53 protein-coding genes and 2 rRNA genes (2 of these 55 only partly in view) are annotated in these 56,696 nt (G+C 71.0%); 33 read left to right on the forward strand and 22 right to left on the reverse strand.

What is annotated here, in order from left to right; all coding sequences use genetic code 11:
- The 5 genes from FHX82_RS21875 to FHX82_RS21895 form a co-directional block, all read left to right on the forward strand.
- Nucleotides 1-981: the 3' portion of a C40 family peptidase gene (locus FHX82_RS21875; RefSeq protein WP_145937907.1), read on the forward strand. It extends 156 nt beyond the left edge of the window; the window shows 981 of its 1,137 coding nt (coding positions 157-1,137); the start codon falls outside the window, past its left edge; the stop codon is at nt 979-981.
- 31 nt (nt 982-1,012) lie between these two features.
- On the forward strand, nt 1,013-1,594 hold the full coding sequence (locus FHX82_RS21880; protein ID WP_221216411.1) for a DinB family protein: 582 nt from the start codon (nt 1,013-1,015) through the stop codon (nt 1,592-1,594).
- Nucleotides 1,595-1,731: 137 nt separating this feature from the next.
- A complete protein-coding gene (locus FHX82_RS21885; protein ID WP_145937909.1) occupies nt 1,732-2,151 on the forward strand; it encodes a YciI family protein in 420 nt (139 codons plus the stop codon).
- Nucleotides 2,148-3,311 (forward strand): RNA polymerase sigma factor, encoded by a 1,164-nt coding sequence (locus FHX82_RS21890; protein WP_145937910.1) that lies wholly within the window; start codon nt 2,148-2,150, stop codon nt 3,309-3,311. The genes FHX82_RS21885 and FHX82_RS21890 overlap by 4 nt, the downstream gene beginning before the upstream one ends.
- Nucleotides 3,308-3,745 (forward strand): VOC family protein, encoded by a 438-nt coding sequence (locus FHX82_RS21895; RefSeq protein ID WP_145937911.1) that lies wholly within the window; start codon nt 3,308-3,310, stop codon nt 3,743-3,745. The genes FHX82_RS21890 and FHX82_RS21895 overlap by 4 nt, the downstream gene beginning before the upstream one ends.
- 111 nt (nt 3,746-3,856) lie before the next feature.
- On the opposite strand, the gene FHX82_RS21900 is transcribed toward FHX82_RS21895, so the two are convergent.
- Nucleotides 3,857-4,294: a MarR family winged helix-turn-helix transcriptional regulator gene (locus tag FHX82_RS21900; RefSeq protein WP_145937912.1), complete on the reverse strand. Its 438-nt coding sequence runs from the start codon at nt 4,292-4,294 to the stop codon at nt 3,857-3,859.
- Between the two features lie 71 nt (nt 4,295-4,365).
- On the opposite strand from FHX82_RS21900, the gene FHX82_RS21905 reads away from it, so the two are divergent.
- Both FHX82_RS21905 and FHX82_RS21910 read left to right on the forward strand, forming a co-directional pair.
- Nucleotides 4,366-4,797 (forward strand): DUF2269 family protein, encoded by a 432-nt coding sequence (locus FHX82_RS21905; RefSeq protein ID WP_145937913.1) that lies wholly within the window; start codon nt 4,366-4,368, stop codon nt 4,795-4,797.
- A 3-nt stretch (nt 4,798-4,800) separates the two neighbouring features.
- Nucleotides 4,801-5,058, forward strand: a complete 258-nt coding sequence (locus FHX82_RS21910; protein WP_145937914.1) for a DUF3817 domain-containing protein — start codon at nt 4,801-4,803, stop codon at nt 5,056-5,058.
- On the opposite strand, the gene FHX82_RS21915 is transcribed toward FHX82_RS21910, so the two are convergent.
- Genes FHX82_RS21915 through FHX82_RS21930 form a run of 4 tightly spaced genes read right to left on the reverse strand, consistent with a single transcriptional unit; the run spans nt 5,018 to nt 10,198 of the window.
- Nucleotides 5,018-6,271, reverse strand: a complete 1,254-nt coding sequence (locus FHX82_RS21915) for a cation:proton antiporter (RefSeq protein ID WP_145937915.1) — start codon at nt 6,269-6,271, stop codon at nt 5,018-5,020. The two genes, FHX82_RS21910 and FHX82_RS21915, sit on opposite strands and share 41 nt — an antisense overlap.
- Entirely contained in the window at nt 6,229-7,560 is a 1,332-nt protein-coding gene (locus FHX82_RS21920; protein ID WP_229881331.1) for a cytochrome P450, read from the reverse strand. Before FHX82_RS21920 ends, FHX82_RS21915 begins: the two co-directional genes overlap by 43 nt.
- Complete coding sequence (locus FHX82_RS21925) at nt 7,557-8,627, reverse strand: alpha-hydroxy acid oxidase (protein WP_145937917.1); 1,071 nt, start codon at nt 8,625-8,627, stop codon at nt 7,557-7,559. The genes FHX82_RS21920 and FHX82_RS21925 overlap by 4 nt, the downstream gene beginning before the upstream one ends.
- The gene (locus FHX82_RS21930) at nt 8,624-10,198 is read right to left on the reverse strand and encodes an NAD(P)-binding domain-containing protein (protein WP_145937918.1); all 1,575 of its coding nucleotides are present in this window, start codon (nt 10,196-10,198) and stop codon (nt 8,624-8,626) included. The genes FHX82_RS21925 and FHX82_RS21930 overlap by 4 nt, the downstream gene beginning before the upstream one ends.
- Nucleotides 10,199-10,365: 167 nt before the next feature.
- Between FHX82_RS21930 and FHX82_RS21935 the strand changes: the two genes are divergently transcribed.
- Nucleotides 10,366-11,832, forward strand: coding sequence for a class I adenylate-forming enzyme family protein (locus FHX82_RS21935; protein WP_145937919.1), 1,467 nt, complete (start codon nt 10,366-10,368; stop codon nt 11,830-11,832).
- A 75-nt stretch (nt 11,833-11,907) separates the two neighbouring features.
- Here FHX82_RS21935 and FHX82_RS21940 read toward each other — a convergent pair whose 3' ends face one another.
- Nucleotides 11,908-12,288: a hypothetical protein gene (locus tag FHX82_RS21940; RefSeq protein ID WP_145937920.1), complete on the reverse strand. Its 381-nt coding sequence runs from the start codon at nt 12,286-12,288 to the stop codon at nt 11,908-11,910.
- A 187-nt stretch (nt 12,289-12,475) separates the two neighbouring features.
- On the opposite strand from FHX82_RS21940, the gene FHX82_RS21945 reads away from it, so the two are divergent.
- Nucleotides 12,476-13,045, forward strand: coding sequence for a helix-turn-helix domain-containing protein (locus FHX82_RS21945; RefSeq protein WP_145937921.1), 570 nt, complete (start codon nt 12,476-12,478; stop codon nt 13,043-13,045).
- Nucleotides 13,046-13,232: 187 nt separating this feature from the next.
- On the opposite strand, the gene FHX82_RS21950 is transcribed toward FHX82_RS21945, so the two are convergent.
- Both FHX82_RS21950 and FHX82_RS21955 read right to left on the reverse strand, forming a co-directional pair.
- A complete protein-coding gene (locus tag FHX82_RS21950) occupies nt 13,233-14,378 on the reverse strand; it encodes a serine hydrolase domain-containing protein (RefSeq protein WP_229881333.1) in 1,146 nt (381 codons plus the stop codon).
- A gap of 31 nt (nt 14,379-14,409) precedes the next feature.
- Nucleotides 14,410-14,946, reverse strand: a complete 537-nt coding sequence (locus FHX82_RS21955; RefSeq protein ID WP_145937922.1) for a peroxiredoxin-like family protein — start codon at nt 14,944-14,946, stop codon at nt 14,410-14,412.
- 74 nt (nt 14,947-15,020) lie between these two features.
- On the opposite strand from FHX82_RS21955, the gene FHX82_RS21960 reads away from it, so the two are divergent.
- Nucleotides 15,021-15,638, forward strand: a complete 618-nt coding sequence (locus tag FHX82_RS21960) for a TetR/AcrR family transcriptional regulator (protein WP_145937923.1) — start codon at nt 15,021-15,023, stop codon at nt 15,636-15,638.
- Here the strand turns inward: FHX82_RS21960 and FHX82_RS21965 are convergent.
- Nucleotides 15,613-16,017 carry a DUF2000 domain-containing protein gene (locus tag FHX82_RS21965; RefSeq protein WP_145937924.1) on the reverse strand — a complete coding sequence of 135 codons (405 nt, stop codon included), beginning with the start codon at nt 16,015-16,017 and terminating at the stop codon, nt 15,613-15,615. The genes FHX82_RS21960 and FHX82_RS21965 overlap by 26 nt on opposite strands.
- 62 nt (nt 16,018-16,079) lie before the next feature.
- Here FHX82_RS21965 and FHX82_RS21970 point away from each other — a divergent pair, with 62 nt between their 5' ends.
- From FHX82_RS21970 to FHX82_RS21990, 5 genes are read left to right on the forward strand one after another with little or no spacing between them, the layout of a single operon-like run.
- Complete coding sequence (locus FHX82_RS21970) at nt 16,080-16,883, forward strand: AraC family transcriptional regulator (RefSeq protein ID WP_145937925.1); 804 nt, start codon at nt 16,080-16,082, stop codon at nt 16,881-16,883.
- Between the two features lie 13 nt (nt 16,884-16,896).
- Nucleotides 16,897-17,208 (forward strand): ArsR/SmtB family transcription factor, encoded by a 312-nt coding sequence (locus FHX82_RS21975; protein WP_145937926.1) that lies wholly within the window; start codon nt 16,897-16,899, stop codon nt 17,206-17,208.
- Complete coding sequence (locus FHX82_RS21980; RefSeq protein WP_145937927.1) at nt 17,208-17,981, forward strand: SRPBCC family protein; 774 nt, start codon at nt 17,208-17,210, stop codon at nt 17,979-17,981. Before FHX82_RS21975 ends, FHX82_RS21980 begins: the two co-directional genes overlap by 1 nt.
- 49 nt (nt 17,982-18,030) lie before the next feature.
- Complete coding sequence (locus FHX82_RS21985) at nt 18,031-19,671, forward strand: acyl-CoA carboxylase subunit beta (protein WP_145937928.1); 1,641 nt, start codon at nt 18,031-18,033, stop codon at nt 19,669-19,671.
- Between the two features lie 7 nt (nt 19,672-19,678).
- Nucleotides 19,679-19,891 carry an acyl-CoA carboxylase subunit epsilon gene (locus tag FHX82_RS21990; protein WP_145937929.1) on the forward strand — a complete coding sequence of 71 codons (213 nt, stop codon included), beginning with the start codon at nt 19,679-19,681 and terminating at the stop codon, nt 19,889-19,891.
- A gap of 3 nt (nt 19,892-19,894) precedes the next feature.
- Here FHX82_RS21990 and FHX82_RS21995 read toward each other — a convergent pair whose 3' ends face one another.
- Nucleotides 19,895-21,142 carry an MFS transporter gene (locus FHX82_RS21995; RefSeq protein WP_229881335.1) on the reverse strand — a complete coding sequence of 416 codons (1,248 nt, stop codon included), beginning with the start codon at nt 21,140-21,142 and terminating at the stop codon, nt 19,895-19,897.
- A gap of 59 nt (nt 21,143-21,201) precedes the next feature.
- Here FHX82_RS21995 and FHX82_RS22000 point away from each other — a divergent pair, with 59 nt between their 5' ends.
- A complete protein-coding gene (locus FHX82_RS22000) occupies nt 21,202-21,852 on the forward strand; it encodes a GntR family transcriptional regulator (RefSeq protein ID WP_145937930.1) in 651 nt (216 codons plus the stop codon).
- Here the strand turns inward: FHX82_RS22000 and FHX82_RS22005 are convergent.
- Nucleotides 21,849-24,836, reverse strand: a complete 2,988-nt coding sequence (locus FHX82_RS22005) for an NACHT domain-containing protein (RefSeq protein WP_145937931.1) — start codon at nt 24,834-24,836, stop codon at nt 21,849-21,851. The two genes, FHX82_RS22000 and FHX82_RS22005, sit on opposite strands and share 4 nt — an antisense overlap.
- A 160-nt stretch (nt 24,837-24,996) precedes the next feature.
- Between FHX82_RS22005 and FHX82_RS22010 the strand changes: the two genes are divergently transcribed.
- The 6 genes from FHX82_RS22010 (at nt 24,997) to FHX82_RS22035 (ending at nt 31,094) form a co-directional block, all read left to right on the forward strand.
- Nucleotides 24,997-25,629, forward strand: a complete 633-nt coding sequence (locus tag FHX82_RS22010; protein WP_229881337.1) for a PadR family transcriptional regulator — start codon at nt 24,997-24,999, stop codon at nt 25,627-25,629.
- Complete coding sequence (locus FHX82_RS22015; RefSeq protein ID WP_145937932.1) at nt 25,613-27,070, forward strand: DHA2 family efflux MFS transporter permease subunit; 1,458 nt, start codon at nt 25,613-25,615, stop codon at nt 27,068-27,070. The genes FHX82_RS22010 and FHX82_RS22015 overlap by 17 nt, the downstream gene beginning before the upstream one ends.
- A gap of 2 nt (nt 27,071-27,072) precedes the next feature.
- Complete coding sequence (locus tag FHX82_RS22020; protein WP_145937933.1) at nt 27,073-27,687, forward strand: Maf family protein; 615 nt, start codon at nt 27,073-27,075, stop codon at nt 27,685-27,687.
- Between the two features lie 75 nt (nt 27,688-27,762).
- Complete coding sequence (locus FHX82_RS22025; RefSeq protein WP_145937934.1) at nt 27,763-29,094, forward strand: dicarboxylate/amino acid:cation symporter; 1,332 nt, start codon at nt 27,763-27,765, stop codon at nt 29,092-29,094.
- An 81-nt stretch (nt 29,095-29,175) separates the two neighbouring features.
- Nucleotides 29,176-30,636, forward strand: coding sequence for a class I adenylate-forming enzyme family protein (locus tag FHX82_RS22030; RefSeq protein ID WP_145937935.1), 1,461 nt, complete (start codon nt 29,176-29,178; stop codon nt 30,634-30,636).
- A 20-nt stretch (nt 30,637-30,656) separates the two neighbouring features.
- Nucleotides 30,657-31,094, forward strand: a complete 438-nt coding sequence (locus FHX82_RS22035) for a pyridoxamine 5'-phosphate oxidase family protein (protein ID WP_145937936.1) — start codon at nt 30,657-30,659, stop codon at nt 31,092-31,094.
- 2 nt (nt 31,095-31,096) lie between these two features.
- On the opposite strand, the gene FHX82_RS22040 is transcribed toward FHX82_RS22035, so the two are convergent.
- A complete protein-coding gene (locus FHX82_RS22040) occupies nt 31,097-31,750 on the reverse strand; it encodes a hypothetical protein (RefSeq protein WP_229881339.1) in 654 nt (217 codons plus the stop codon).
- 161 nt (nt 31,751-31,911) lie between these two features.
- Between FHX82_RS22040 and FHX82_RS22045 the strand changes: the two genes are divergently transcribed.
- The 5 genes from FHX82_RS22045 to FHX82_RS22065 all read left to right on the forward strand — a co-directional run bounded on the left by FHX82_RS22045 (nt 31,912) and on the right by FHX82_RS22065 (nt 35,952).
- The gene (locus FHX82_RS22045; RefSeq protein WP_145937937.1) at nt 31,912-33,702 is read left to right on the forward strand and encodes an acetyl/propionyl/methylcrotonyl-CoA carboxylase subunit alpha; all 1,791 of its coding nucleotides are present in this window, start codon (nt 31,912-31,914) and stop codon (nt 33,700-33,702) included.
- A gap of 28 nt (nt 33,703-33,730) precedes the next feature.
- Nucleotides 33,731-34,195 (forward strand): DUF1707 SHOCT-like domain-containing protein, encoded by a 465-nt coding sequence (locus FHX82_RS22050; protein WP_145937938.1) that lies wholly within the window; start codon nt 33,731-33,733, stop codon nt 34,193-34,195.
- A 19-nt stretch (nt 34,196-34,214) separates the two neighbouring features.
- Nucleotides 34,215-34,574 (forward strand): DUF1707 SHOCT-like domain-containing protein, encoded by a 360-nt coding sequence (locus tag FHX82_RS22055; protein WP_145937944.1) that lies wholly within the window; start codon nt 34,215-34,217, stop codon nt 34,572-34,574.
- A 3-nt stretch (nt 34,575-34,577) separates the two neighbouring features.
- Nucleotides 34,578-35,111 carry a GNAT family N-acetyltransferase gene (locus FHX82_RS22060; protein WP_145937939.1) on the forward strand — a complete coding sequence of 178 codons (534 nt, stop codon included), beginning with the start codon at nt 34,578-34,580 and terminating at the stop codon, nt 35,109-35,111.
- A gap of 229 nt (nt 35,112-35,340) precedes the next feature.
- Entirely contained in the window at nt 35,341-35,952 is a 612-nt protein-coding gene (locus tag FHX82_RS22065) for an AMP-binding protein (protein WP_183176755.1), read from the forward strand.
- Between the two features lie 551 nt (nt 35,953-36,503).
- Here the strand turns inward: FHX82_RS22065 and FHX82_RS22070 are convergent.
- On the reverse strand, nt 36,504-38,216 hold the full coding sequence (locus tag FHX82_RS22070; RefSeq protein ID WP_145938943.1) for a glycerol-3-phosphate dehydrogenase/oxidase: 1,713 nt from the start codon (nt 38,214-38,216) through the stop codon (nt 36,504-36,506).
- Nucleotides 38,217-38,471: 255 nt separating this feature from the next.
- Between FHX82_RS22070 and FHX82_RS22075 the strand changes: the two genes are divergently transcribed.
- Nucleotides 38,472-39,221: an MIP/aquaporin family protein gene (locus tag FHX82_RS22075; protein ID WP_145938944.1), complete on the forward strand. Its 750-nt coding sequence runs from the start codon at nt 38,472-38,474 to the stop codon at nt 39,219-39,221.
- A gap of 12 nt (nt 39,222-39,233) precedes the next feature.
- Complete coding sequence (gene glpK / locus FHX82_RS22080; RefSeq protein ID WP_145938954.1) at nt 39,234-40,739, forward strand: glycerol kinase GlpK; 1,506 nt, start codon at nt 39,234-39,236, stop codon at nt 40,737-40,739.
- A gap of 1,077 nt (nt 40,740-41,816) precedes the next feature.
- Here the strand turns inward: glpK and FHX82_RS22085 are convergent.
- A complete protein-coding gene (locus FHX82_RS22085; RefSeq protein WP_145938945.1) occupies nt 41,817-42,560 on the reverse strand; it encodes a VOC family protein in 744 nt (247 codons plus the stop codon).
- 69 nt (nt 42,561-42,629) lie between these two features.
- The gene (locus FHX82_RS22090) at nt 42,630-44,033 is read right to left on the reverse strand and encodes an NAD(P)H-quinone dehydrogenase (RefSeq protein WP_145938946.1); all 1,404 of its coding nucleotides are present in this window, start codon (nt 44,031-44,033) and stop codon (nt 42,630-42,632) included.
- Between the two features lie 97 nt (nt 44,034-44,130).
- Here FHX82_RS22090 and FHX82_RS22095 point away from each other — a divergent pair, with 97 nt between their 5' ends.
- A complete protein-coding gene (locus FHX82_RS22095; RefSeq protein ID WP_183176756.1) occupies nt 44,131-44,583 on the forward strand; it encodes a gamma-glutamylcyclotransferase family protein in 453 nt (150 codons plus the stop codon).
- Between the two features lie 46 nt (nt 44,584-44,629).
- Here the strand turns inward: FHX82_RS22095 and FHX82_RS22100 are convergent, their stop codons facing one another.
- The 5 genes from FHX82_RS22100 to FHX82_RS22120 form a co-directional block, all read right to left on the reverse strand.
- Nucleotides 44,630-45,925 carry an amidohydrolase gene (locus FHX82_RS22100; RefSeq protein WP_145938947.1) on the reverse strand — a complete coding sequence of 432 codons (1,296 nt, stop codon included), beginning with the start codon at nt 45,923-45,925 and terminating at the stop codon, nt 44,630-44,632.
- Between the two features lie 160 nt (nt 45,926-46,085).
- Entirely contained in the window at nt 46,086-46,406 is a 321-nt protein-coding gene (locus FHX82_RS22105; protein WP_145938948.1) for a hypothetical protein, read from the reverse strand.
- 51 nt (nt 46,407-46,457) lie between these two features.
- Complete coding sequence (gene meaB, locus FHX82_RS22110; RefSeq protein WP_145938949.1) at nt 46,458-47,441, reverse strand: methylmalonyl Co-A mutase-associated GTPase MeaB; 984 nt, start codon at nt 47,439-47,441, stop codon at nt 46,458-46,460.
- Nucleotides 47,442-49,604, reverse strand: coding sequence for a methylmalonyl-CoA mutase (gene scpA / locus FHX82_RS22115; protein WP_145938950.1), 2,163 nt, complete (start codon nt 49,602-49,604; stop codon nt 47,442-47,444).
- Nucleotides 49,604-51,457, reverse strand: coding sequence for a methylmalonyl-CoA mutase family protein (locus FHX82_RS22120; RefSeq protein ID WP_145938951.1), 1,854 nt, complete (start codon nt 51,455-51,457; stop codon nt 49,604-49,606). The genes scpA and FHX82_RS22120 overlap by 1 nt, the downstream gene beginning before the upstream one ends.
- Before the next feature lie 73 nt (nt 51,458-51,530).
- Here FHX82_RS22120 and FHX82_RS22125 point away from each other — a divergent pair, with 73 nt between their 5' ends.
- Genes FHX82_RS22125 through FHX82_RS22135 form a run of 3 tightly spaced genes read left to right on the forward strand, consistent with a single transcriptional unit; the run spans nt 51,531 to nt 55,691 of the window.
- Nucleotides 51,531-53,222: a serine/threonine-protein kinase gene (locus FHX82_RS22125; RefSeq protein ID WP_145938952.1), complete on the forward strand. Its 1,692-nt coding sequence runs from the start codon at nt 51,531-51,533 to the stop codon at nt 53,220-53,222.
- A 14-nt stretch (nt 53,223-53,236) separates the two neighbouring features.
- Entirely contained in the window at nt 53,237-54,028 is a 792-nt protein-coding gene (locus FHX82_RS22130) for a purine-nucleoside phosphorylase (protein ID WP_145938953.1), read from the forward strand.
- Between the two features lie 16 nt (nt 54,029-54,044).
- Nucleotides 54,045-55,691, forward strand: a complete 1,647-nt coding sequence (locus tag FHX82_RS22135) for a phospho-sugar mutase (RefSeq protein WP_229881340.1) — start codon at nt 54,045-54,047, stop codon at nt 55,689-55,691.
- A 122-nt stretch (nt 55,692-55,813) separates the two neighbouring features.
- Here FHX82_RS22135 and rrf read toward each other — a convergent pair.
- A 5S ribosomal RNA gene (gene rrf / locus FHX82_RS22140) occupies nt 55,814-55,930 on the reverse strand.
- Nucleotides 55,931-56,030: 100 nt separating this feature from the next.
- A 23S ribosomal RNA gene (locus tag FHX82_RS22145) occupies nt 56,031-56,696 on the reverse strand (it continues 2,445 nt past the right edge of the window).

The raw sequence follows: 56,696 nt of genomic DNA on the forward strand, positions 1-56,696 counted from the left end.
GGCAATGCGGCGACCGCGGCGGGCCCGTCGGTGCTGGAGGTGAGCGCGCCCGTGCAGGCGCAGGCTCCCCAGCAGCAGGGCGCGAGCGAGCTGGAGAAGTGGGCTGCCGGGCTCAGCGGCGCGCTGGACATCCCCGAGCGCGCGCTGGTCGGTTACGCCACCGGCGAGCTGACGCTGCGCAAGGAGCAGCCGGACTGCCATCTGTCCTGGGTCACGCTAGCGGGTATCGGCAAGGCGAGCTCCGACCACGGACGGTACGGGGGCGACTCGGTCACCGGCAGCGGCGCGCTGGCCAAGGCGCTCGGCGCGGTCCCGCTGCAGGGCGCGGCCGGTGAGGCGGCGAGCGAGCCGCGCGGCGGCCCGATGCAGCTGACGCAGCAGGAGTGGAAGCGCGCCGGCACGAAGGGCGACCTGCAGGACATCGACGACGCGGCCGTCGCGGCCGGGCGGGTGCTGTGCGCGGGCGGGACGAACCTGCAGGCCGGGCTCGGCTGGTGGAAGGCGATCGCGAACTACCGCGACTCCGACCTGTTCCGCCAGCAGGTACTGGGCAACGCGCAGCTGTACGCGGCGCTGTCGCTGGCGCCGCAGACGGCGTCGGCGCCGTCGGTGCGGGCCGTCCGGTTCGCGCTCGACCAGCTCGGCCTGCCGTACGTGTGGGGCGGCAACGGGCCGGACGCGGGCGCGGCCGGGTTCGACTGCTCGGGCCTGACGAAGGCCGCGTACGACTCGGCGGGCGTCTCGCTGCCGCGGACGGCGGACTCGCAGTTCCGCACGGAACCGGCCGTGCCGGGCAACCAGCAGCCCGCGCTCGGCGACCTCGTGTTCTACGGCAGCCCGGCCACGCGCATCCACCACGTGGGCCTGTACCTGGGCAACGGCCTGATGATCAACGCGCCCCAGACGGGGATGGCCATCCAGATCGCGACGTACCACGTGGCGGGCGACGACTACGCCGGCGCGGGGCGGCCCACGGGTTAGCGTCCGGGCGCGTGACAGGCTCGTGCCCGTGATGGACGACTTCGCGAAAGAGTACCTGCACGGCGAGCTGCGGGAGATCCGCGAGACGATGCTCTGGAAGCTCGACGGGCTCGGCGAGTACGACGTCCGCCGGCCACTGACCGCTACCGGCACCAACCTCCTCGGCCTGGTCAAGCACCTGTCGGTGGCGGAGTCCCGGTACTTCGGCGAGGTCTTCGGCCGCCCCTTTCCCGAACCCCTGCTGCACTGGGACGACACCGCGAAACGCGGCACCGACCTGTGGGCGACCGAGCACGAGACGCGCGAGGAGATCGTGAGCCGCTACCGGCGCGTCTGGGCGCACGCCGACGCGACGATCACCGCCCTCGACATCGACTCCCCCGGTCACGTGCCCTGGTGGCCGCGCCCCGACGTGATGCTGTTCAACGTGCTGGTCCACGTGCTCACCGAAACCAGCAGGCACGCCGGGCACGCCGACATCCTGCGGGAAGAGCTCGACGGCGCGACGGGGGTGGCAGCCGGCTACGCGAGCCCGCAGCGCGACGCGGCCGTCCGGGAAGCGCGGACCGCGGAGATCGAGCGAGCCGCGAAAGCAGCCGCCGAGCGGCGGTGACCCCGCTCAAGGCGTGGTGCGGCGGCCTGCGGAAGTCTGCGCCGAACTTTTCCGTGGTTGCATGTCGAGAAGTTCCGGACGGCTCCGCTCACCAGGTGCAGGGGCCAAGACGGGCCCCACGACACCAGGAGATCCCGATGCCGAAGTACCTGCTCCTCAAGCACTACAGCGGCGGCCCGACCCCGCACCACCCGTTTCCGCCGATGGACCAGTGGGCGCCTGAGGACGTGGAGGCGCACTTCGCCTTCCTGAAGCACGTCAACGAGATGCTCCAGGAGAACGGCGAGCTCGTCGACGTGCAGGCGGTCACGCCCGCGCAGACCTGGGTGCGCTACGGCGGCCCGGACGCCGCGCCGGTCGTCACCGACGGCCCGCTGCCCGAGACCAACGACCTCGTGGCGGGCTGGTACCTGGTCGACGTCGAGTCCTACGAGCGCGCGGTCGAGCTCGCGGCCTACATCTCCTCGGAGCCCGGCCCGGGCGGAACGCCGCTGCACGAGTGGATCGACGTGCGGGAGGTCCTGTCCCACGCGCCACTCGGCCTCGACGCGGCATGACGGCGGAGCTGGACGAGGGCGCGCTGCGTGCCCTCGTCCCCCGGGTGCTCGCCGGGCTGGTCCGGCGGGGCGAGGACTTCGACGCCGCCGAGGACGCGTTGCAGGAAGCGTTGCTGGAGGCGCTGCGGGTGTGGCCCGAACACCCGCCGCGTGACCCGGGCGGGTGGCTGGCGACGGTCGCGACCCGGCGGCTCGTCGACGCCCGCCGCAGCGAGGTGGCCCGCAACCGCCGCGAGGAGACGACGTACGCCGAGCCGCGGCCAGGAGTCACCGAGGAGGGTGACGACACCCTCTTCCTGCTCTTCTGCTGCTGTCACCCCGACCTCGCGCCCGCCTCCCAGGTGGCGTTGACGTTGCGTGCCGTCGGCGGGCTGACCACGCGGGAGATCGCGGACGCCTTCTTCGTGCCGGAAGCGACGATGGCGCAACGGATCAGCCGGGCCAAGCGCACGTTGCGGGGGCGCCGCCTGGACCGGCCCGGTGACCTGGCCGTCGTGCTGCGCGTGCTCTACCTCGTCTACACGGCGGGGCGGGTGGATCTGGCGATCCGGCTCGCCCGGCAGCTCACCCTCGCCACGGCGGAACCGGAGGCGCGCGGGTTGCTCGCGCTGATGCTCCTCAACCACGCCCGCCTTCCGGCGCGGCTCGATCCGGACGGCCGGATCGTTCCGCTGGACCAGCAGGACCGCGGCCTGTGGGACACGCGTGAGATCGCCGAGGGCGTGCGTGTCCTGCAGTCGGCGCTGGCACTTGAGCGTCCGGGCCGGTACCAGATCGAGGCGGCCATCGCCGCGCTGCACGACGACGCGGCGAGCGCCGAGGAGACCGACTGGCCGCAGATCCTGGAGTGGTACGACGACCTGGTCGCCCTCACCGACGATCCGGTGCGTGAGAACCCCGCCGCCGTGCTCGCGCGTGCCGTCGCGGTGGGCCACGTGCGCGGTCCGGCGGCGGGACTGCGCGAGACCGACCGGCTGCGCGAGGTGCTCGGCGGCCGGCACCGGTGGCACGCGGTTCGCGGCCACCTGCACGAGCTGGCTGGCGACCTGCCTGCCGCGGGCGCGGCGTACGCGTCGGCGGCGCGGCTCGCCACGGACATCACCGAGCGGGAGCACCTGGTGCGCCAGGCCGCCCGCGTGCGATCGAGGAGGAAGTCATGACGGTTCAGCGCATGGACCACGTGGGTGTCGTGGTCGAGGACCTCGCGGCGGCGACGGCTTTCTTCGTGGAGCTGGGGCTGCGGCGACAGGGCGAAGGATCGGTCGGCGGCGACTGGGTGGACCGGGTGGTGGGGCTCGAAGGGGTGCGGTCGCAGATCGTGATGCTGGCGACCCCGGACGGCCACAACCGCCTTGAGCTGTCGAAGTTCCAGACCCCGCCGGCCCACAACGCCGACCCGCACGCGCCGGCGAACACCGTGGGCCTGCGCCACCTGGCGTTCGCGGTCGACGACCTCGACGCGGCGCTCGCCCGGCTGCGCCCGCACGGCGCGGAGCTCGTCGGTGAGGTGGAGCGCTACGGCGACGTCTACCGGCTCTGCTACGTCCGCGGGCCGGAGGGGATCATCGTGGAACTGGCGGAGTCGATCGGCTGAGCGCGGAGGTGGGGTTGATGTCCACGGTGCGGCAGCCGAAACTCGTTGCCATCAAGGCTGCGGCGCTTCTACGAGCAGGCCGGGTTCCGCCACGTCGGCGACAGCGGGTGGTCACTCCAGGGCCTTGAGGGCTCGCAGCAGGAGCATCGTCAGCGCGCGCTCGTCCTCGTTCACCGCGTTCAACAGCGTCTCGTCCGCGGCGCGGACCGTCTCGTGTGCCTTCGACAGCAGCTCCGCACCCGTTTCGGTCACGTGCAGCTCCGCCGTGCGGCCGCGGCCCGGTTCGGTCCGCCGTTCGATGGCGCCCAGCGTCTCCAGCTGCGCCAGCGTCGACTGCATGCTCTGCACCGTCACGCCCGCGCGCCGCGCCAGCTCGCTGTACGACAGGCCCGGTCGCCCGTTCAGGTGGCCGAGCGCCGACAGGTGCCGCAGCGACAGCCCCGTGCGTTTCAAGTCCGCGTCGATGCGGGTGCGCAGCCGCCGGCCGAGCAGGACGAGCAGCATCGCGGGGCTCGATGCGGGCGGTTGCGGAACTGTCACGTGCGGCATCTTCTCAGAGGACCCGGTTTCAGGCAGGCTCAAACTTGGGTTACAGTCTGCCTGAAACCAGGAGGTGAACCGTGAACAAGGTCCTGCTCAGCGTCCACGTCCTCGCGGCGATCGTGCTGATCGGTCCGGTGACCGTGGCCGCGAGCCTGTTCCCGCGTTACGTGCGGGAGAAGGAGCCCGGCGTGCTGCGGGCCCTGCACCGGATCAGCGGCGGCTACGCGGTCGCGGGCCTCGCGGTGCCGGTGTTCGGGATCGCGCTGGGCGCGCAGATGGGCGTCCTCGGCGACGCGTGGCTCGTGATCTCGATGGCGCTCACCGCCCTCGCCGGCGTGCTGCTCGCCGCGGTGATCGTGCCCGCGCAACGCCGCACCCTCGCGGCCGTCGAGCGGGACGAGACACCGACCGGCCCCAACCTCGGCATGGTCACCGGCATCTTCGCCCTGCTGTGGGCGGTGGTCGTGGTGCTCATGATCGTGCGGCCCGGCTCGACGACGGGGGTGTGAAGCGTGCGTGTCGTCGCCCTCGTCGAGGCGCTGAGCCTGCTCGTCCTGTTCGGCAACCTCGCCACCGTGCACGTGCCGCAGGTCGCCGCCGTGGTCGGCCCGCTGCACGGCACCGCCTACCTGGCCGGGATCGCGCTGGCGTGCGCGCGCTCGCGGGACGTCCGCGTCCGGCTGCTCAGCCTGATTCCCGCCGTGGGGGCGTTCCTCGCGGACCGGGCGATCAGGTCTGCGGAGCGAGTTCCGCGGGAGCGCGCCGCCTGACCTCGCGGCGGTCCCACAGGCTCAGCATGGGCGTCGCCATCACCGTGGTCACCACCGCGACCAGCACGAGCACGCTGAACAGCTCGCGCGTCACGATGCCCGCGGCGAGGCCGACGTTGATCGCGATCAGCTGCATGAGACCGCGCGCGTTCATCAGGGTGCCGACGCGCAGGGCGATTTCGTTCGACTCGCCCGTCAACCGCGCCGCCGCCCAGCACGCGCCGAACTTGCCCGCGACCGCGACCACGAGCGCACCCACCGCGAACAGCAGCACCGACGGCTGCACCAACAGCCCGAAGTCGGTGTTGAGCCCCGAGTAGGTGAAGAACAGCGGCAGGAACACGGTCGCGACCGGCGTCAGCGTGGCGACCGCGCGTTCGACGGCTTCGGTCCGCGGGAACACCACGCCGAGGCTGAACGCACCGAACACCGCGTACAGCCCGATCTTGTCGGTGTACCAGGCGGCGAGGAACAACAGGACCACGACGGCGAGCAGCAGGTGTTCCGGCGCGAGCCTGCTGCTCGCCGTGTCGAACCGGCCGCGCACCTTCAGCGCGGCGAGCAGAATGGCCAGCAGCACGAGCGTCCCGCCGAGCGCGAGCGACACCGGGCCCGCGCTGCCGGCAGCCACGCTCATCACGCCCGCGAGCAGCAGCCAGGCCACCGCGTCGTCGAGCGCGCCGCACGCCAGCGAGAGCGAGCCGAAGCGGGTGTGGGTGAGCCCGCGTTCGTTGATGATGCGCGCCAGCATGGGAAACGCGGTGATCGCGATCGTCACGGCGACGAACGAGACCGACACGAACAGCGGCACGCCGGGCGGGAAGATGTGCACCCTGCCGCGGGCGAGCCAAGTCAGCAGCGCCCCGAGCAGCAGCGGCACCACCATCCCGGCCGCGGAGATCAGGCTCGCCGGGCCCGCCACCCGCCGGATCTGCTCGGTGCGGAACTCGTAGCCCGCCTTGAACATGAACACGACGAGGCCGATCTGGCCGACCACGTACAGGACGGGCCGCAGCTGTTGCGGGAAAACGAAGTCCTCGACCCCGGGCAGCGCGAGGCCCAGCACGGACGGGCCGAGCACGACACCGGCGACCATCTCCCCCACCACGGGTGGCTGGCCCGCGGCCCGCAGCACCCAGCCGACGAGCCGGCAGACCAGGAGGATGACGATCAGCGCGAGGAAGAAGGCGGGAGCGAGTTCGGTAGCGGACAAGACGATGTCCTTTCAGGAGACTCTGCGAAGTAGCGGCCGGCCAGGCGCCGATGCCGCGCGTCGAGCACCATCCAGGTGCCGAGACCGAGCTGCACGAAGCTGCGCCACACCTCCTCCCACCGGTCGCGCACGCGCAGGAACGTCCGGATCGCACGCATTCGCGTCGGGGAAACGCTTTCTCCATGCGGCACCAGCAGGCACGGCCCCCGGCTCGGCAGGGACCGGGTGTGCTCGACGGTGGAGTCGAGTGTGAAGCGGCGCAACACTTCCTTGAGCGAAGCGCGCATCGCGAGCGGGGCCAGCCGCCAGGCCGGGCACGGCCGGTTCGCGGCGATGCCGAACGGGATGTGGTGCGCGTCCTTGGCGGAAAGCGCTTCCCAGCGGTCCGGGTCGAACCGTTCGGGGTCCTCGTAGCCCGTGGCGTGGTACGCGGGATAACTGAAGCACAGCACGGATCCCGCGGGCAGCGTGGTATCCTCGTCCAGCGTGATCTCGCCCTTGGTGATCCGATGCGCGATGCCGAACAACGGGTACAGCCGCATGGTTTCGTCGAGCACGTGCGACAGGTATCGATCGTCCCCTTCGGACGCTCGCTCCTGTACCTCGGGATGCTGCGCGAGCGCGAGCAGGACGTGCGCCATGCCCTCGGACAGCTGCACGACGGCGGTGTTGAAGAACGTGCCTTGCAGGTAATGCACCTGCTCCCGGGGGCTGAGCGACGCGGGCAGCTCGTGCGGCACGTCTCCCAGCCGTTGCGCCAGGTAACGCGTGAGCCGGTTGCGCCGCCCCATGTGCCGCAGACCGGTGCACTTCAACGCCGTCACCACGTCGTTCGCGTGCCCGACGATCAGGTCCCGCGCCTCCCGCGGGCACGACTCCTGGAACACCAGCTCGTAGCAGTACTCCGCCCACACCGGCATCATCAGGTCGCGCAACCGCACGAGCCCGCCGCCGAACCCGTCGAGCACCGCGGCCGTGGCGCGGGTGGCCATGTCGGCGAGGCGGTCACTCGGGCCGGACAGGATCCGCAGGGTGGCCCGGGCCACGTCGTCGTACCGCGGCCCGTCTTCGAGGTGCTCCTGGTGCACCTCGGGCCCCGGGGAAAGCCAGTACCAGAACAGGTCCGACAGTCCCGCACCCTCGCTGCGGCCGCGCGCCGCCGGGTGCGAGTAGATCTCCCGGAACCGCTCGGGCCCGAACCGCTCGTTGGGGAACGTGATCGCGCTGTCGCCGTTGACGAGCTCGAACACCTTGCCCCGCAAGGCAACGACCTGATCCGCGAGCTTCACCACTTGCCCACCTCCGGCCCGCGGACGGTGACGAGGTCCTTCGTCAGGTCCGCCAGCCCGCGCCCGCCGCACAACGCGAGCGCGTGGTCGAACTCCCCGCGCAGCAGCTCCAGCACCTGCCGCACCCCGGATTCCCCGTCGGCCGCGAGGCCCCACAGCACCGGACGCCCGATGCCGACCGCCGTGGCGCCCAGCGCGAGCGCGATCACCACGTCCGTGCCACGCCGGACGCCGCCGTCGAGCAGCACCGGCACCCGGCCGCCGACGACCTCGGCGATCCGCGGCAGCGCGTCGATCGAGGCGGGCACGGCGTCGAGCTGGCGGCCGCCGTGGTTGGACACGAGGATCCCGTCGAACCCGCGCTCCACGGCGAGGCGCGCGTCCTCGGGGTGCAGAACTCCCTTGAGCACCAACGGCAACGAGGTCGACGCCCGTAGCCTTTCCAGGTCGTCCCACGAAAGCACGGGCGACATCTCGATGTTGCGCGGTCCGCCGGGCAGGTCGCGCATGTTCTCCGCGGCCAGCCCCTCGGGCAGGTCGGTGAACCCGTGCCGCCGGTCGCGCTCGTGGTGCCCGAACACGGGCGAGTCGACGGTGACGACGAGCGCCGTGCAGCCCGCGTCCGTCGCCCGCCGCACGAGCAGGTCGGTCACCTCGGTGTCGCTTTGCAGGTACAGCTGGAACCACAGCGCCGCGTCGGGGTCCACGGCGCGGGCGGCGGCCGCCATGTCACCGATCGTCGTCGTGGCCGCCATGCTCGCGATCAGCACCGTGCGCGCGGCCGCCACCGCCCGCGCGGTCGCCAGCTCCCCGTCGGAGTGCGCCAGCCGGTGAAAAGCCGTGGGGGACACGAAAACCGGCATCGACGCCCACGCGCCCAGCAGGTTCACCGCGACGTCCCGCCGCGCACTGCCCGGCAGGATCCGGGGCAGCAGCGCGAGCCGCCGGAACGCCTGCTCGTTGTCCTCGAGCGCGATCTCGTCCGCCGCGCCGCCGGCGAAGTAGTCGTAGTGCTCGGGGGCGAGCCGTTGCCGTGCCACCTCGTGCAGCTCGGCGAGGCTGATCACGACAGGCTCACCGGCTGCTGGGCACGCAGGTACTCACGCAGCGGCGCCTGGTGCACCTGCTCGCTGTCCCACTCGTTCTCCAGGTTCTCGGTGACGTGGTGCTCGCTGACCAGCTCACCCGCGCGGTACCGGCGCACCACCGGGTGCAGGTACCGGCCGTCGAGACCGGTGGCCCGGTCCTGCGACGGGCGCCCGGCCGTGATGTCGAACGGGTTGACCTTGTCGTGGTCGGCGCCGTATTCGAGGGTGACGGCGTAGTACGCGTCGACGTCGCCGAACTCGCCGCGGGCCACCGCCTCGTGCAGATACGCCACCGGGATCTCCTCGACGTAGCGCGCGGTGCCGTCCGGCGCGACGAACACGACATCGCTGAGGAACCCGAACATCTGCCACAGCGCGGAGGTCCGGTTGACGCGCTCGATGACCGCCTTCGCGATCGACTCCGGCGAGCCGTCCAGCTCGCGCGAGGGCCACGGCACGTCGTGGTGCCGGTGTTCCAGGATCCGGTGCAGCGCACGGACTCCGTAGCGGAAGCCGTGGATGAACCCGCTCGTCGACTTCTTGAAGTCGCGGACCTGCGTGATCGTGCCGGCGAAGTGCAGGCCCGGCACGTTCACCGACTCCCAGGCCGCCGTCTGCGCGGGGAACCGGTCCTTGATCGCCAGCTCCGGCCTGCACTCGGGGGCGAAGATCGAGGCGTCGAACCGGAACCCGGTCGCGAGCAGGACCCGGTCGTACCGGATCTCCTTCACCACCTCGTCGACCCGCTGGAAGCTGACCCGCACGGCGAGCTTGTCCCCGTCGCGCCGGATGCTCAGGATCCGCCCGTCCAGCAACGCGTTCTGCGACTTGAGCTGGTAGGTGTCGAGGAAGTTGTTGTTGACCGCCCGCAGGTGCCCGACGAAGTGGGTCTGCCACGCCAGGTTCAGCGAGCCCGGCCCGGCGACGTGGATCACCGCGGCGGTCTCGATGAGGTTGTCGGCGGTCTCGAACGCCGAGTTGCCGCGGCCGATGACCAGCACCTTCTGGTCGGTGTAGGCGGCGGGATCGACGTCCATGCCGGCGTAGTGCTCGGCGAGCTCGGCGCCCTCGATGTCCGGGATGTACGGCCTGCTCACGCCGGTCGCCATGATCACCCGGCGGGCGCGGTAGGTGGTGCCGTCCTGGTCGCGCAGCACGAAGTCGTCCGGCCTGGTGATCTCCACGATCCGCGTGCCGAAGCGGATGGCCAATCCGTGCCGGGTCGTGAAGTCGCCAAGGTAGCGCACGAACACGTCGGCGGGCGGGAAGTACCGCGGGGTGTACCGGGTGAACAGCGGATCGTTCTCCTCGGTCAGCAGGGAATTCCAGTCCACCCGCAGGTTCAGTTCCGGATCCGACCACCCGGTGTGCACCTTGTTGTTCGAGATCATCTGCCGGTGGCGGGGGAACGTCGTGAAGAAGGATCCGGGCGCTTCCCCCGCTTCCAGTATCAGATAGCTGCGTCCGGCGCGGGCGAGGAAGTAGCCCATCTGGAGCCCGGCGGGCCCGGCGCCGACGACGAGGTAGTCAAAGGTTTCCTGACTGGACAACGAAAGTCTCCTCCCAATCCGACCCGGCCCAAGCTAGTTGAAGTTTGAACGAGTGCGCAAGGAAGTTGCGCCGAACGGACGCGTGTTGACAAGGATTGACAATTTCCCCACGGCCGGACGGACTCTGGTACAACGGCGGCAGAACGACAGCTGCGGACGGAGATCCGATGACAGAAGTCTTCCCGCGCGCATTTCTCGACGCACTTCAGGCGAATTCCGACATTCCGGCCTTTGAATGCGGTGGCCGCGTGGTGTCCCGGGCCGGGCTGCTCGACCTGGTCGCGCGGTACGCCGGTGGGCTGCACGCCGCTGGTCTGGACCACGCGGGAGTCGCGGTCGCCACCGGGGTGACGCCCGAGGGCTTCGCGGTCCGGCTGGCCGCCCACGTGCTCGGGTGCCGCGTGGTCGTCGTCAACACCGGACTGCCGCCGGCACACGCGGCCCACGTCCTCGCCGACTCCGACGTGCTGATCGCCGACGAGAGCGTGCCGCCGGAACTCCTTGCGGCAGCGAGGAAAGTGCTGCCGCTGGGCGAACTTCCCGCGGCCCCGATGCCGCTGGAACCGCGGGGGCGGCCGGAAGACCTCGCCGTCGTCACGTACACCAGCGGCAGCACCGGACTGCCGAAGGGCGTCGAGTTCACGTACGCGGCGATGAGCGCGTACTGGGCCTGGCAACCGGACGGCTGGACGGCCGACACCCGGCGGCTCGCCGAGCGGTACCGGCGGTACCTGCTGTTCGGCACGCTCGCGAGCGCGGTGATGGTGGAGCACCTCGCGTTCTGCCTGCTCGGCGGCGGCACGGCGGTGATCCCGGACGCGCTGCCGATGTTCCCCCAGGTGCTCGAACAGCTGCGCGTCACGGCGGTGCTGGTGACCGTGCCGCGGCTCCACGCGATCCTCGACGAACTGCGCGAGCAGGAGGTCGACCTGACGTCGCTGCGGTCACTGCTCGTGGCCGGTTCCCCGCTGCCGCCACACCGGCTGGTGGCGGCGTACGACCTGATCGGTGACGCGGTGCACCACGGCTACGGGCAGACCGAGACCGGCATGCTGTGCCTGCTCACCGCCGAGGAGGCGGCGGCGTATCCGGAGGCCGCGGCGTCGGTGGGCCGGCCGTGGACCGGGGTCGAGCTGGAAGTCCGTGACGAGCAGGGGAACCCGGTGCCGGCGGGGACGCCGGGTGAGATCTGGGTCCGCACGGCCAACGCGTTCCGCGGTTACCGCGGTGCGGACGAGGGCGAGGTGCTGCGCGACGGCTGGGTGCGCACGCGCGACCTCGGCCAGGTGGACGAGCGCGGTTACGTCTACCTGGCGGGACGGGCGCGGGACGTGATCATCGTGAACGCGATCCTGCACTACGCCGGGCCGATCGAGAACGCGCTCACCACGCACCCGGACGTCGACGAGGCGTACGTGGTCGCCGCGCCGGACGAGCGAACGGGTGAGGCGGCGCACGCGTTCGTGGTCGCGGTGCCGGGCCGCAGCCCGGATCTGGACGCGCTTCGCCTTGCGGTGCGGGAGAAACTCGGCGAAGCGGCGGTGCCGTCGACGATCACGGTGGTCGAGTCGGTGCCGGTCGCGGCGAGCGGCAAACCGGACAAGCGCGCGCTGCTGGCGAGCCTGGACAGGTGAATGGCCCGGCGCTTGCGTGCGCCGGGCCACAGCCCGTGAAGGGTCCGGCGCTCGTGTGCGCCGGACCCTGCCGTGTCAGGCGATCTTCTCGGTCACCGGGGTGCGCACGTCGAGCTGGTGCACCACCCGTTCGGTCGAGGCCTCGTGCACGGTCAGGTCGACCAGTGCGACGAGCACCACGGCCAGCGCGTCCGCGAACACGAGCGCCGGGGTGGTGAACACGAGGGCCGCGATCAGCGACCACAGGCCCACCAGTCCGAGTACGCCGTGCCCGATGCGGGCCGACAGCCTCTTCGCGAGGACCGCGCCCGTTGCCCCGAGGACGGCCAGCCCGGTGGACACCCCGAAGGCGATCCAGCCGGCCACGGGAGCGGTGAACGCCACGGCGGCCACCGCGACGAACGCTCCGGCCAGGATTCCGAGCACATCGACACCGAAACGCGGGTTCAACGACATTGCCAACACCTCCGTCGAGCGGAACGAGTCGGGCAGGTCGTAAGAGCGGCCTGGGCGGCTCAGGTCCGGGACCTTTCCCGGATCTACCTGGGTGAACTGCGATCGCGGGCGGTCTCTTCCCGCGCTCGATGTCTCGTGCGCCACATGCCGATTTGACAAATCGTCTTGCCGAACCTGCAATGTTGAGGTGGACGAGTTCGACGAGGTGTTGACGACGGTGGGCCCGCGGCTGCGGGCGCTGCGCAAGCAACGGGGCGCCACCCTGGCGGGCCTTTCCGAGGCGACGGGCATTTCGGTGAGCACGTTGTCGCGGTTGGAGTCGGGTAGCCGGAAGCCGAGCCTGGAGCTGTTGCTGCCACTGGCCCGGGCGCACCAGGTGCCGCTGGACGAGCTCGTCGGGGCGCCGTGCACGAGTGATCTGCGGGTGCACGGGAAGCCGATCACGCGGGACGGGATGACGATCATTCCGCTGAGCCGCAATCCCGGTGGGGTGCAGGCTTTCAAGCACATCATGCCGGGCGGGCGGACCGAGCCGGAACTGCGGACGCACGAGGGTTACGAATGGCTGTACGTGCTGAGCGGCCGGCTGCGCATCGTGCTGGGGCAGCAGGACACCGTGCTGCGGGCGGGAGAGGCCGCGGAATTCGACACGAGGAACCCCCACTGGTTCGGCAACGCCGATTCACGGCCGGTGGAGTTCTTGAGCCTGTTCGGCCCCCAGGGGGAACGGATACACGTACGGACGAAGAGCCGGTGAGGTTCGGTGGGGGGCAAGAAAGCGTTTTCGCAGGGGCCGCCGCGACCGCTTTTGCGGGAACCTGCGAGCCTGAGAGGCTCACTGTGGACAGCATCCCCCGAGTCGGCGGGAACCGCCTCCCGGGAAGCGCCTCGTCTAACCCGGGGAGAAAGCGCTTTCACCGACACCACCCACCACCCACCTAAAATCACACCACCGCCTGGTATACCGTCGTCCAGAAGTCCGATACCACTGGGTTCTGGTCGGGGAAACCGGCGCGCTGGGTGAGCAGCACGGCGGTCAGCTCCTCCTTCGGGTCCGCCCACCAGGAAGTACCCAGGCCACCGTCCCAGCCGAACTGGCCCGGGGTCCTGGCGATGCCGTCCCGCCGCGTCACCACCCCCACTCCGAAACCCCAGCCACGGTTGTCGAAGTAGCCCGGGAAGAAGCCGGAAAGCGCTTTCTGCTCTGGCGTCAGCTGGTCGGTCGTCATCAGCTCCACCATACGCCGGGACAGCACTTCTCCCCCGCCTCCCAGCAATGCGTGCGCGAAAGCCGAGAGGTCATCCACTGTGGACAATAGTCCTCCGCCGCCCGACAGGAACGGCGGCCGCTTGCTCCACTGTCCCGACGGCTCATCGAAAACCGAGTCATCCGGGCCATAAGCCGTCACCAGACGGTCCACATCGGACGTATAGAAACCAGTGTCCCGCATATCGAGCCGTCCGAAGACCCGCTCCCCCAGCACATCGTCGAGCGGTTTGCCGCACACCCGTTCGAGCAGTACCCCCAGCACATCGGCACCCGTGTGGTAGAGCCACCGCTCGCCCGGCTGGTACGCCAGCGGCAGCTCCCCCAGCCGCCGCAGCCACTCGTCCGGCGCCGGGTACTCCGCCGGGTTCGGCGGCCCCACGGCGACCGACCGCTCCATCGCCGCGGCCTGAAGCGGAGAGGACTCGGGCAGCATCCCGAAACCCATCCGGAAAGTCAGCAGGTCCCGCAACGTGATCGGTCGCCGCGCCGGCACGGTGTCGTCCAGCGGTCCCGCCACGTCACGCAGCACCCGGCGGTCCGCCAGCTCCGGCAGCACGTCGTCGAGGGGGTCGTCAAGTCGCAGCACGCATTCCTCGACGAGCGTCAGCGCCGCGACCGCAGTGATCGGCTTGGTCATCGAACTGATCCGGAACAGCGAGTCGCGCCGCAGCGGCGCGCCGTCGTACGCCTGCGCGCCGACCACATCGACGTGCACCTCGCCGCGCCGGCTCACCATCGTGACGGCGCCGGGGATCGCACCACTTTCGACGTGCCGCGACATGACATCGTGCAGACGGGCCAGCCTGGTCTTCGAGAACATGGTCACATCCCGGGGTCGGAGATCCAGCGTCTCACGTAACAGACCGCCGCGCGCCGAAGAAGTCGTCGGCGTGCGCGAGCAGCTCGTCGACCGACCACTGGTCGTACGCGTGCCGCCCTCGCTTGCTCGCCACGACTTCGCCGCCAGGCGCGATGAGGAAGTCCGCGGGCAACCCCAGCCTGCCGCCGTGCGGCGTGAGCGACGGCAACGGCGCCCGCTTGACAAGACCGGTGACCACGGCGCGGACGATCGTCCCCCAGACCCGCGGGTCCGCCAGCGCCCGCGCCCGGGACTCGACGCCATAGGCCGTGTAGACCCGCTTGTCCGGATCCGCCACCACCGCGAACGGCAGATCCTCCACGTGCACCCGCAACTCGTCCGCCGGCGAGTGGAAGAACACCACCTCCCGGATCCCGGCCCCGACGACCTCCTCGTGCCGCTGGACGAACGACCGCAGGTGCAGGTTGCACACCGGGCACCCCGCGAAGCGGCGGAACTGCAGGTGCACCAGGCGCTCGGGATCGGGCACGGAAATCCGTTCGCCGGTGACGCTCTCGTAGGTCTCCATGACGGCGCCCTCTCGTTAGGAGTACAACGTACGCTCATGACGCTATTCGCGTATCTTGTACGCTGTCAACCGCCATGCCTCGACCCCGTTCGCTGACGCCCGCCCAGCTCGCCACGGCGGCGCTCGCCGTGCTCGACCGCGACGGGCTCGAAGCCCTGACGATGCGCGCGGTCGCCAAGGAGCTCGGCATGGGCACGATGTCGCTCTACCGCTATGTCGACGACCGGGCGCAGCTCGAAGCCCTGGTCGTGGACCTCGTCCTCGACCTCGTCGACCTGGCGCTCCCCCGGACCTCCGCGCACGACCGGCTGGTGCTGCTGGCCGAGCGGGTGCGCGAGGTCGTCGGCGAGCATTCGGCCGTCGTGCCACTGCTGCTCCTCCACCGGCACACGTCGACCGCTTCCCGCCGCTGGGGTGAACTGGTGCTCCAGACGCTCGCCGAAGCCGGGCTGACGGGCCGACAGCGGGTGATCGCCTTCCGCGCGTACCTGAGCTACGTGCTCGGCGCGCTGCAAACAGCGTTCTACAGCCCACTTTCCGGCGCCGGCACGGTGCAACTGTCCACTCAGGACGATTTCCCCGTGCTCGCCGAAACCGCCAGGGCCGCCCGGCACATCGGGCCCGAGGAGGAGTTCCGCGAGGGCCTGGAACTCCTCCTGTCCGGCCTCACGGGTGCAGCGGAAGCCCCTTGAGCGACTTGTCGACCGCGTTGCGCGACCCGTGCACGGCGATCCCCACCAGCGCGAGCTTCTCGGTCGCCACGGCCCGCACCGCGGCGCGGTTGTCCACGTCGTTGCCGGTCGCGAAGAGCTCCTCCGTGTAGACCGCCACCGCCAACTCACGTGCCAGCGCCTGCCCGTGCGCGACCCGGAGCCCGCCCGCATCCGCCTGGTACACCAGCACCGGCTGCCCGAACATCGGCAGGTACTCCTGCCCGGACGCGTCCTCGTACGGCTCGCCCACCGTCTCCGGGAAGCGCGCCGCGATCCCGCTCACCAGGAACGCCGTGACGTTGAGCCGCTGCCACGTCGCCAGGTCGTCCCGCACCACCACCGCGATCTTCGTCTTCATGCCGCCATCCTCACGACCACACGCGTGCCGGTCTTGAACGCTCGTGCGGGACAATCGCGGGCATGGACTGGGCGAGCTACTGGCGGGCACCCGACCGGCCGCTCGAAGCGATGCACGCGCACTTCGAGCGGCACGTCTACCACCGGCACAGTCACGAGACTTACTCGTTCGGCGTCACCGAAACCGGCACGCAGGCGTTCACCTGCCGCGGCGCCGCCCGCGCCAGCGTGGCGGGGATGGTGATGGCATTCAACCCCGACGACCCGCACGACGGCCGGGCGGCGCAGGAGGACGGGTTCACGTACCGCATCGTCCACATCGGACCCGAGCTGGTCGCGGAAGTGTTGCGCGACACCGGCGACCGCACCGTCGGGCTGCCGCTGTTCGCCGAACCGGTCCTGTGCGATCACGCGCTCGCCGACGCCCTGCGCCGCCTCCACGGCTCCCTTTCCGAATCCCGCCTCGCACAGGACGAGGCCCTGCACGCGACGGTTCGAGCACTCGTCCGGCGCGCGTCGACCCGCCCCATCCGCACACACTCCCCGTCCGGCGAAGTCCGGCGCGCACGGGAACTCCTCGAAGCCGCGTACGCCGAAGACCTCCGCGCGGAGGACCTCGCGCACGTCGCCGGTTGCAGCCGCTTCGCGCTGCACCGCGCCTTCGTCGCCGCGTACGGCCTCGCGCCGAGCGACTACCAGCGCCAGCTCCGCCTGCGCGCCGCGCGTCGCCTGCTCACCGAAGGCCGGACGCCCGCCGAAGTCGCCGCGAGCACGGGGTTCGCCGACCAGAGCCACCTCACCCGCTGGTTCAAGCGGTACTACGGCGTCACCCCTGGCCGGTTCTTGACAGCAAACATGCCTCAGTAGTTATATTCATCGTATGGCATCAACGTTCGAGGTGCTGGCCGAGCCCCGCCGTCGGGAGATCCTCGACCTGCTGCGTGTCCGCGAGCGCCCGGTGGGCGACCTGGTCGAGCGGCTGTCCCTCACCCAGCCCGCGGTGTCGAAGCACCTGAAGGTCCTGCGCGAAGCGGGCCTGGTCGAGGTCCGGCAGGACGCCCAGCGCCGCTGGTACCGGCTGCGCGTCGAGCCGCTCGTGGAGCTCGAAGAGTGGCTCGCGCCCTACCGCCGGATGTGGGAGCAGAGCTTCGACGCCCTCGAACGCCACCTCGACAGCCAGGGAGACGACTGATGGACGCGAGGCTCGAAACGGTCGGCGGCAACGCGGTGCTGCGGCTCGAACGGCGGTTCCGGCACCCGGTCGAGAAGGTGTGGCGTGCGATCACCGACCCCGCCGAGATGGCGCACTGGTTTCCCGCCGCCGTCGAGACCGAGCTGACGGTCGGCGCCCCGATGACGTTCACCGTCCCCGGAACGGACCGGTTCCGCGACGGCGAGGTCCTCGAACTGGACCCACCCAAGGTGTACGCGTTCCGGTGGCACCACGACGTGCTGCGGCTCGAACTCGTTCCCGACGGCGACGGCTGCGTCCTCCACTTCACGCAGACCATCGGCGGCGGCCGCCTCACCGCGGGGCGCAACGCCGCCGGGTGGGACTACTGCCTCACCGCGCTCGACGCGCAGCTCGACGGCCGGGAGGCGGAGCCGTTCACCGACTGGACCTCGGTGATCACCTCCTACCTGGACCGCTTCGGCCTGCTCGCGGGCACGCGCACCGACACCACCGAACTGCACTTCGCGCTCGACCTGATCTGGGCTCCCCTCGACCACGCCTGGCAGGTCCTCGCCGCGCGACAGCCGAAGGCCACGAAAGCCGAGCCGCCGCGTCTGCTGGAGCACGACGGCAACCCGGGTCACGTGCGGTGGGAGCTGTTCGCCGACCCCGAGCTCGGTCACCGGCTCGAACTCACCCACGTCCTGCCCGCGGAACACGCCGACGCGGCGCTGGCCGCCTGGCCGGAGCGCCTGAAGGAGCTGTTCGCCGCCGTGCACGCCACCCGGTGAGGTTCACGCCACACGCGAGCCCGGTGAGCAGTCGTTAAGCTCCGAAAACATGAGCAGCGCGACGGAGCCGATCGGGACGCCCCCGGCGGAAGAACCGGACATCCACACGACGGCCGGGAAGCTCGCCGACCTCTACCGCCGCTACGACGAGGCGGTGCACGCGGGGTCTGAGCGGGCCGTCGAGCGTCAGCACGCGAAGGGCAAGAAGACCGCGCGCGAGCGGATCGACCTGCTGCTCGACCCGGGTTCGTTCGTCGAGCTGGACGAACTGGCCCGCCACCGCTCCACGAACTTCGGGCAGGAGCGCAACCGCCCGTACGGCGACGGCGTGGTCACCGGCTACGGCACCATCGACGGCCGTCCGGTGTGCGTGTTCAGCCAGGACGTGACCGTGTTCGGCGGTTCGCTCGGCGAGGTGTACGGCGAGAAGATCGTCAAGGTGATGGACCTGGCGATCAAGACCGGGCGGCCGATCATCGGCATCAACGAGGGCGGCGGCGCGCGCATCCAGGAGGGCGTGGTCTCGCTCGGCCTGTACGGCGAGATCTTCCGCCGCAACACGCAGGCGTCCGGCGTCATCCCGCAGATCTCGCTGATCATGGGCGCGAACGCGGGCGGCCACGTCTACTCCCCCGCGCTGACGGACTTCGTCGTGATGGTGGACCAGACCTCGCAGATGTTCATCACCGGTCCCGACGTGGTGAAGACGGTGACCGGCGAGGAGGTCACGTTCGAGGAGCTGGGCGGCGCGCGGACGCACAACACGAAGTCGGGCAACGCGCACTACCTCGCCTCGGACGAGGAGGACGCGATCGCCTACGTCAAGGAGCTGCTGTCGTTCCTGCCGTCGAACAACCTGTCCGACCCGCCGGTGTTCGACTCGCCCGAGCCCACCGAGGGCTCCATCGCGGACGGCGTCACCGAGACCGACGCCGAGCTGAACACGCTGATCCCGGACTCGCCGAACCAGCCGTACGACATGCACGAGGTGATCACCCGCGTGCTGGACGACGGTGAGTTCCTCGAAGTGCACGAGCTGTTCGCGCCGAACGTCCTGGTGGGCTACGGCCGCGTCGACGGGCACGCGGTGGGCGTGGTGGCCAACCAGCCGACGCAGTTCGCGGGCTGCCTCGACATCGACGCGTCGGAGAAGGCGGCGCGGTTCGTGCGCACGTGCGACGCGTTCAACATCCCGGTGCTGACGTTCGTCGACGTGCCCGGCTTCCTGCCCGGCACCGACCAGGAGTGGAACGGCATCATCCGCCGCGGCGCGAAGCTGATCTACGCCTACGCGGAGGCGACGGTCCCGCTGGTCACGGTGATCACGCGGAAGGCGTACGGCGGCGCGTACGACGTGATGGGCTCGAAGCACCTGGGTGCGGACGTGAACCTGGCTTGGCCGACAGCGCAGGTGGCCGTGATGGGTGCCCAGGGCGCGGCGAACATCGTGCACCGGCGCACGCTGCAGAAGGCGGCCGAGGAGGGCAAGGACGTCGAGGCGTTGCGGGCGCAGCTGATCCAGGAGTACGAGGACACGCTGCTCAACCCGTACGAAGCGGCCGAGCGGGGGTACGTGGACTCGGTGATCGTGCCGTCGCACACGCGCGGCCACGTGACGCGCGCGCTGTCCATGCTGCGGGACAAGCGCGAGACGCTGCCGCCCAAGAAGCACGGCAACATCCCGCTGTGAGGCTGCGATGAGTGACGAGAAACCGTTCCTGCGCGTCGTCCGGGGCAACCCGGACGACGCCGAGCTGGCGGCGCTGGCAGTGGTACTGGCGAGCGTGGGCTCGGCGCCGGCTCCGGCTCCCCGGGGACGTCGGTCGAGGTGGGCCGACCGGGCGCGGCTGCTGCGGGCGCCGCTTCATCCGGGCGAAGGGGCTTGGCGGGCTTCGGGCTTTCCGCGCTGACCCTCAGCCCACCAGCTCCAGTTCCGACCGCCGCGGCTGTATGCCCGCGTGGCGGTGCAGCGTGAGCAGCCGCACCGTGCCTGCCAGCGCCAGCAACAGCACCACCCCGAAGGCCAGGCGGTGGGCCAGTGGCGCCGCGATGCCGTGGGCGACCAGCGCGTCCAGCAGCACGCCGACGCCCAGTTCGGCCACCACGGCGAAGCAGAAACCGCCCATGTTGGCCACGCCGCTGGCGATTCCGGCCTGGTGACCGCGGTTCGACGTGCGCGCCAGGTCGAACGCCAGCATGCTCACGCCGCCCGCGCCGCCGAGCAGGAACAGCACCGGCGCCAGCACCGCCTGCGGTAGCGGCCCGGGCACCGCGACCAGCACCGCCCAGCACGCCACGCTCACCGAGGCCGCCGTCGCGACCAGCCGTCCTCGCAGGTCCGGGCGCCGCGAAGCCACCTGCCCGGCGACCGCGCTGACCAGCGCGAACCCGACCACCACGACGGTCAGCAGCCCGCTCGCCGCGCCCGGCGTGCGGCCCTGCGCGCTCACCAGGTACGGCTGCCCGAGGACCGCCGTGAACGACACGAACGTCCCCATCAGCGTGAAGTGCGACCACATCGCGTGCCGGGTGCCGCGGCTGCGCCACGCGTGCCGCAGGCTCTTCCGCAGCGGCTCACCGCTGACCACGGGCGCGACCCGGCCCCGCGGGCTCTCCTTCAGCAGCAGCCCGACCACCAGCAGCAACACCGCGGTCAGCACGCCCGCGGTCAGGAACGCCGCCGTCCACCCGAACCCGTCGAGCAGCGCGGCGAGCGGCGCGGTGGCGATGAGCTGGCCGAGCCCGCCGATCATCCCGGTGAGCGCCGCGACCAGCGCGTAACGGCGGCCGGGGAACCAGTTCTGCGCCAGCCGCAGCACGTTGACGAACAGGAAGGCGTCACCCGCGCCGATCAGCGCCCGGCCCGTCATCGCGAGCGGGTACGACGTGGCGAGCGCGAACACCGTCGAGCCCACGGCCATCAGCGCCATCCCGGCCAGCAACAACCGCCGGGGGCCGAAGCGGTCGGCCGCCGCGCCGGCGGGGACCTGCAGCAGCGCGTACAGGACCAGCTGCACCACGGAGAACGCGGCCAGTCCGGTGGCGTCGACCGAGAACCGTTCCTGGGCGGTGAGTCCGGCGACCGACAGGCTCATCCGGTGGAACAACGCGGTCAGGTAGCAGAGGGCACCGAGCCCCCACATGAACCACGCCTTGCGCACAGTCGCCTCCCCTGTTGCATCTATCTTGTATCTATCACGGTCCCCGTTACTATGCGCGCATGTCAACGAGGGACCGCTCACAGGGCGCCGCGAGCGAGCGGGCGTACCGCTGGACGAAGGAGCGGATCCTCGACGGGCGGTTCGAGGGCGGCAGGCTGATCAGCGAAGGCGAGGTCGCCGAGGACGTCGGGCTGTCCCGCACGCCCGTCCGCGAGGCGTTCCTGCGCCTGTCCGCCGAGGGCCTGCTGCGGCTGTACCCGAAGAAGGGCGCGCTCGTCGTGCCCGTCTCGGCGAGCGAGGCGGAGGACATCGCCGAGGCGCGGATCTTCCTGGAGCGCCACGCCGCCGCGAAGGTCATCGGCGCGGGACGGCAGCGCGAGGTGGTCGCCGAGATGCGCCGCGTGCTGGCCGAGCAGAAGAGCCTGGAGTGGCCGGACCCGCGGTTCACGACGCTCGACCGCGAGTTCCACGCGGCGCTCGTGCACGCGGCGGGCAACGCGCTGTTCGACGAGTTCTACTCGGGGCTGCGCGACCGGCAGCTGCGGATGGTGCACACCGCACTGCGCCACGCCAACGGCGACCGGCCACGGATCATCCTCGAAGAGCACACGCGCATCTGCGACCTGCTCGAAGCCGGCGACGGTGACGCGCTGCACGACCTGATCTCCGCGCACATCCGCACTGTCGCCAGCCGCATCGAGGCGGACTAGGAACGGGCGCGGGACCGGTGGTGGACGACCACGTGCACGTCCGGCAGCAGCGACCGCAACCGCGCGAGGTCCGCTTCGGGCTTGTGCACCACCAGTTCCGCGAGCGCGGGCAGCTCACGCAGGGCCCGCACCTCGTCCTCGTCCGGCACGCCGTGCACGACGACCTTTTCCAGCCCCGGGAACCGCTCCACGCCGAGCAACGACCGGTACTCCGCGCGCCCGTCGAGCACCAGCTCGGTCAGCGGCAGGCCTTCGGGCAGCGCGTGCAGACCGCGCTCCAGCGCGGGATGCCGGATGGACAACCGCCGCAGCGGTGCACCGGCCAGCGTCGCCAGGCGCGGGGCCCGCAAAGCGCCGAAACCGCCCGTCGTGTGCAGGTGCAGCTCCTCCACCTGCAGTGAAGCGAGCGCGGACAGGTCCCGCAGCGCGCTGTAGCCCGAGATCCACAGCACGCGCAGCGCGTCGCAGCCCGCCAGTCCCGCGAGGCTGTCGGCCACCTCGTTGGACCGGATCTCCAGGTGCCGCAGGTTCGGGATCTCCGCGAGCGGCCGCCTGCCCTCCCGGTCGGTCAGCGCGATGTCGCCAATGAGCTGCACCGCGGTCAGCTTCTTCAGGTGCCGCAACCGGGCCAGCACGTCCCACCGGTGCACCTCCAGCACCAGCTCGCCGAAGTCCACATCGGACAGCAGCGTGCGCGCGTAGTCCTCGGAGTGGTCGAACTGGCGCCACGCCCGCAGCAGCTCGTCGATCACGACGCGGCGGTCGGTGCCGGTGAACGCCTGGATCTTCTCCCACGCCTCCTCGCCGCCGATCAGGGCGAGGGTCCGGATCACGCGTGCGGCGACCTCGGCCCGGTCCGCGCCCGTCTCGTCGGCGTACCTGCCGACCTCCAGGGGCCCCGGCAGCAGGTCCGCCACGAACGTCCCGGCCCGCGCGAGCAGCTCCGCGTCCTGGAACGTGCGCGGCGGGATGAGGCGCCGGACGGCGGCGAGCACGTCGGCACGCACGTGCTCCGGGTCGATGACGTCGACGTACCCCAGTGAGGCCGCGGCCAGCAGCTCCAGCTTGTCGGCCGTCTCCCGGTCCTTGCGTGTCGCGCGCCTGCCCGCCCGTTCGAGCAGCCGCCCCAGCAGCTCGCCCGCCTCCCGCGCCCGTGCCTGCGCGGCGGCCATGAACACGACCTCGTAGAGCGAGTCGTCGTGTGCGTGCTCGATCAGGTAACCCAGCTCACCCGCCTTGACGAACTCGCCCGCGGCCAGGAAGTCGCGGAACGTGCGGTGCACGAACTGGATCCGGTCGTCGCGTTCGCGCAGCAGGCCGGTGCGCTCCAGCATGTGGCGCAGCACCTGCTCGGGCCGCAGCTCGCGCGCCTCCGACCGCAGCCCCGACATCGCCCGGCCGAACCGCTGCTCCGCGACGGGCGCGCTCACCAGCAGCTCGGCGTTGCGCACCATCGGCGCCGCGAACCGCTCCAGCAGGACGACCTTCTCCTTGGTGGAGATCCGCAGCTCGTCCTCGACCGGGATGTCGCGCTGCAGGTCCCACTGCCCGAGCAGCAGTTCCAGCGCCTTGTCCAGCAGCTCCTTGCGGCTCTGCGGCAGGTACATGTTCTCCTGGCGGTACAGCGCGCACAGCAGTGAGCACAGCAACGGACTCGACACCAGGCCGCGCACGTCCGGCCGTGTCGCGAGGCTCTGCACCAGGCGGCGCTCGCAGCCGGCGAGCCACTCCCGCTGCGCGGGATCGCTCTCCAGCGCCCGCGCGGCCTCGTACCAGTGCCCGATGAGGTTGCGCAAACCGTTGCTGCTCAACGGAAGCAGCTCGAACCGCGCGAACCCGCCGCCGGGCCAGTCGTCGGGCACCGCGGACGGGCGCGTGCTCACCACGTAACGCGCGTCCGGATACGCCCGCACCAGACCGGTCAGCCAGCGCCGGACCTCCTCGCGCCGCTCCAGCAGCAGCTCGTCGACGCCGTCGACGAGGACCATCGCCCGCCCGGACCGCAGGACCGAACTGACCCAGCGGTCCGGCTTCTCCCCGGCCAGCGGCGGCGCGGTGGCCGCGACCAGGTCCTCGGGCGAGGGCAGCGGGCGGTCGCCGAACTGGCGCAGCGACACGAAGAACGGCACGTCGTCCCGCCACGGCCCCTCGCGGCCGTCGCGCACCGACACCGCGGCGGTGTGCAGCAGCCACCGCAGGAACGTTGTCTTGCCCGCGCCCGCGCCGCCGAACAGCAGGACCCGCCGGGCCGAGCCGATCGCGTTCGCGCTGTCGGTGCCCGCCCCGGTCAGCTCGACGTCGTCGGCCGAACGCTGGCGGCGGGCGATCGAGGGCGCGGTGTAGAAGTCGTCGAACGCGTACTGCGCCGGGGCGCGGCCGATGCTCACCTGGAACAGCTCGAACGTCGCGTGTTCCTCGGCCACGTAACGCACGTACGCCCGCTCGAACCGGTCCTCGCCCCCAGCGGGCTTGTGCGCCAGGTCCTCGACGCGGTTCTTGAGCTGCTCGACGTCGTTCGCCATGTCGGCGTGCAGCGCCCGCATCACGCCGTCCACCGCCTGCGCGCGCCTGGCGATCTTGTGGCAGCTGTGCCGCAGGAGGCGGTGGTACGCCTCGCGGCCGGAGTCGTCGAGCCCGGCCGAACGCAACGCGGGCCGCCCGGCCGTGCGGACCCGGGCACGCAGGCGGTTGGCGCTCACGAGCACCTTCGGCGGGGCCTCGTCGAGCTGCGCGGCGCGGAGCGACGCGGCGACGGCGTCCTGCACCGCGGCCCATTCGTTGTCCGCGAGCCGGGCGAACTCGACCCGGCGCAGGTCGCCCAGCTCGCGGGCGACCTGGGCCAGCACGCGTTCCGGGTTCGCGAGCTGCTGGCCGCGGGTCCGCTCCACCGCGCGGTCGGCCCCGCGCTCGACGACCCACTGGTGCACGGCGGAGAACGTCGCGCCGAGCGCCCCGAGCAGTGCGGAGGAAAGCGGATCGACCACGTGAGACCCCCCAACGTGCCAGTGCCCCCCGGCCTCCTCACCGTACCCAATCGGTCACGCCCGGTTGGCCGTTTCGGACAGGCTCGACAGCGACACAGTCCACGTCGTATAGTCCACGTGGAATAAACGAGCTGGACTCCTCCGAAGGGACTGATCGATCGTGGCCGCGGCCGGAAAGGCGCTGACGCCCCTCGCGATGGCGATCCTCGAGCTGCTGCACGAAAGACCGATGCACCCCTACGAGATGACCCAGCTGATGCGCCAGCGCCGGGTCGACTTCCGCGTGAAGCTCCGGCCCGGCTCGCTGTACCACACGGTCGAGCGCCTGGAGGCCCAAGGCCACATCGAAGTGGTCGACACGCAGCGCCAGGGCCGCCGCCCGGAGCGGACGGTCTACGCGATGACCGGCAAGGGCCGGGACACCTTCACCGACCAGACGCGGGAGATGCTCGCCACCCCCGCCGAGGAGTACCCGGAGTACCCGGTCGCCCTCTCCGCCGCGGCGGAGCTGGACCGGGACGACGCGCTCGACCAGCTCAGGATGCGGGCGATCAACCTCAAGGCCCGCATCGCCGCGAACCAGTACGTCATCGGCCAGGTGCTCGAAAAGGACCTGCCCCGCATGTACTGGATCGACCACGATTTCGCGCAGCACCAACGCAAGTCCGAACTGGACTGGACCGAACGGCTCATCGCCGACCTCGAGTCCGGCCGGATCCCGTGGCCGGACGAGAACAAACCCCATCTCTCCATCGTGGACGACAAGGACTCCCCCGATGCCAAGACAGGCTAACCCGTGGGCCGCGCTTTCCGCGCTGTGCCTGGGTTTCTTCATGATCCTGCTGGACACCACCATCGTGTCCATCGCGATTCCGGCCATGGTGCGCGAGCTGCACACCACGCTCAACTCCGTGGTGTGGGTGCTCAGCGTCTACCTGCTCACCTACGCCGTGCCGATGCTGTTCACCAGCAGGCTCGGCGACCGCTTCGGCCCCAAGCGCGTGTTCCTCGCGGGCCTCGCGGTGTTCACGCTCGCGTCGCTGTGGTGCGGGCTGTCCGGCTCGGCGGAGATGCTGATCGCCGCCCGCGCGGTGCAGGGGCTCGGCGCCGCGCTGATGACCCCGCAGACGCTGGCGTTCATCACCCACCTGTTCCCGCCTGCCAAGCGCGGTCCCGCCATGGGCCTGTGGGGCGGGGTCGCGGGGCTCGCCACGATCGCGGGCCCGCTGCTGGGCGGTCTGCTGGTGGACAGCCTCGGCTGGGAGTGGATCTTCTTCGTGAACGTGCCGATCGGCGTCGTCGCGATCGTGCTCACCGTCGCGCTGGTGCCGGACTGGCAGCCGAAGCACGCGCACTCGTTCGACGTGCCCGGCATCCTGCTGTCCGCCGCGGGCCTGCTCTGCCTGGTGTTCGGCATCCAGAACGGCCAGCAGTACTCGTGGGGCCGCGTGTTCGGGCCGGTGAACATCCCGGAGATCATCGGCGCCGGCGTGCTGCTGCTCGTCGCGTTCGTGGTCTGGCAGCGCCTCAACAGGCGTGAGCCGCTGCTGCCGCTCACCGTGTTCCGCAACCGGAACTTCTCCGCGGGCACGCTCACCGCCACCGCGATCGGCTTCGCGATGACCGGGATGTTCGTGCCGCTGGTGGTGTACGTCCAGGACGTGCTCGGCATGAGCCCGACGAGCGCGGGCCTGCTGACCGCCCCGATGTCGCTGCTGTCCGGGCTCATCGCGCCGTTCATCGGGCGCCTTTCCGACCGCGTCAACGCGAAGTACCTCGTCGTGGTCGGGTTCCTCGCGCTCGCGGCGGGCCTTCTCGGTGTGGCGCTGCAGGCGCGTGCCGACACCCACCCGTGGTCGCTGGTTCCGGTGCTGCTGCTGTGCGGGATCGGCACGGGCTGCGTGTTCGCGCCGATGAGCAACGTGACGATGAGCTCGGTCGACCGCCGCATGGCCGGCGCCGCGTCCGGGATCTTCAACACGTCCCGGCAGGTCGGCGGCGTGCTGGGCAGCGCCGCGATCGGCGTGCTGCTGCAGGCCCGCATCACCGCGACGATGGCCGCCGAGCACGGCAACGCGCCGGTCGCCCTGACTACCGCGGCCCGCGAGACGATGCTCCTGCCCGCGGCGGTGCTGGTCCTCGGCGCGATCGCGGCGCTGGCGATGAAGCGGGTCGTCCGCGACGCTCCGCCCGCCGCCACGCCGGAGCCGGTAAGCACCACAGCTAACCTCTAGGCGTGCGTTTCGTACTGGCTTCCGCCTCCCCCGCCCGCCTCGCCGTCCTGCGGGCGGCCGGGATCGAACCGAGTGTCGTGGTGTCCGGCGTCGATGAGGACGCCGTCGCCGCGGCGCTCACCGATCCCGCGCCCGCCGAGCTGGTCACCGCGCTCGCGGCGGCGAAGGCGGAGGCGGTCGCCTCGACGCTGGACGGGGACGCGGTGGTCGTCGGCTGCGACTCGATGCTGTCCATCGAGGGCGAGATGCTCGGCAAGCCCGGCACGGTCGAGGTCGCGCGCAAGCGGTGGGCCCAGCTGGCGGGCAACACCGGCGACCTGCTCACGGGCCACGCCGTCCTCCGGCTGGAGGACGGCGTGGTCACCCGGCGCACCACCGGCAGCAACACCACGCACGTCCGCTTCGCCGACCCGTCGCAGGACGAGATCGAGGCGTACCTGGCCACCGGCGAGCCGCTGAACGTGGCGGGCGCGTTCACGCTCGACGGGCTCGGCGGCTGGTTCGTCGAGGGCATCGACGGTGACCCGTCGAGCGTGATCGGCATCAGCCTGCCGCTCACCCGCAGGCTGCTCGCCGAGGTCGGGGTCACCATCCCCGACCTGTGGTCTCTCACATAGTGGAAGGCGGAAGAACCGCGACACGACGGGCGTTGGTGCCCTCCGGTACATCAGAACTTTCCCCGGAGCGCACCCGTGTCCCTGTTACGGACCTATCGCAAGCCCAAGGTCTTCGGTCTCGTCGTGGTCGTCGCACTCGTCGTCGGCGCACTGCTGGGCTTCCTGGCCCGGCAGGCACACCTCGGCTGGCTGAACACCACCCTCAACACCATCGGCTCGATCTTCACCGACCTGCTGCAGGTCACGGTCCTGCCGCTGGTCTTCACCGCGATCGTGCTCGGCATCGTGAGCCTGCGCGGTCTCGGCGGTGCCCGCACGGCGGCCCGCCTCGGCGGCAAGACGGTGCTGTGGTTCGCGACCACGTCGTTCATCGCGGTGCTCATCGGCATCGCGGTCGGCCGGATCGTCAACCCCGGCAGCGGGGTTTCGCTGCAGCCGGACCAGGCCACCGTGCAGAAGCTCGCGTCCCGCGACCACGGTTCGTGGCTGGACCTGGTCGACAACCTCGTGCCGAGCAACCTGTTCGAGGCGTTCGCCGAGGGCAAGATCCTGCAGGTCGTGGTGATCTCGCTGGCCGTCGGCCTCGCCGCGTACAGCCTCGGTGACCGCGCGGAGCCGTTCGTGCGCTTCAACCGCGTGGTGTTCGACCTGGTGCAGAAGGTCCTCGGCTGGATCATCCGGCTCGCCCCGATCGGCGTGCTCGGCCTGATCGGTCACGCGTTCGCGACCTACGGCGACCAGTTCGTGCGGCCATTGCTGTCGCTGATCGTCGCGGTGTACGCCGGCACGCTGCTCGTGCTGTTCGGGGTGTACCCGCTGCTGCTGCGCTTCGTCGGCAAGGTGAGCCCGGCGTTGTTCTTCCGCAAGGCGTGGACGGCGCTGCAGTTCGCGTTCGTGTCGCGGTCCTCGGGCGCGACGCTGCCGCTGAGCAGGCAGACCGCGGTGAACCTCGGCGTCGACCCCGGTTACGCGAGCTTCGCGGTGCCACTGGGCACGACGACGAAGATGGACGGCTGCGCGGCGGTCTACCCCGCGGTGGCGAGCATCTTCATCGCCAACCTGTTCGGCATCCACCTCGGTTTCGGCGACTACGTGCTGATCGTCGTGGTCGCGGTGTTCGGCGCGATCGCGACGGCGGGCGTCACCGGCTGGTTCACCATGCTCACGCTGACACTGAGCACTTTGGACCTCCCGCCGGCGGTGATCGCCACGGGCATCGCGGTGATCTACGGCATCGACCCGATCCTCGACATGATGCGCACGGCCACGAACGTCGCGGGGCAGATCGCGATCCCGACATGGATCGCCCGCACCGAGAACCTCCTCGACGACGAGATCCTCCACTCGCACACCACGCCCCCGCTGCTGGGCGAGCCGGAGCCGGAGCGGGAACCCGTCCGGGCCTAGTGGTGAAGGATCTTCCGACTTCCGGGCAGATCCGCGAAATCCCACCCGCATGCCCGCCGGGTTCCCGGCAACCTGGCGGGCATGCCTGAGAACGTGGCGCAGCGCTTGGCGGAACACACCCGTGCGCGGGGTTGGGATGACCGCGTCGCCTTCGTGGCCGACGGTCGCGATTGGACGTTCGCGGAGGTCTTCGACGGCGCGGCACGCGTCGCGAACGGTTACCTGGCAGCGGGATTGCGACCAGGTGACCGCGTACTGCTCGCCCTGCCGGACAGCATGGAAATGGTGTGGTGCCTGCTGGGCGCCTGGCAGGCCGGTGTCGTCGCGGTACCGGTGAACGTGCAGATGAGCCGCGAGGACCTGGAACGGGACGTGCTGACCGCGGAGCCGGCACTGGCCGTGGTCGACCCGGAGACCGCGGGCTGGCTCGACACCGCCGGACTGGTCCGGACCACTCGCGCCGAGCAGCTGACCGCCGCGGCACCCGCCACCGGGTTCACCGCGGGCGGTGACGCTCCGGCGCTGGCGCTGTTCACCTCGGGCACCACGGGCAAGCCGAAGCTGTGTTTCTTCCTCCACCGCGATCTCGGCACGCGACTGAGCACGGACGGCGCCGGTGTCGTCGGGCTCTCGGTGTCCCGCATGTACTTCTTCGGCGGCCTGAGCGCCTCGGTGCTCGCCACGCTCGGAATCGGGCAGACCTCCGTGCTGTCGCGCCCGCGCGCGACTCCGGCGGCGGCGATCGAGCTCATGCGCACGCACGCGGTCACGCGGTTCTTCGGCCAGCCGAGCTTCCTGGCGCGGCTGCTGCTCGAACCCGGTGCGGCCGAGGTGCTCGGCGCGCTGCGGGTGGCGATCTGCGCCGGGGAGGTGCTTTCGCAGCGCCTGCGCGAACAACTGGTGCCGATCCTCGGCGAACGGCTGATCAACGGCTACGGCGCCACCGAAATCGGCGGGATCGCCATCGGCAGGCCCGCCGACTACGACACTCCCTCGGCCGTCGGGCCGCCGCACGAGGGCCGTCCGGTGCGGATCGTCGACGCCGAGGGGCAGGTGCTGCCGACCGGGGAACGGGGTGAGCTGCACATCCGCGTCCCCTTCGCCACCCGCGGCGTCGCGCGGGGCGGCCTCGGCCCGGACCAGCTGGTCGACACGTGGTGGCCCACCGGCGACCTCGCGTCGCTCGACGAGGACAACGTCGTGCACGTCCACGGCAGGCTCGACGACGTCGAGGTGATCGGCGGCCAGAACGTGGTGCCGGGCGAGGTCGAACGGCTGCTGGAAAGCCACCCGGGCGTGCTCGAAGCGGCGGTCAGCGCCGTCCGGCGCGAGGTCGGGCACACCAGCCTGCGCGCCTACGTCGTGCCGGTCCCCGACGCCGAGCCGGACATCCTCGGCGCGCAGCTGCTCGACCTCGCCAAGACGCGGCTGTCCTGGTACAAGGTGCCCGACGACATCGTGTGGCTGGCTGCCCTGCCCCGGAACGGAAACGGCAAGATTCTGCGCCGCCACCTCCGCGCGGAGGGCAACCAGTTCGTCTGAGACGTGCCATCGTAGGGCGCATGACTGCATGGCAGGACGTGGAAAAGGCGGTACCGGAGTTCGCGGCGCGCGTGCGGGCGTTGTTCGACGCCCGCAAGCACAAGACGATCGCCACCGTGCGGGCCGACGGGGCGCCGCGGATCTCCGGGATCGAGGCGAACTTCGAGGACGGTGACCTGGTGTTCGGCTCGATGCCGGACGCGCGCAAGGGCGCGGACCTCCGCCGGGACCCGCGGTTCGCCCTGCACAGCGCCACCGTCGACCCGGTCGAGGGCGCCGAGGCGCAGTGGCCGGGCGAGGCGAAGATCTCCGGCCGGGCCACCGCCGCCCCGGGTGGCGACGTCTTCCACGCCGACATCACCGAGGTCGTGCACACGCACCTCGACGAGAAGGCCACGAGGCTCGTCGTCGAATGGTGGACGCCCGCGCGGGGCTTGCAGCGGGTGGAGCGCGAATAGGGCTAAGGACAGGCCCGCAGGTCCGACGCCAGCACCCGCACCTGCGGCCAGCCCCGCAGCTGCGCCGGATAGCTGTACTTCCGCGTGCAGCCGACGACACTGCCGTCCAGCGCGTACACCCGCGCGAGCGCCGGGGACGACTGCACCACCACGACCTCCGGCGCGTCGTCGTTCGCGACGTTGCCCAGCTCGATGACCCCCGCGTCGGAGAAGTACGGCTTCGCCACCGCACGCCAGTCGCCGTCCCGCTGCACCACCAGCTCGCCGAGCTCGCCGCCGCTGAACGGGGCGCTCACCAGGCACGCGGAGACCGAAGCGGCGACGCACGTCAGCGAGTCCGGGTCGAGCCGGCCACCCAGCTCGGTGATACTGGTCTGGACCACTTGGCCGTCGGCCTGGAACCGGCCGTTGGCGCCCTGCGCATCCGCGAGCAGTTCGACCGCGCCGGCACCCACTGTCCTCGTCGCCAGCAGCTTGCAGGGCCCGTCACCGCAGTCCGTTCCCGGCTGCGCGGACACCGGCGGCACCGGGGCCGCCTCGCGCGGCCGGTCCTCCCGGGCCCGCATCGCGGCCACCCCCACGAGTGCCCCGACGGTGACGATCGCGGCCAGCAGGGCAGTGAGCAACACGGACCGCGGAGCCCGCTTCGCGTCCACCCACCGCTCCTTCCCCCTGACCGATCGTGCCCAGCGTAAGCGTGAGCCGCCTCTCACCGCACGGGGACACCAGGCCCGTAAACTGCGGTGAGGCCCCGTGCCAGGCGCCTTCGACAGGACGCCCCGGGGCGGGGAGCGGAACTCTTTTCGGAGGTAGCGGCGTGCCCGAGCAGTCCATCGGTGGACCGGTCACCAAGATCCTGGTCGCGAACCGCGGCGAGATCGCGGTCCGCGTGATCAGAGCGGCCAAGGACGCGGGATTGCAGAGCGTCGCCGTGTACGCCGACCCCGACCGCGAAGCCCCGCACGTGCGGCTGGCCGACGAGGCGTTCGCGCTCGGCGGCACCACCGCGGCGGAGAGCTACCTGGTCATCGACAAGCTGATCGACGTCGCGAAGCGCTCCGGCGCCGACTCGGTCCACCCCGGCTACGGCTTCCTCTCGGAGAACGCCGACTTCGCGCAGGCCGTGATCGACGCGGGCCTGACCTGGATCGGCCCGAGCCCGCAGGCCATCCGCGACCTCGGCGACAAGGTCACCGCCCGCCACATCGCGATGCGAGCCGGCGCGCCGCTGGTCCCCGGCACCAAGGAGCCCGCGAAGGACGCCGACGAGATCGTCGCGTTCGCGCGGGAGAACGGCCTGCCGGTCGCCATCAAGGCGGCGTTCGGCGGTGGCGGCCGCGGTCTCAAGGTCGCGCGCACCATCGAGGAGATCCCGGAGCTGTTCGAGTCCGCCACCCGCGAGGCCGTCGCCGCGTTCGGCCGCGGCGAGTGCTTCGTCGAGCGCTACCTGGACAAGCCCCGGCACGTCGAGGCGCAGGTGCTGGCCGACCAGCACGGCAACGCCGTCGTCGTCGGCACCCGCGACTGCTCCCTGCAGCGCCGGCACCAGAAGCTGGTCGAGGAGGCGCCCGCGCCGTTCCTCACCGACGAGCAGCGCGCCACGATCCACAGCTCCGCCAAGGCGATCTGCAAGGAGGCCGGCTACTCCGGCGCCGGCACGGTCGAGTACCTCGTGGGCACCGACGGGACCATCTCGTTCCTGGAGGTCAACACGCGGCTGCAGGTCGAGCACCCGGTGTCCGAGGAGACCGCGGGCATCGACCTGGTGCGCGAGATGTTCCGCATCGCGCGCGGCGAGAAGCTGCGCTTCACCGAGGACCCGGAGCCGCGCGGTCACTCGATCGAGTTCCGCATCAATGGCGAGGACGCGGGCCGCAACTTCCTGCCCGCGCCCGGCACCGTCACCAAGCTGGTGTTCCCCGAGGGTCCTGGCGTCCGCGTCGACTCCGGCGTGCACACCGGCAGCGTCGTCGGTGGCCAGTTCGACTCGATGCTCGCGAAGCTGATCGTCACCGGTACCGACCGGGAGAACGCGCTGGAGCGCAGCCGCCGCGCGCTGGACGAGCTGGAGGTCGAGGGCCTGGCCACGGTCGTGCCGTTCCACCGCGCGGTCGTGCGTGACCCGGCGTTCGTCGGCGACGGCGAGTCGTTCAGCGTGCACACCCGCTGGATCGAGACCGAGTTCGACAACCGGATCGAGCCGTTCACCGCGCCCGGCGAGGTCGAGGAGGAAACCGGGCCGCGGCAGACCGTGGTGGTCGAGGTCGGCGGCCGCCGCCTCGAGGTCTCCCTGCCCGGCGACCTGGCGCTCGGCGGCGGGGGCAACGGCGGTGGGGCGGCGGCGAAGGCCAAGCCCCGCAAGCGTTCCGGCGGCGGCACAGCCGCGGTCAGCGGGGACGCCGTGACGGCGCCGATGCAGGGCACCATCGTCAAGGTCGCCGTCGAAGAGGGCCAGCAGGTCGAGGCCGGCGAGCTGGTCGTCGTGCTGGAGGCGATGAAGATGGAGAACCCGGTGACGGCGCACAAGGCGGGCACGGTCACCGGCCTGTCCGTCGAGGTCGGCGCCGCGGTCACTCAGGGCGCCGCCCTGCTCGAAATCAAGGACTGAAGGCAACCGCCGGGCATACCATCGGGGCGTGAACGAGGTTCCCTCGCCGGATCTGCGGATCGGCGACAGCGAACGGGAGTCGGCGCTGTCCGCGCTCGGGGAGCACCTGAGCGCGGGGCGGCTCGACGTGGACGAGTACGGCGACCGGTCGGCGCGGGTCGCGGCGGCGCGCACGCGCGGTGAGCTGGCCGAGGTGTTCGCCGACCTGCCCGAACCGCATCCGGTGTTCGGCACGCCGCCGCCCGCGCCGGCCAAGGCCGTCCAGCCGAAGCCGCCAGGCGCGGTCGCCTACTCCGACCGGCCGCTGAGCCAGCGGGTGAGCGCCGCGATGATGCCGGTGCTGTTCGCCGGTGCCATCGTCCTGGGCATCACCACCGGCATCTGGTGGTTCATCGCGCTGCCGTTCCTGTTCGGTGCGTTCGCCCAGGGCATCTGGGGCAAGGACTGGGACAAGGACCGTCGCGAACGTGATCGACGACGGCACCGGTCGTAGGATCGGGGACGTGGCGGACATGCGGCTCAGCGACGCTGAGCGCGACGAGGCGATCGAGACGCTGTCCGAGCACGTGCGGACGGGGCGCCTGGACATCGACGAGTACGGCACCCGGTCGGCGAAGGTCACCGCGGCGCGGATGCGCAGCGAGCTGGTCCCGCTGTTCGAGGACCTGCCGGAGCCGCGTCCACGTGTGCTGCGGGCGGCGCCCGTCGCGCCCGGCAGGCCGCAACCGCCCGCGCGCCGGTTCGGCGTCGGGGCGGTCCCGATCGCGGCGATCGTCGCCGTGCTGTTGTTCTTCACCGTGGCCCGCGGGATCTGGCTGGTGTTCCTCATCCCGCTCGCGGTCGCGCTGGTCTTCGGAGCGAGGTCCCGTTAGCCGATGGAGCCGGTGGAGATCAACGCTGGTGAGTACTACCTGCGTGCGTTGCGGGCGGACGACCTGCTCGACGACCGGCCCGCGCTCGTCGAGGCGTTCGCCGATCCCGAGCACAACCGCTACATCGTCAACTACCGGGTGCGGAACCTGGCCGAGGCGGACCTGTACGTGACGCAGCGGGCGGCGGAGTGGTTCAGCGAGGAACGGTGCGCTTGGGCGATCGCCGAGCCGACGACGGGCGCGTTGCTGGGCGAGGTCGGGCTGAAGGACCTTGACCTGGAGGCCGGGCACGGGGAGATCGCGCTGTGGATCCACCCGGCGTCGCGTGGCCGGGGCATCAGCGTGCCCGCGGTGAGCGCGGCGGTGCGGTTCGGGTTCGGTGCGCTCGGGCTGCGGCAGGTGGCGTACCGGCACCACCCGGACAACGTGGCGTCGGAGGCGGTGGCGAAGCGCTGCGGGTTCGAGCGGGTGGGGATGAGCAAGGATCCGTACACGCCGGGGCAGCAGCTGGTTTCGTGGTTGCGGACCGCGCCGTAGGTCCTTTGTGGAAATTCGCGTGCCGGGAAGGTTAACGCCCGGGAACGGGGGTAGTACCCGCGCGGAGCGGTTGAGGAAGGATTGGACCGTGCGGGGAACACGCGCCGTTTTCGTCACGTTGTGCCGGGTGACACAATTCCTTTCAGATACCTCGCTCCTGTGATGATCTGGATTCGGAAACCTTGCTTCAGCGCCGAACGGGGGACTCGTGGGCGACTCCAGTTTGTTCTTGACCCGCATCCTCGACGTGCTTTGTGAGGGCGGCGACACCATCGCCTTTGCCTCCCGCAGCCGTTCGATGAGCTATCGGGAGACCTTTGACACATTGCGCCGGCTGCACGCGACGCTGAAGAACGAGGGCGTCGCGCCGGGGGAAACGGTCGCGATCACCGGCGGAAACATGCCGGAAACAATTCTGCTGCAAATAGCCGCCCAGTTGCGTGGTGCGCGGGTGGTGCACCGGGACGATTTGTCCTGCACGGCGGACGGCGTCGAGGCGGACCACGTGCTGTCGTCGGACCCGGACTGCCCGCTGCTCGTGGCGGGGCGGCGCACGACGGCCGCGGAGGGCGACATCGTGATGCCGCGCCGGGTGGAGACGCTGTTCCCGGTGGACGGAGGGGCGATCGTCTCCTGTGGCGAGGAGTACGAGGAGATGGCCCGCACGGTGCGACCCAACCCGGACGGTCCGCAGCAGGTGTTGCTCATAGCGCCGATGTCCCACCCGATCGGCAACCGGATCACGCTGAAGGCCCTGCTGGCCGGCGACACGGTCGTGCTGCACGAACGCGCCCCGGAGTCGGTGCCGAGCGCCGCGGGAACACCGACCCCACAGGGGTAGGTTTTTCGGAGCTTGGCGGCTGGTTGGCCGACCTGGTGACAGCAGTCGACTCCTGCGGCCACTCGTTCGGGCGGTCCTAGCCATCCACACCGGCGATACCGCCGCTCCTCGGGCGACCGCGCTCCTCCGGGCGACCCTCACCACCGGGCGACCCGCGCCACCCGGGCGACCCCCTCCTGCGGGCGACCCCCACCACTCGGGCGACCCCGATCCTCCGGCCGACCCCCGCCACCCGGGCGACCCCCTCGTCCAGGCGACCCCCGCCACCCGGGCGACCCCTCGTCCAGGCGACCCCCACTACCCGGACGCCCCCCTCCTCCGGCCGACCCCCCACCACCCGGGCGACCCCGCTCCGGTCCAGGCGACCCCACCACTCGATCCCCAGCCGTCTCTCCGGGCCACCCCAGCCTGCTGTCGCGGCCGCCGCGCCACCTGATCCCGCCACCCCAACCGCTCTTCCGAGTGGCACTGGCACCTGTTCCAGGTGAAAACCCCACACACCACTCGGGCCCGAACCGCGGCGCGGCTCGGGCCCGAGAAAGAACATCCACCTACCCCACGGGCTCCGTCAGGCGCGCCCGGGCTTCCGGGGCCGAGGCGCGGCGCGCGTCGGCCGCCTCGTCGCTCGGCTGCGTCTGGGAGTCCCGCTCGGCCGCGACGCGCGCCGTATAGACCTCCACCTCATGGGCGATCGTCTCGTCCGACCAGCCCAGCACCTGCCCGACCAGCATTGCCACCTGCGGCGCGCAGTCGACGCCCCGGTGCGGGTACTCGATGGAGATCCGCGTCCGCCGCGCGAGGACGTCCTCCAGGTGCAGCGCGCCCTCGTGGCTGGCCGCGTACACCGCCTCCACCGCCAGGTAGTCCGGCGCGTGCTCGATCGGCCGCAGCAGCTCCGGCCGCCCCTCCGCCACCGCGAGTACCTCGTGCACCAACGACCCGTACCGGTCCAGCAGGTGCCGCACGCGGTACGGGTGCAACCCGTGCTGCGCCGCCAAGTGATCCGCCTGGTTCACCAGGGCGTGGTACCCGTCCGCGCCCAGCAGCGGCACTTTGTCCGTGATGGACGGCTGCGGCCGCCCCGGCAGGTCGACCGCCGCGGCGTCCACCGCGTCCGCCGCCATCACCCGGTAGGTCGTGTACTTCCCGCCCGCGATCGCCACCAGCCCGGGCGCCACCCGCGCCACCGCGTGCTCACGCGAGAGCTTCGACGTCTCCTCGCTCTCCCCCGCCAGCAGCGGCCGCAACCCCGCGTACACGCCCTCGATGTCGTCGTGCGTCAGTGGCGTCGCGAGCACCGAGTTCACGTGTTCGAGGATGTAGTCGATGTCGTGCTCGGTCGCGGCCGGATGCGCGAGGTCGAGGTTCCAGTCGGTGTCGGTGGTGCCGACGATCCAGTGGTTGCGCCACGGGATCACGAACAGCACGGACTTCTCGGTCCGCAGGATCAGCCCGCTCTCGGACACGATCCGGTCGCGCGGCACCACGATGTGCACGCCTTTGCTCGCGCGCACCCGGAACCGCCCGCGGCTGCCGGACAGCCGCTGCAGCTCGTCGGTCCACACACCGGTGCAGTTGATCACGGCGTTGGCGCGGACCTCGGTCTCGCGCCCGTCCTCGACGTCACGCACCCGCACGCCCGACACGCGGTCGGCCTCGCGGAGGAATTCCACCACCTGGGTGGAGGTCCGGACCACCGCGCCGTAGTGCGCGGCGGTGCGCGCGACGGTCATCGTGTGCCGGGCGTCGTCGGACTGCGCGTCGTAGTAGCGAATGCCGCCGATGAGCGCGTTCCGCTTGAGCGCGGGCACCATCCGCAGCGCGCCCGCCCTGGTCAGGTGCTTCTGCCCGGGCACGGATCGCGCGCCGCCCATCGTGTCGTACAGGAACAGGCCCGCCGCGGTGTACGGGCGCTCCCAGACGCGGTGCGTCAGCGGGTACAGGAAGCTCACGGGTTTCACCAGGTGGGGCGCGATCGTCGTCAGCATCAGCTCGCGTTCGCGCAGCGCCTCCCGGACCAGCCCGAACTCCAGCTGTTCGAGGTACCGCAGCCCGCCGTGGAACAGCTTGCTCGACCGGCTCGACGTGCCCGACGCGAGATCGCGCGCCTCCACCAGCGCCACCCGCAGGCCGCGCGTCGCGGCGTCCAGCGCGGTGCCCGCACCGACGACGCCACCGCCGATCACCACGAGGTCGAACGTCTGATCCGAGAGCCGCCGCCAGCTCTCCTCGCGCGCGGCCGGTCCCAGCTCCGCCTCAGTCACTCCGGCTCCCCTCCTCGCGAGTCTGCTGCTGCCGGTTCCAGGATGTCACGGACCGCCCACTCCGACCGAGTACGCACGGGTGTTCCGCACCACCTGATCGGTGCAACGCCAGGGTGACCGCCCACCGCGTGTGCCCGGATGTACCTGGAATTGCCCCCTGGCTCGAAGTAGCGTTGCGGTGATCGTGAACCGGCGACGGCGCCGGGGCTCACCACGCCGGTTCACACGCGAAGCGATCCTTCGGGAAGGGGCGGGATGAGTCTGATCGCGATCTTCGTCTGGGAGCTGATCGGCACTGCGGTGCTGATACTGCTGGGCAACGGCGTCGTCGCCAACGTCGTGCTGCGCCGCAACAACGGGCACCAGGCGGGCACCCTGTTCATCACCTTCGGCTGGGCTTTCGGTGTGTTCGCCGGCGCGAGCCTCGCCGCGCCCAGCGGGGCGCACCTCAACCCCGCTGTGACGCTGGGCCTCGCCATCGCGGGTCAGACCCCGTGGTCGCAGGTGCCCGTCTACATGGCGGGCCAGATGGTCGGTGCATTCCTCGGCGCGGTGCTGTGCTGGGCGGCCTACAAGCTGCAGTTCGACGACCACCCCGAGCCCGAGGAAACGCTCGGCATCTTCTCGACCGCGCCGCAGATCCCCCACAAGGCGTGGAACCTGGTCACCGAGATCATCGGGACCTTCGTGCTGGTCGCGTGGATCCTGCTGAGCCCGACCGTCAAGACCGGCGCCGATGGCACCCCGACCTTCGGCAACTCCGCGCTCGGCTACGCCGGCGTCGCGTTCGTGGTGCTGGTCATCGGCATCTCGCTCGGCGGACCGACGGGTTACGCGATCAACCCGGCCCGTGACCTCGGTCCGCGCATCGCCTACGCGTTCGTGCTGCCGATCAGGGGCAAGCGAGACGGAGACTGGGGTTACTCGTGGATCCCGGTCGTCGGCCCGCTGGCCGGCGGCGCGCTCGCCGCACTCCTGTACCTGGCCGTCCACAACCTCACCTGATTGGAAGAGCAGATGACCTCCTACGTCGCCGCGATCGACCAGGGCACCACCTCGACCCGGGCGATGATCTTCGACCACTCCGGCCGGGTCGTCGCGTCGGACCAGCGGGAGCACGAGCAGATCTTCCCGCGGGCCGGCTGGGTGGAGCACAACGCCGAGGAGATCTGGGAGAACACGCGCGCCGTCACGGCGGGCGCGCTCGCGAGGGCCGACCTGCGGGCGGGTGACATCGCCGCGGTCGGCATCACCAACCAGCGGGAGACCGCGCTGGTGTGGGACCGCAAGACCGGAAAGCCCGTCTACAACGCGATCGTGTGGCAGGACACGCGGACCGACAAGATCGTCGACGAACTCGGCGCGCTCGGCGGCGGGCAGGAGCGGTACCGGGACAAGACCGGGTTGCCGCTCGCGACGTACTTCTCGGGGCCGAAGGTCAAGTGGATCCTCGACAACGTCGAGGGTGCGCGGGAGCGCGCCGAGGCGGGCGAGCTGTTGTTCGGCAACATGGACACGTGGGTGTTGTGGAACATGACGGGCGGCCCCGACGGCGGGGTGCACGTCACGGACCCGACGAACGCGTCACGGACCCTGTTGATGGACCTCGACACCCTGTCGTGGGACGAGAGTCATGCCGCGGACATGGGCATTCCGCTGTCGATGCTGCCGGAGATCCGGTCCTCGTCGGAGGAGTACGGCAAAGTGCGCGAGCGCGGGGTGCTGTCGGGGGTGCCGATCGCGGGCATTCTCGGTGACCAGCAGGCCGCGACGTTCGGGCAGGCGTGCCTTTCGCCCGGTGAAGCGAAGAACACCTACGGCACCGGGAACTTCGTGCTGCTCAACACCGGGACCGAGAAGGTGATGTCGCAGAACGGGTTGCTGACGACGGTTTGCTACAAGATCGGCAGCAGGGAGACGGTGTACGCGCTGGAGGGTTCCATCGCCGTGACCGGTTCGCTCGTGCAGTGGTTGCGGGACAACCTCGGGATGATCGGCACGGCGGCGGAGATCGAACAGCATGCGCGGACGGTGGAGGACAACGGCGGGGCGTACTTCGTACCCGCGTTCTCGGGTCTTTTCGCGCCATACTGGCGATCCGACGCGCGTGGCGCGATCGTCGGCCTGACGCGGTTCGTGAACAAGGGCCACCTCGCGCGTGCGGTGCTGGAGGCCACGGCGTTCCAGTCGCGCGAGGTGATCGAGGCGATGAACGCCGATTCCGGGGTGCCGCTGAAGTCGCTCAAGGTGGACGGCGGGATGGTCGTGAACGAGCTGCTGATGCAGTTCCAGGCGGACATCCTGGGCGTACCCGTGATCCGGCCGGTGGTCAACGAGACGACCGCGCTCGGTGCGGCGTACGCGGCCGGGCTGGCGGTCGGTTTCTGGGCGGGCGAGGACGACATCCGGAACAACTGGGCGCAGGACAAGGAGTGGACGCCGTCCATGGACGACGACACCCGCGAGGCCCAGTACCACAACTGGAAGAAGGCCGTGACGAAGACGTTCGGCTGGGTAGAGTGACCCACGCCGGGGGACGCTCCTTCGGGGGCGTCCCCCGGTTTTTGGGGCGGGGAAAGCGCTTTCTGCGAGGGAGGTGCCTTTCTCTTGAGGGGCTGGTTTGGGTGGGGCATGCCGCTGCCGGAACGGCGGCAGCAGACCTCCTGGAAGGGCTTATCCGGGAAGCGGCCCTCGACTCCGCGGCCGGGACGCTGAAAGCGCTTTCTCGACGGGGTTTCCGGTAGGCCACAGCGCTGCGAGAAAGCGCTTTCTCGCATGGACGGCGCCGATCAGGGGACTGACGAGCAGACGAATCGCGCTCCTACGGCGCATGGCAGCCCCCGAGGCAGGTGCAGGCAGCAGCCCCAAGCGCAGGGCGGCGGGCTCATGCAGCGGGCGCGGGCGCGCCACTAGGCGAGGAGGCGCAGCCACACGTCGGCACGCGACACCACACCAGACGGGCAGGCCCGCGTCAGCCAAGCCCGCGGCGCCCCAACCCGCGGTAGCCCAGCCCGCGGCGACCCAGCCCGCGGCGATGCAGCCCGCACCAGCCCGCGGCGACCCAGCCCGCGGCGATGCAGCCCGCACCAGTCCAGCCCGCGGCGCCCGAGCACCAGCCTGCGGGAGTCCGCGCCAGCCGACGCCAGTTCAGCCGCCCAAATCCGGCCCGCAGCAAGCCAGCCTGCGCCAGTCACCGCCCGCGGCGATGCAGACCGCGTAAACCCGGCTCGCGGTAAGCCAGGTAGCCAGCCCGCGGTCGCCCCCAGCCCATGGCAACCAGCCCGCGGCAACCCAGCCCGCACCAGCCCAACCCGCGGCGGCCCAGCCCGCACCAGTCCAGCCTGCTCAGCCCGCACCAGCCCGCAGCAAGCCAGCCCGCGGTCACCCGAACCAGTCCAGCCCGCATCAGCGCACGGCAGCTCAGCCCACGCACCACGCCGGGACGGAGGTGCACTTGCGGTGCCCGGCCCACGGCAACCACGGCGGCCAAGAGCGCACCAACCCCGGCTGCCCGGCGCCAGTCATGAGGTCACGAGATCACAAGCCCGCCCCAGCCGGACACCTCCTTCCCCCGACCGAACCCAACGCACCACAAAACCCTCACCCCTCCACCGAGATGACGTTGAACGGCACCCCCTGGTCGTCCGCCAGCTGGGCTGACCGGCCGTACGGGGAATCCTCCGCCGGGCGCAGGACCGAACCGCCCAAGGACAGAGCCTTCTCGACCGTCGCGTCGGTGTCCGCTGCTCCGAAGTACGTGCTCCAGTGCGGAGACACCTCGGGCGACGTCAGCTCACCGATCCCGCCGACGATGTTGCCGTCCACCTTCAGCGTCGAGTACGCGTAACCGCCCGGTAAGGCGTCGTACGAATACCCGAAAACGGCTTCATAGAAGGCTTTCCCACCCTCGTAATCGCGCGTCAGGCACTCGTTCCACACCAGCGTGCCCGGCACGTTCGCGATCTGCACCCCCGTCGTGGACCCCGCCTGCCAGATGCCGAACACGGCACCCGCGGGATCGACCGCCAGCGCGAGCCGGCCGGCCGGGCCGACGTCGCCCGGCTCCAGCATCAGCCGCCCGCCGGCCTCGACGATCGCCGCCGCCGTCTTGTCGGCGTTCTCGACCGCCAGGTACGTCGTCCAGGCCGACAGACCCCCTGGTGGTCTCTGGCCTATCGCCGCCGCGCCTCTGCCCTCACGCAACGCGATCAGGTAACCGCCCTGGTCGGAGAACTCCCACCCCAGCAACGGCCCGTAAAACTCCGCCGCGCGCTTCGGGTCGGGCACCTGCACGTCCACCCAGCACGGGGTGCCCTCGGGCCAGGCGGTGTCGCGGAAAGTCATGACTGAACTCCTGTCGGATAGCCGGTGTGCTGTCAGTCACAGCATCGCACCGGCCACCGACAAAAAAGCTCAGTCCAGGTCGTCGTGCCTCATCAGCTGTCGTCCGGCCTCCGTGATCGAGCCCGACAGCGACGGGTACACCGAGAACGTCAGCGCGAGGTGCTCCACCGTCAGCTGGTTCTGCACCGCGAGCGCGATCGGCAGGATCAGCTCGCTCGCCGACGGCGCGACCACCACGCCACCCACGACGACACCCGTCGCCGGGCGGCAGAACAGCTTCACGAAACCGTGGCGCAGTCCCTCCATCTTCGCCCGCGCGTTGGTGGCCAGCGGCAGCATGATCGTGCGCGCCGGCACCTCGCCCGAGTCGATCGCCTGCTGCGAGATGCCCACCGTCGCGATCTCCGGGTGGGTGAACACGTTCGCCGCCACCGTCTTCAACTTGATCGGTGCCACGCCCTCGCCGAGCGCGTGCCACATCGCGATCCGGCCCTGCATGCTGGCCACCGAGGCGAGCATCAGCACACCCGTGCAGTCACCGGCCGCGTACACGCCCGGCACGCTGGTCCGCGACACCCGGTCGACGGTGATGTAGCCGCCCGGCCCCGGCTCGATGCCGACCCGCTCCAGGCCGATGTCCTTCGTGTTCGGCACGGAACCCACCGTCATCAGCGCGTGGCTGGCCTCGATGACGCGTCCGTCCGTCAGGTGAACTTCGACACCCTTCTCGGTGCGCTCCACCCTGTCCGCGCGCGCGTGCTTCGCCACCGCCGTCCCGCGCTGGGAGAACACCTCCTCCAGCACGGCGGCCGCGTCCGCGTCCTCGTGCGGCAGGACGCGGTCGCGACTGGACACGACCGTCACCTTGACACCCATCTCGGTGTACGCGGACGCGAACTCGGCGCCCGTGACACCTGATCCGATGACGGCGAGGTGCTCGGGCAGCTCCCGCAGGTCGTACAGCTGCCGCCAGTCGAGGATCCGCTCGCCGTCGGGCACCGCGCCCGGCAGCACGCGCGGGGTGGCGCCGGTGGCGATGAGCACCACGTCGGCGTCGAGCACCTCCGGCTCACCCGATCGTGGGGTGACGTGCACCTTGTGCTGGGCCAGTCCCGGCTCCTCGTCGGCGAACCGCGCCTCGCCGATGACCACCCGCACGCCCTCGCGCTGCACGCGGGCGCGGATGTCCGCCGACTGGGCGAGCGCGAGCCCCTTCACGCGGCCGTGCACGGTGCGCAGGTCGATGCGGGTGTCGGCGAGATCAGTGGCGATCCCCAGCTCACCGAGGCCGTGCAGGGACGCGCGGGCGCCCGAGGAGGCGATGAACGTCTTGGACGGGACGCAGTCGTAGAGCACGCACGCGCCGCCGAGCCCGTCCCGTTCGACGACCGTGACGTCGGCGCCGTGCTGGGCGGCCACCAGCGCCGCCTCGTAGCCGGCCGGGCCCCCGCCCATGATCACGATCCTGGTCACGTCTGTCCCTCCTCGTCACACCGCTCGTGTCCACCTTAAGAGGGTGCACCCGGAGTACGTCCGGTCGGGTGAGCAAGGTGCGGCTACCCTTTAGCCCGTGCCGTTGTATGCCGCTTACGGGTCCAACATGGAGCCCGCGCAGATGATGGAGCGCGCTCCGCACTCGCCGATGGCGGGCAGCGGCTGGCTGGAAGGCTGGCGGCTGACCTTCGGCGGCGAGGACATCGGGTGGGAGGGTGCGCTCGCCACGATCGTCGAGGACCCCTCGTCCCGCGTGTTCGTCGTGCTCTACGACGTCACCCCGCTGGACGAGGAGAGGCTGGACCGCTGGGAAGGCGGCGAGCTGGGCCTGCACAACAAGATCCGCCTGCGGGTGCAGACGATGGACGGCTCCGTGGTCGCCTGGCTCTACGTCCTGGACGCCTACGAGGGCGGCCTGCCCTCCGCGCGGTACCTGGGCGTGCTGGCCGACGCTGCCGAGGCCGCCGGTGCCCCCGCCGACTACGTCGACGACCTGCGCACCAGACCCTGCCGCGGCATCGCGACGTGAGAAAGGGCCCGCCGGAAACCCGGCGGGCCCTTCTTCGTCACAGCGCTCAGGCCAGCGCGGCCAGTGCCGTGTGGACCATGCAGCGCACGCCGACGGCCAGCGCGCGCTCGTCGAGCTCGAACGTCGGCCGGTGCAGGTCGCGCATCTCACCCTCCCCGCTCCACACGCCGAGGCGGAAGAACGCGCCCGGGATGTGCTGCAGGTACCACGCGAAGTCCTCGCCGCCCGACGACTGCTCGGTACCGGTCAGCGCCTGCTCGCCGAGCGCCGCGGTGACCCCGGCCCGCAGGATCGCGCTGCTGTCCGGGTCGCTGACCAGCGGCGGGACGCCGCGCCGGTAGTCGAGCTTGAAGCCGACGCCGGTGGGCGCCAGCAGCGACTCGACGGACGACTGGACGAGCGGTTCGAGCGCCTTCCACACGTCGTGCTCGGCGGTGCGCAGGGTGCCGCGCAGCGCGCCGTCCTGCGGCACGGCGTTGGCCGCCTGCCCGGCGTGCACCGCGCCCCACACCAGCACGGTGCCCGAACGCGGGTCGACGCGGCGCGAGAGCAGCGACGGCAGTGAGGTGATCACCACACCCAGCGCGTGCACGAGGTCGGCGGTCAGGTGCGGCCGCGAGGTGTGGCCGCCGGGCGAGGTGAGCTGCAGCTCGATGAGGTCCGCGGCCGACGTGATCGCGCCGACGCGGGTGCCGACCCTGCCGACCGGCACGCGCGGGTCGCAGTGCAGGCCGAAGATGCGGTCGACGCCCTCCAGCGCGCCCGCCTCGATCACGTCGAGCGCGCCGCCCGGCATGACCTCCTCGGCGTGCTGGAAGATCAGCCGGACGCGGCCCGGCAGCTCGGGCGCGGACGCGAGCGCGAGCGCGGCGCCGAGCAGGATGGCGGTGTGCGCGTCGTGCCCGCAGGCGTGCGCCGCACCCTCCACAGTGGACGAATAGGGCAGCCCGGACGCCTCGGTGAGTGGCAGCGCGTCGATGTCGGCCCGCAGCGCCACGCAGCCGGGTCCACTCCCGACATCACAGATGACACCGGTGCCGCCGGGCAGGACCTTCGGTTCGAGGCCCGCCGAGCGCAGCACCGCGCAGATCAGCTCCGTCGTCGCGTACTCGTGCCGGGAGAGCTCCGGGTTGGCGTGGATGTGGCGGCGCCAGGCGACGACGTCCGCGCCACCCCGCTCGAGCCACTGGTCCAGCCAGTACGGTCCTCTGCCCGCACCGAGGTCGGTCACGGGTGCCATGCTGACGCCGTCCGCGGTGATCAGCGCGTCGGATGCCCCGAAAGAGGCCCCTCGCGCGTAGCGGTCGCCGGGGGTTTCCGGCCGTGAGTCGAGCACGGTCACACCGAACCTCCAAATGCACAAAGCGCGTAACCCATTTGACGCAATATTGCACGATGCAGGCGGCAAGAAACTCGTCCCGCGGGGGTCCCGGGTTAGCCGGTAGTGGATCTGCGTTGAACGGCAGAGGGGAATTCGGCCCAGGCGTACTCCTGGTGCCCGTTCACTTACCTTTCGCCTGGTCGGAGGACTTCTTGCGACGCTTGCGCCGGATGCTGCGTCCCCACACGACGATCACGAGGAGTATCGCCGCGATCACGCCGACGACCACCTTGTTCTTGGTTTTCCGCTGGTTGGCGCGCTCGTTGTCCGCGGGATCGATGACGGGACCCGGCGCGGGGGTCTGCTGCCCGACCAGCACAGCCGAGGCGGGAGCCTGTGTGGTCACGGCGACGGCGGCGGGCGCGGCTGCGACGACCGGTGCGGTGAACGACAGCAGCACGCCGAGCAGCAACGCCGCGAGAGCGGCACGCACCTTGTCCATCGACTTCCCTCCCTCGCCCGGACCACAGTTTGCCTCGCGAGGTACTCGAAGTCACGCTCCGAACGCGTCGAGTATGCGTTGTGCCGCGAGTGTGGCGGTGAGTTCGCCGTCCCGCACGGCCTGTTCCACCTCGGGGACGATGCCGCGCACGCCGGGGTGTTCGGCGAGGCGGCCGAGCAGCTGCTCCCGCACCATCGACCAGGTCCAGTCGACCTGCTGTTGCTGGCGTTTCGTGTCCAGTTCGCCCGATTCGAGCAGTTGTTCGCGGTGCCGTTCGATCTGCTGCCACACCGTGTCGAGGCCGACGTCGTTGAGCCCGCTGCACGTCAGCACGGGCGGGGTCCACGGCGCGTCCGGCCCGTAGATCATCCGCAGCGCTCCGGCGAGCTCGCGAGCCGCGCGCTTGGCGTCGCGCTCGTGCTCGCCGTCGGCCTTGTTGACCGCGATGACGTCGGCCAGTTCGAGGACGCCCTTCTTGATGCCCTGCAGCTGGTCCCCGGTGCGCGCGAGGGTCAGGTACAGGAAGCAGTCCACCATGTTCGCGACGGTCACTTCGGACTGTCCTACCCCGACGGTCTCGACCAGCACGACGTCGTAACCCGCCGCCTCCATCAGCACGATCGTCTCGCGCGTGGCCCGCGCGACGCCGCCGAGCGTGCCGGACGTCGGCGATGGGCGGATGAACGCGGCCGGGTCGACGGCCAGCCGCGCCATGCGCGTCTTGTCGCCGAGGATGCTGCCACCCGTGCGGGTGGACGACGGGTCGACCGCGAGCACGGCCACGCGGTGGCCGGCTCCGGTCAGGTCGACGCCCAGCTGGTCGATGAAAGTCGACTTACCGACTCCGGGTACGCCCGTGATACCGACCCGGCGCGCGCCGCCGGAGTGCGGCAGCAGCTCGACCAGCAGCTCCTGCGCCTGCCTGCGGTGGTCGGCGCGCTGGGACTCGACCAGCGTGATCGCGCGGGACAGCGTGCCCCGGTCACCCGCGAGGACACCCTTGGCGTAGGCGCCGACGTCGACCGTGCGCGCCACTCAGTCCCGCTCCAGCTGGTCGAGCAGGTCCAGCGCGGCCTCCGCGATCACGGTGCCCGGCCCGAAGATCGCCGCCGCACCGGCCGCCCGCAGCTCGTCGTAGTCCTGCGGCGGGATGACCCCGCCGACGACGACCATCACGTCCTCGCGGTTCAGCTTGGCGAGCTCCTCGCGCAACGCGGGCACCAGCGACAGGTGACCGGCGGCGAGCGACGACACGCCGACGATGTGCACGTCGGCCTCGACGGCCTGGCGCGCCACCTCCTCGGGCGTGGAGAACAGCGGGCCCACGTCGACGTCGAAACCGAGGTCGGCGAACGCGGTCGCGATCACCTTCTGGCCGCGGTCGTGCCCGTCCTGGCCCATCTTCGCGACCAGGATGCGGGGCCTGCGCCCCTCGGCCTCCGCGAACGCCTCGACCCGCTCACGCGCCTTGCCCACGTTCTCGCTCTTCCCGACCTCGTCGCGGTACACGCCCGAGATCGTACGAATCTGGCCCGAGTGCCGCCCCCAGACCTTTTCCAGCGCTCCGGAGATCTCGCCGACGGTGGCCTTGGCACGGGCGGCGTCGACGGCCAGTTCCAGCAGGTTGCCTTCCCCATCGGCGGCCGCGGTGAGCCGCCGCAGCGCGTCCTCCACCGCCGTCTGGTCCCGCTCCTCGCGCAGCCGCCGCAGCTTCTCCAGCTGCTGGGCGCGCACACCGGCGTTGTCGACCTTCAGCACGTCGATCTGCTGGTCGTCCACCACGCGGTACTTGTTCACGCCGATCACCGGCTGGCGTCCGGAGTCGATGCGGGCCTGCGTGCGCGCCGCGGCCTCCTCGATGCGCAGCTTCGGAATGCCCGCGTCGATCGCGCGGGCCATGCCGCCCGCCGACTCGACCTCAGAGATGTGGCCCCACGCCTTGCGCGCGAGGTCGTAGGTGAGCCGCTCGACGAACGCGCTGCCGCCCCACGGGTCGATCACGCGCGTGGTGCCGGACTCCTGCTGCAACAGCAGCTGCGTGTTGCGGGCGATGCGCGCGGAGAAGTCGGTGGGCAGCGCGAGCGCCTCGTCGAGGGCGTTGGTGTGCAGGGACTGCGTGTGCCCCTGCGTTGCCGCCATCGCCTCGACGCACGTGCGCACCACGTTGTTGAACACGTCCTGCGCGGTGAGCGACCAGCCCGACGTCTGGCAGTGGGTGCGCAGGGAAAGCGATTTCTCGTTCTCCGGCGCGAACTGCCCGACGAGCTTCGCCCACAGCAGCCGCGCGGCCCGCATCTTCGCGACTTCCATGAAGAAGTTCATCCCGATGGCCCAGAAGAACGACAGCCGCGGCGCGAACTTGTCGATGCCCAGCCCCGCGTCCAGGCCCGCGCGGATGTACTCGACGCCGTCTGCGAGCGTGTAGGCCAGCTCCAGGTCGGCGGTGGCCCCGGCCTCCTGCATGTGGTAGCCGGAGATCGAGATCGAGTTGAACCGCGGCATCCGCTGCGAGGTGTAGCCGAAGATGTCGGAGATGATCCGCATCGACGGCTGCGGCGGGTAGATGTAGGTGTTGCGGACCATGAACTCCTTGAGGATGTCGTTCTGGATGGTCCCGGCCAGCTGTTCGGGCGCGACGCCCTGCTCCTCGGCGGCCACGATGTAGAGCGCCATGACGGGCAGCACGGCGCCGTTCATGGTCATCGACACGCTCATCCGGTCCAGCGGGATGCCGTCGAACAGCTGGCGCATGTCGTAGATCGAGTCGATCGCCACGCCCGCCATGCCGACGTCCCCCGCGACGCGCGGGTGGTCGGAGTCGTACCCGCGGTGGGTGGCGAGGTCGAACGCGACGGAAAGCCCTTTCTGGCCCGCCGCCAGGTTCCGCCGGTAGAACGCGTTCGACTCCTCGGCGGTGGAGAACCCGGCGTACTGGCGGATGGTCCAGGGCTGGGTGGTGTACATCGTCGGGTACGGCCCGCGCAGGAACGGCGCGATCCCGGGGTACGTGCCCAGGAAGTCCACATCGGACAGATCGGCGGCGGTGTAGAGCGGCTTCACGCCGATGCCCTCTGGCGTCTCCCACGCCAGCGCGTCCGGGCCCTTGCCCGTGCTCGCCTGCAGCGCCTCGGCCCAGTCGCCCGCGGTGGCGGGGTCCGGGATGCCGAGCTCGACGTCGGAGAAGTCGGGGATGGCCATCACTTCACTCCCAGCGTTTCGAGGGTGCTGGTCAGCACGGCGACCGCGTCGCAGCCGGTGTACGCGAACCCGCTGATCCCACGGTAGGACTCGGCGGGCTTGCCCGCGAGGAGCACGGCTTTCGCCCCGGCCGCACGCAACCCGGCGGCGACCTCGTTCGCCTGCTCGCCGTAGGACCGGTCGCTGCCGCACAGGCACGCGACGGCGGCGCCGCTCGCGCGGAACGCCTCGACCGGGTCGTCGACCGCGCCGGGGTTGACGGGCTCGATACCGCCCGCCTGGAACAGGTTCGACGCGAACATCGCGCGCGCGGTGTGCGCCGCGAGCGGGCCCAGGGTGGCGAGGAAGACCTTCGGCCGTTCGCCGTGCTCGGCCAGGTGGGCGTCGGAACGGTCGCGCAGCCGCTCGAACTGCTCGGCGTAGCGGCGCTTCGGCAGACCGCCGCCGGGCTCGACGACGGCGGGCAGCGGCTCGCGCTCCACCGGCTGCTCCGCCAGGTGCGGGAACTCGCTGACCCCGGTGATCGGGTCCTCGCGGGTGGCCAGCCGCTTCGCGCGCTTCTCCCACGTCTCGGCGAGCCGGTCGCGCACGAACCCCGAACGCAGCGCGGCTTCGATGCCGCCCTGGCGCTCCAGCTCGGTGAACTCACGCCACGCCGCGTTCGCCAGCGCGTCGGTGAGGTTCTCGACGTACCAGGAGCCGCCCGCCGGGTCGATGACGCCCGCGAGCCGCGACTCCTCCAGCAGGATCGACTGCGTGTTGCGCGCGATGCGCCGCGAGAAGGCGTCGGGCTGGCCGATCGCCGCGTCGAACGGCAGGACCGTCACCGCGTCCGCGCCGCCGACGCCCGCCGCGAAGCAGGCGACGGTGGTGCGCAGCATGTTCACCCAGGGGTCGCGCCGCGTGAGCATCGCGGTGGACGTGACGGCGTGCTGCTTCATGCCGTGCGCGGTGCCACCGGACACCTCGGTCACGCGCGCCCACAGCCTGCGGGCGGCGCGCAGCTTGGCGATGGTGAGGAACTGGTCGGCGGTCGCGGCGAACCGGAACTCCAGCCGCCCCGCCGCGTCGTCGACGTCCAGCCCGGCTTCGGTCAGCGCTCGCAGGTAGGCGACCCCGGCCGCGATCACGGCGCCGAGCTCCTGTGCGTCGGAGCCGCCCGCCTCGTGGTACGGCAGCCCGTCCGCGACGAGCGTCCGCAGCTTCGGGTGCTTCGGCGCGAGCCGGGCGGTCAACGCGGCCGCGGGTGCCACGTCGTGCGCCTCGCCGGTGCGGGCGAGCAGGGTGATCGGGTCGGCGCCGAGGACTCCGGTGACTTCGCTGTCCGGGATCTGCTTCGCCGCGAGGAGGTCGAGCAGCGCGTTCGCGGCCGCTTCGTACTCCTCCCCCGGTTCGAGCACGACGGGGGCGAGGTCGAGGTACACGCCGTCGAGGGCGTCGGCCAGCGCGGACGCGGGCAGTGAGTCGCCGCCGACACGCAGCCACACCGAGGACGCGCCGTTCTCCAGGTCCGCGAGGATGGCCTTGTTCGCGGCGGCGGCGTCGGCGTTCGCGTGCAGCACCCGCACGTCCCACGCGGTGCCCTCGGGCCGCGAGCCTCGCGAGAACGGCGGCAGGCCGGGGAAACCGGCGGGCGCTGCCTCGTCGTCGGCCGTGTACAGCGGCCGGATCTCGATGCCGTCGTAGGTCCGCGTGGTGAGCAGGCTCTCCGGAGCGCCGTCGAAGTCCTCGGGCAGCGCGCCGCTCTTGCGCAGCACCCCGGCCACGAGACGCTGCCAGTCCGCCCGCTGCGGCGCCGGGAACTCGGCCGCCAGCGCCAGGTCGTCGGGCTCCGTTGTCCCAGCCTGAGTCATACCTGTCGATGGTAGGGGCCGGGCCACCCGGGCAAGTGTGAGCCTGCTCGCGGTCATCCGCCAGAATGAAGCCGTGCCCACCGACAACGAGGAACCCCGCGTCGTCGCCGGACGCTACCGGCTGCGCTCGGTGCTGGGCTCCGGCTCGATGGGCACGGTCTGGTCGGCGTACGACGAGTTCCTCCAGCGGCCGGTGGCGGTCAAGGAGATCCGCCTGCCGCCCGGGGTGACCGCGGGACAGGCCGACGAGCTGCGGGAACGCACGCTGCGTGAAGCCAGGGCCATCGCCGTGCTGTCGCACCCCAACGTCATCGTGCTGCACGACGTCGCCCGTCAGGACGGCGAGCCGTTCGTCGTGATGGAGCTGCTGCCCTCGCACAGCCTCGCCGACCTGATCCGCGAGCACGGCCCGCTGACGGTGGAACAGGCCGCCGCCGTGGGTGACGCGGTCGCCGCGGCGCTGGAAGCCGCGCACGCCGCCGGGATCACCCACCGCGACGTCAAGCCGGGCAACGTCCTCGTCGCCGACGACGGCCGCATCAAGCTCACCGACTTCGGTATCGCGCGCAACGTTTCCGAGGCGACCATGACCCGCACGGGCATGACGTTGGGCTCCCCGGCGTACATCGCGCCGGAAATCGCCTCCGGCAAGGCCGTCACGCCCGGTGCGGACCTGTGGGGCCTGGGCGCCACGCTCTACAACGCGCTCGAAGGCCATCCGCCGTACGACGCGGACGGTGACCCGCTGGAGACCATCGGCAAGGTGGTCAGGGGCGAGGTGCCCAAGCCGTCGCCCGGCCCGCTGGCGCCGGTGATCACCGGCCTGATGGCCAAGGAGCCGCAGGACCGCCTGTCGCTGCACCAGGTCCGCCAGCAGCTGTACCCGCTGCTCACGAAGGCCCCGCGCGTGTTGTTCGGGCCGGAGATGTTCCAGCAGGCGACGGGACGGCGCCTGGAGGCGACGGACACCCGTGAGATGGCGCCGGCGCCGAAGCCCGAAGAGAAGCCCGCCGAGAAGCCGGCCGAGGCGAGCCAGGAGCTGGCGGTCGACCCCGGTCCGCTGCCGTTCGCGCCCACCGCCGCTCCCGCGGCGTTCCCGGCACAGCCGCGGGGGCGCAGCACGAGGGCGACGGTGGCGCTGGTGGGCGTCGCGGTCCTGCTGTTCCTCGTCTGCGCGGCGGGCGGGTTCATGGCGGCGCGGGTGATCGGCGCCGAGCCCATCACGCCGCCCAGCCGGGAGCAGACCTCCGCGACGGTCGAGCCGCCGCCGACGCAGTTCGAGCGCCGCACGGGTGACGCGTCGAACGCGCGCGGCCAGGAGGCGACCTTCTCGGTGGAGGTGCCGTCCGACTGGACGAAGTTCACCAGCGCGGGCGTGGGCGACGACCTGCCCGCGTCGACGCTGGTGGAGTGGGTGTCGCCGGACGGGTCGCAGATGCTCGCCGTGGACCACATCGCCGGGTACTTCCCGAACTACACGATCGACCAGTACACGCAGGCCCTGTCCGCCAACCGTGGCACCGACTTCACGCCGGTCGCCAGCAGCAGGTTGGCCGACCGCGACGGCGTCGCGATGACCTACCGCACGTTCGACAAGGGCAGCAGCGGCAGCCCGGCGCAGATCAGCCGCACGACGTTCGTCGAGGTGTTCCGCCACAACACGAGCCTGTGGGCGGTCAGCGTGACGGTGCCGACGGAGCAGGAAGTCAGCGCGAAGAGCGAGCTGTACGAACGCATCGTGCCGACGTTCACCATCACCGGCTGACCTAAGCTCACCGCATGAGTGAACAGGACCTGGCCAGGGCGGCGGCGGCCACCATCGCCGAGCGCACCGGCCACGCCAAGCACGACATCGCGGTGGTCCTCGGCTCGGGCTGGCGGCCCGCGGCGGACGTCCTCGGCGGGGGTGACGCGGAGATCCCGCTGCACGAGCTGCCGGGGTTCGAGAAGCCCGAGGCGGTCGGCCACGGCGGCACCGTGCGGTCGGTGGACGTCGAGGGCAGGCGCACGCTCGTGCTGCTCGGGCGCACCCACCTGTACGAGGGCAAGGGCGTCGGCCGGGTGGTGCAGAACGTGCGGACCGCCGCCGCGGCCGGGGTGCAGGCGGTGGTGCTGACCAACGCGGCCGGTGGCTTGCGCGAGGGCATGGAGGTCGGGCAGCCGGTGCTGATCAGCGACCACCTGAACCTCACCGCGACCTCGCCGATCGTCGGCGCGAACTTCGTGGACCTGGTGGACCTGTACTCGCCGCGCCTGCGCAAGCTGGCCCGGGAGATCGAGCCGGACCTCGAAGAGGGCGTGTACGCCGGGCTGCCGGGCCCCCACTTCGAGACGCCGGCGGAGATCCGGATGCTGCGCACGATGGGCGCGGACCTCGTCGGGATGTCCACGGTGCTGGAGGCGATCGCGGCGCGCGCGGCCGGGGTCGAGGTGTTCGGGCTGTCGCTGGTGACCAACCTCGCGGCCGGGATCACCGGCGAACCGCTGAACCACGAAGAAGTCCTGGAGGCGGGGCGCGCGTCAGCCCATCGGATGGGCACCTTGCTGCGGAAGCTGGTCGCCCGAGCGTGAACCGTAGGCTGAGCCGGTGAACGAACCGGACCGGCTGTCGCGCGAGCTGCGCAACAGGGCCTTCGCCTGGATCACCGAAGACGTCGACGCCGACAGCCGGGAAGAGCTGGAAGCCGTGCTGGCGCGGGCCATGCACGGCGAACCGGGTGCGGCGGCGGAGCTCGCGGACCGGATGAGCGGGCCGCTCGAGTTCGGCACCGCGGGTCTGCGCGGGCCGGTGCGGGCGGGTCCCAACGGCATGAACACCGCGGTCGTGGTCCGGACCACCGCGGGGGTCGCGTCGTGGCTCGCGAGGAACGGTAAGACCGGGCAGGTCGTCGTGGTGGGCCGCGACGCCCGGCACGGTTCGGAACGGTTCGCGGCCGCGGCCGCCGACGTGCTGTACGCCGCGGGGTTCGACGTCCGCCTGCTGCCCGGCCCGCTGCCGACCCCGTTGCTGGCGTTCGCCGTGCGGCACCTCGGAGCCGCGGCGGGTGTGCAGATCACCGCATCGCACAACCCGCCGGCCGACAACGGCTACAAGCTCTACGACGAGAGCGGTTCGCAGATCGTGCCGCCGACGGACGCGGAGATCGAGGCCGCGATCGCCGAGGCGCCGGGCGCCACGCGGGTGGCACGAACGCCCGGTGCGCCGGTGCTGGGGCCGGAGCTGGTGAGCGCGTATCTGGCGAAGGTCGCTTCGCTGCCCCGTGGCTCTGCCCGTTCCCTGCGCGTGGCCGCCACCGCGCTGCACGGCGTCGGTGCGGAGACGTTGACCCGTGCGCTGGCGGCGGCCGGTTTCACGGACGTCCACCTGGTTGCGGAGCAGTCGAAGCCCGACCCGGACTTCCCCACGGTGTCGTTCCCGAACCCCGAGGAGCCGGGGGCGACAGACCTACTGCTGGAGCTGGCGGAGCGCGTCAACGCGGACCTGGCGATCGCGCTGGACCCGGATGCCGACCGTTGTGCACTGGGCGTTCGCGACGGCGACGCCTGGCGAATGCTCCGCGGGGACGAGGCCGGCGTCCTGCTGGGTGAGCACGTGTTGTCGACGACGGACCGGCGGGATCCGTTGGTGGCGACGACGATCGTGTCGTCGTCGATGCTCGGCCGCGTCGCGGAGGCGCACGGGGCCAGGTACGCGGAGACGTTGACGGGCTTCAAGTGGCTGACCCGTGCCGGTGAGGGTTTGGTGTTCGCCTACGAAGAAGCGCTGGGGTTGTGTGTGAACCCGGACTTCGTGCGGGACAAGGACGGCATCGCGGCGGCCGTGCTGGCCTGTGATCTGGCTGCGACGCTCAAGGCGTCGGGGCGGTCGCTGCTCGACGTACTGGACGACCTCGCGACGCGCCACGGCGTGCATCTGACCGACCAGGTGTCGTTGCGCGTCACCGACCTGAGCGTGCGGACGCGGGTGCTGAACGCCGTCCGCCAGAACCCGCCCTCGACGCTGGCCGGCGTTGCCGTGTCGATGGAGGACCTGCTTCCCCGCACGGACGCACTGCGGATCTCGGGGCAGGGTCTGCGGGTGGTGATCCGCCCGTCCGGCACGGAACCGAAGTTGAAGACGTACCTGCAGGTGGTCGAGCCGGTGACGGAGTCGCTGGCGGACTCCCGCGCCGCGGCCGCTTCCCGCCTGACCGCTCTCCGCGCCGACGTGGAGACGCTCTTGTCCGCGGGCTGAGTTCGGATGGTTCCCGGCCTCGCGCCGGGAACCGTTTTCCGGAGTACGGGCACAAAGAAAAACCCCGGAGCTTCGGGAGAATTCTCGATTCTCGACCGAAGCCCCGGGGCTTCTCAATTTGAGTTCGGCGGTGTCCTACTCTCCCACACCCTCACGAGTGCAGTACCATCGGCGCTGGCAGGCTTAGCTTCCGGGTTCGGAATGGGACCGGGCGTTTCCCTACCGCCATGACCACCGAAACACTCTGATCACACACCAGACATGTTCCAGCCTCTTCACTTGACTGTGAAACACGTGGTGTGGTGTTTCAGAACCGTAGAGCGGATGCGTAGCAGCTTTGTGGGCAAGTCCTCGGCCTATTAGTACCAGTCAACTCGAAAACACATTACTGTGCGTCCATTTCTGGCCTATCAACCCGGTCGTCTTCCGGGGGCCTTAACCCACATGGGGTGGGAGACCTCATCTTGGAACAGGCTTCCCGCTTAGATGCCTTCAGCGGTTATCCCTTCCGAACGTAGCTAACCAGCCATGCCCCTGGCGGAACAACTGGCATACCAGAGGTTCGTCCGTCCCGGTCCTCTCGTACTAGGGACAGCCTTCCTCAAGTCTCCTACGCGCGCGGCGGATAGGGACCGAACTGTCTCACGACGTTCTAAACCCAGCTCGCGTGCCGCTTTAATGGGCGAACAGCCCAACCCTTGGGACCTACTCCGGCCCCAGGATGCGACGAGCCGACATCGAGGTGCCAAACCATGCCGTCGATATGGACTCTTGGGCAAGATCAGCCTGTTATCCCCGGGGTACCTTTTATCCGTTGAGCGACACCCCTTCCACCAGGAGGTGCCGGATCACTAGTCCCGACTTTCGTCCCTGCTCGACCCGTCAGTCTCACAGTCAAGCTCCCTTGTGCACTTACACTCAACACCTGATTGCCAACCAGGCTGAGGGAACCTTTGGGCGCCTCCGTTACTCTTTAGGAGGCAACCGCCCCAGTTAAACTACCCA

The organism is Amycolatopsis bartoniae (assembly GCF_014191255.1).
GTDB classification, from domain to species: Bacteria; Actinomycetota; Actinomycetes; order Mycobacteriales; family Pseudonocardiaceae; genus Amycolatopsis_E; species Amycolatopsis_E bartoniae.

What these genes read in the sequence shown, in the direction of transcription:
- FHX82_RS21880 (WP_221216411.1), top strand. Translation starts at nt 1,013, where the DNA reads ATGGACGACTTCGCGAAAGAGTACCTGCACGGCGAGCTGCGGGAGATC.
- FHX82_RS21885 (WP_145937909.1), top strand. Translation starts at nt 1,732, where the DNA reads ATGCCGAAGTACCTGCTCCTCAAGCACTACAGCGGCGGCCCGACCCCG.
- FHX82_RS21890 (WP_145937910.1), top strand. Translation starts at nt 2,148, where the DNA reads ATGACGGCGGAGCTGGACGAGGGCGCGCTGCGTGCCCTCGTCCCCCGG.
- FHX82_RS21895 (WP_145937911.1), top strand. Translation starts at nt 3,308, where the DNA reads ATGACGGTTCAGCGCATGGACCACGTGGGTGTCGTGGTCGAGGACCTC.
- FHX82_RS21900 (WP_145937912.1), bottom strand. Translation starts at nt 4,294, where the DNA reads ATGCCGCACGTGACAGTTCCGCAACCGCCCGCATCGAGCCCCGCGATG.
- FHX82_RS21935 (WP_145937919.1), top strand. Translation starts at nt 10,366, where the DNA reads ATGACAGAAGTCTTCCCGCGCGCATTTCTCGACGCACTTCAGGCGAAT.
- FHX82_RS21940 (WP_145937920.1), bottom strand. Translation starts at nt 12,288, where the DNA reads ATGTCGTTGAACCCGCGTTTCGGTGTCGATGTGCTCGGAATCCTGGCC.
- FHX82_RS21950 (WP_229881333.1), bottom strand. Translation starts at nt 14,378, where the DNA reads ATGTTCTCGAAGACCAGGCTGGCCCGTCTGCACGATGTCATGTCGCGG.
- FHX82_RS21955 (WP_145937922.1), bottom strand. Translation starts at nt 14,946, where the DNA reads ATGGAGACCTACGAGAGCGTCACCGGCGAACGGATTTCCGTGCCCGAT.
- FHX82_RS21960 (WP_145937923.1), top strand. Translation starts at nt 15,021, where the DNA reads ATGCCTCGACCCCGTTCGCTGACGCCCGCCCAGCTCGCCACGGCGGCG.
- FHX82_RS21965 (WP_145937924.1), bottom strand. Translation starts at nt 16,017, where the DNA reads ATGAAGACGAAGATCGCGGTGGTGGTGCGGGACGACCTGGCGACGTGG.
- FHX82_RS21970 (WP_145937925.1), top strand. Translation starts at nt 16,080, where the DNA reads ATGGACTGGGCGAGCTACTGGCGGGCACCCGACCGGCCGCTCGAAGCG.
- FHX82_RS21975 (WP_145937926.1), top strand. Translation starts at nt 16,897, where the DNA reads ATGGCATCAACGTTCGAGGTGCTGGCCGAGCCCCGCCGTCGGGAGATC.
- FHX82_RS21980 (WP_145937927.1), top strand. Translation starts at nt 17,208, where the DNA reads ATGGACGCGAGGCTCGAAACGGTCGGCGGCAACGCGGTGCTGCGGCTC.
- FHX82_RS21985 (WP_145937928.1), top strand. Translation starts at nt 18,031, where the DNA reads ATGAGCAGCGCGACGGAGCCGATCGGGACGCCCCCGGCGGAAGAACCG.
- FHX82_RS21990 (WP_145937929.1), top strand. Translation starts at nt 19,679, where the DNA reads ATGAGTGACGAGAAACCGTTCCTGCGCGTCGTCCGGGGCAACCCGGAC.
- FHX82_RS22000 (WP_145937930.1), top strand. Translation starts at nt 21,202, where the DNA reads ATGTCAACGAGGGACCGCTCACAGGGCGCCGCGAGCGAGCGGGCGTAC.
- FHX82_RS22015 (WP_145937932.1), top strand. Translation starts at nt 25,613, where the DNA reads ATGCCAAGACAGGCTAACCCGTGGGCCGCGCTTTCCGCGCTGTGCCTG.
- FHX82_RS22030 (WP_145937935.1), top strand. Translation starts at nt 29,176, where the DNA reads ATGCCTGAGAACGTGGCGCAGCGCTTGGCGGAACACACCCGTGCGCGG.
- FHX82_RS22035 (WP_145937936.1), top strand. Translation starts at nt 30,657, where the DNA reads ATGACTGCATGGCAGGACGTGGAAAAGGCGGTACCGGAGTTCGCGGCG.
- FHX82_RS22055 (WP_145937944.1), top strand. Translation starts at nt 34,215, where the DNA reads ATGCGGCTCAGCGACGCTGAGCGCGACGAGGCGATCGAGACGCTGTCC.
- FHX82_RS22060 (WP_145937939.1), top strand. Translation starts at nt 34,578, where the DNA reads ATGGAGCCGGTGGAGATCAACGCTGGTGAGTACTACCTGCGTGCGTTG.
- FHX82_RS22075 (WP_145938944.1), top strand. Translation starts at nt 38,472, where the DNA reads ATGAGTCTGATCGCGATCTTCGTCTGGGAGCTGATCGGCACTGCGGTG.
- glpK (WP_145938954.1), top strand. Translation starts at nt 39,234, where the DNA reads ATGACCTCCTACGTCGCCGCGATCGACCAGGGCACCACCTCGACCCGG.
- FHX82_RS22085 (WP_145938945.1), bottom strand. Translation starts at nt 42,560, where the DNA reads ATGACTTTCCGCGACACCGCCTGGCCCGAGGGCACCCCGTGCTGGGTG.
- FHX82_RS22105 (WP_145938948.1), bottom strand. Translation starts at nt 46,406, where the DNA reads ATGGACAAGGTGCGTGCCGCTCTCGCGGCGTTGCTGCTCGGCGTGCTG.
- scpA (WP_145938950.1), bottom strand. Translation starts at nt 49,604, where the DNA reads ATGGCCATCCCCGACTTCTCCGACGTCGAGCTCGGCATCCCGGACCCC.
- FHX82_RS22120 (WP_145938951.1), bottom strand. Translation starts at nt 51,457, where the DNA reads ATGACTCAGGCTGGGACAACGGAGCCCGACGACCTGGCGCTGGCGGCC.
- FHX82_RS22130 (WP_145938953.1), top strand. Translation starts at nt 53,237, where the DNA reads ATGAGTGAACAGGACCTGGCCAGGGCGGCGGCGGCCACCATCGCCGAG.